Annotated in this window: 45 protein-coding genes and 1 rRNA gene (1 of these 46 running past the window's edge); 29 read left to right on the top strand and 17 right to left on the bottom strand. The window is 54.4% G+C overall.

Annotated elements, in window-relative coordinates:
• Positions 1-402: 402 nt before the first annotated feature.
• The 4 genes from LA756_RS21165 to LA756_RS21150 form a co-directional block, all read right to left on the bottom strand.
• Positions 403-846, bottom strand: a complete 444-nt coding sequence (locus LA756_RS21165) for a DoxX family protein (RefSeq protein WP_224436716.1) — start codon at positions 844-846, stop codon at positions 403-405.
• A gap of 84 nt (positions 847-930) precedes the next feature.
• A complete protein-coding gene (locus tag LA756_RS21160) occupies positions 931-1,629 on the bottom strand; it encodes a pirin family protein (protein ID WP_224436715.1) in 699 nt (232 codons plus the stop codon).
• 12 nt (positions 1,630-1,641) lie between these two features.
• Entirely contained in the window at positions 1,642-2,397 is a 756-nt protein-coding gene (locus LA756_RS21155; protein WP_224436714.1) for a glucose 1-dehydrogenase, read from the bottom strand.
• A 71-nt stretch (positions 2,398-2,468) separates the two neighbouring features.
• Positions 2,469-2,951 carry a MarR family winged helix-turn-helix transcriptional regulator gene (locus LA756_RS21150; RefSeq protein ID WP_224436713.1) on the bottom strand — a complete coding sequence of 161 codons (483 nt, stop codon included), beginning with the start codon at positions 2,949-2,951 and terminating at the stop codon, positions 2,469-2,471.
• 271 nt (positions 2,952-3,222) lie between these two features.
• Between LA756_RS21150 and LA756_RS21145 the strand changes: the two genes are divergently transcribed.
• The 4 genes from LA756_RS21145 to LA756_RS21130 all read left to right on the top strand — a co-directional run bounded on the left by LA756_RS21145 (position 3,223) and on the right by LA756_RS21130 (position 11,283).
• Positions 3,223-5,493: an FAD-dependent oxidoreductase gene (locus tag LA756_RS21145; RefSeq protein ID WP_224436712.1), complete on the top strand. Its 2,271-nt coding sequence runs from the start codon at positions 3,223-3,225 to the stop codon at positions 5,491-5,493.
• Between the two features lie 9 nt (positions 5,494-5,502).
• Positions 5,503-7,233, top strand: a complete 1,731-nt coding sequence (locus LA756_RS21140; RefSeq protein ID WP_224436711.1) for an FMN-binding protein — start codon at positions 5,503-5,505, stop codon at positions 7,231-7,233.
• Positions 7,234-7,329: 96 nt separating this feature from the next.
• Positions 7,330-9,150, top strand: coding sequence for a serine/threonine-protein kinase (locus LA756_RS21135; RefSeq protein ID WP_224436710.1), 1,821 nt, complete (start codon positions 7,330-7,332; stop codon positions 9,148-9,150).
• Positions 9,151-9,186: 36 nt separating this feature from the next.
• Entirely contained in the window at positions 9,187-11,283 is a 2,097-nt protein-coding gene (locus LA756_RS21130) for a right-handed parallel beta-helix repeat-containing protein (RefSeq protein WP_224436709.1), read from the top strand.
• A gap of 84 nt (positions 11,284-11,367) precedes the next feature.
• On the opposite strand, the gene LA756_RS21125 is transcribed toward LA756_RS21130, so the two are convergent.
• The 3 genes from LA756_RS21125 to LA756_RS21115 form a co-directional block, all read right to left on the bottom strand.
• A complete protein-coding gene (locus LA756_RS21125) occupies positions 11,368-11,916 on the bottom strand; it encodes a carboxymuconolactone decarboxylase family protein (protein WP_224436708.1) in 549 nt (182 codons plus the stop codon).
• Positions 11,917-12,036: 120 nt separating this feature from the next.
• Positions 12,037-12,933: a DUF4261 domain-containing protein gene (locus LA756_RS21120; protein ID WP_224436707.1), complete on the bottom strand. Its 897-nt coding sequence runs from the start codon at positions 12,931-12,933 to the stop codon at positions 12,037-12,039.
• An 82-nt stretch (positions 12,934-13,015) separates the two neighbouring features.
• The gene (locus LA756_RS21115) at positions 13,016-13,606 is read right to left on the bottom strand and encodes a DUF1579 family protein (protein WP_224436706.1); all 591 of its coding nucleotides are present in this window, start codon (positions 13,604-13,606) and stop codon (positions 13,016-13,018) included.
• 344 nt (positions 13,607-13,950) lie between these two features.
• Here LA756_RS21115 and LA756_RS21110 point away from each other — a divergent pair, with 344 nt between their 5' ends.
• The 3 genes from LA756_RS21110 to LA756_RS21100 all read left to right on the top strand — a co-directional run bounded on the left by LA756_RS21110 (position 13,951) and on the right by LA756_RS21100 (position 17,735).
• Positions 13,951-14,391, top strand: coding sequence for a hypothetical protein (locus LA756_RS21110; protein ID WP_224436705.1), 441 nt, complete (start codon positions 13,951-13,953; stop codon positions 14,389-14,391).
• 182 nt (positions 14,392-14,573) lie between these two features.
• The gene (locus LA756_RS21105; protein ID WP_224436704.1) at positions 14,574-17,108 is read left to right on the top strand and encodes a DUF3656 domain-containing protein; all 2,535 of its coding nucleotides are present in this window, start codon (positions 14,574-14,576) and stop codon (positions 17,106-17,108) included.
• Positions 17,109-17,195: 87 nt separating this feature from the next.
• Positions 17,196-17,735 (top strand): non-canonical purine NTP pyrophosphatase, encoded by a 540-nt coding sequence (locus LA756_RS21100; RefSeq protein WP_261362053.1) that lies wholly within the window; start codon positions 17,196-17,198, stop codon positions 17,733-17,735.
• Here the strand turns inward: LA756_RS21100 and LA756_RS21095 are convergent.
• Together LA756_RS21095 and LA756_RS21090 are read right to left on the bottom strand one after the other, a co-directional pair.
• On the bottom strand, positions 17,732-18,427 hold the full coding sequence (locus LA756_RS21095; protein WP_224436702.1) for a hypothetical protein: 696 nt from the start codon (positions 18,425-18,427) through the stop codon (positions 17,732-17,734). The two genes, LA756_RS21100 and LA756_RS21095, sit on opposite strands and share 4 nt — an antisense overlap.
• 17 nt (positions 18,428-18,444) lie before the next feature.
• Positions 18,445-19,194 carry a hypothetical protein gene (locus LA756_RS21090; RefSeq protein ID WP_224436701.1) on the bottom strand — a complete coding sequence of 250 codons (750 nt, stop codon included), beginning with the start codon at positions 19,192-19,194 and terminating at the stop codon, positions 18,445-18,447.
• Positions 19,195-19,228: 34 nt separating this feature from the next.
• Here LA756_RS21090 and LA756_RS21085 point away from each other — a divergent pair, with 34 nt between their 5' ends.
• From LA756_RS21085 to LA756_RS21055, 7 genes are all read left to right on the top strand, one after another.
• Positions 19,229-20,605, top strand: a complete 1,377-nt coding sequence (locus tag LA756_RS21085; RefSeq protein WP_224436700.1) for a glycosyltransferase family 4 protein — start codon at positions 19,229-19,231, stop codon at positions 20,603-20,605.
• 120 nt (positions 20,606-20,725) lie between these two features.
• Positions 20,726-22,030, top strand: a complete 1,305-nt coding sequence (locus LA756_RS21080) for a Glu/Leu/Phe/Val dehydrogenase (protein WP_224436699.1) — start codon at positions 20,726-20,728, stop codon at positions 22,028-22,030.
• A gap of 99 nt (positions 22,031-22,129) precedes the next feature.
• Entirely contained in the window at positions 22,130-23,896 is a 1,767-nt protein-coding gene (locus LA756_RS21075; protein WP_224436698.1) for a DUF885 family protein, read from the top strand.
• Between the two features lie 90 nt (positions 23,897-23,986).
• On the top strand, positions 23,987-24,814 hold the full coding sequence (locus LA756_RS21070) for a DUF1295 domain-containing protein (RefSeq protein WP_224436697.1): 828 nt from the start codon (positions 23,987-23,989) through the stop codon (positions 24,812-24,814).
• Positions 24,815-24,822: 8 nt separating this feature from the next.
• Positions 24,823-26,163 (top strand): NAD(P)/FAD-dependent oxidoreductase, encoded by a 1,341-nt coding sequence (locus tag LA756_RS21065; RefSeq protein WP_224436696.1) that lies wholly within the window; start codon positions 24,823-24,825, stop codon positions 26,161-26,163.
• Positions 26,085-26,876: a DUF1365 domain-containing protein gene (locus tag LA756_RS21060; protein ID WP_224436695.1), complete on the top strand. Its 792-nt coding sequence runs from the start codon at positions 26,085-26,087 to the stop codon at positions 26,874-26,876. The genes LA756_RS21065 and LA756_RS21060 overlap by 79 nt, the downstream gene beginning before the upstream one ends.
• Positions 26,804-28,168: a cyclopropane-fatty-acyl-phospholipid synthase family protein gene (locus tag LA756_RS21055; protein WP_224436694.1), complete on the top strand. Its 1,365-nt coding sequence runs from the start codon at positions 26,804-26,806 to the stop codon at positions 28,166-28,168. The genes LA756_RS21060 and LA756_RS21055 overlap by 73 nt, the downstream gene beginning before the upstream one ends.
• Here the strand turns inward: LA756_RS21055 and LA756_RS21050 are convergent.
• Both LA756_RS21050 and LA756_RS21045 read right to left on the bottom strand, forming a co-directional pair.
• The gene (locus LA756_RS21050) at positions 28,165-29,685 is read right to left on the bottom strand and encodes a lipopolysaccharide biosynthesis protein (protein WP_224436693.1); all 1,521 of its coding nucleotides are present in this window, start codon (positions 29,683-29,685) and stop codon (positions 28,165-28,167) included. The genes LA756_RS21055 and LA756_RS21050 overlap by 4 nt on opposite strands.
• A gap of 51 nt (positions 29,686-29,736) precedes the next feature.
• Positions 29,737-30,576 carry a glycosyltransferase family 2 protein gene (locus LA756_RS21045; RefSeq protein WP_224436692.1) on the bottom strand — a complete coding sequence of 280 codons (840 nt, stop codon included), beginning with the start codon at positions 30,574-30,576 and terminating at the stop codon, positions 29,737-29,739.
• Between the two features lie 124 nt (positions 30,577-30,700).
• On the opposite strand from LA756_RS21045, the gene LA756_RS21040 reads away from it, so the two are divergent.
• Positions 30,701-31,516, top strand: a complete 816-nt coding sequence (locus LA756_RS21040) for a carbon-nitrogen hydrolase family protein (protein ID WP_224436691.1) — start codon at positions 30,701-30,703, stop codon at positions 31,514-31,516.
• A gap of 672 nt (positions 31,517-32,188) precedes the next feature.
• Positions 32,189-33,151, top strand: coding sequence for a 2-amino-4-hydroxy-6-hydroxymethyldihydropteridine diphosphokinase (folK, locus tag LA756_RS21035; protein ID WP_224436690.1), 963 nt, complete (start codon positions 32,189-32,191; stop codon positions 33,149-33,151).
• Between the two features lie 3 nt (positions 33,152-33,154).
• On the opposite strand, the gene LA756_RS21030 is transcribed toward folK, so the two are convergent.
• Positions 33,155-33,367, bottom strand: a complete 213-nt coding sequence (locus LA756_RS21030; protein WP_224436689.1) for a DUF2007 domain-containing protein — start codon at positions 33,365-33,367, stop codon at positions 33,155-33,157.
• Positions 33,368-33,513: 146 nt separating this feature from the next.
• Between LA756_RS21030 and LA756_RS21025 the strand changes: the two genes are divergently transcribed.
• The 4 genes from LA756_RS21025 to LA756_RS21010 all read left to right on the top strand — a co-directional run bounded on the left by LA756_RS21025 (position 33,514) and on the right by LA756_RS21010 (position 41,269).
• Entirely contained in the window at positions 33,514-33,948 is a 435-nt protein-coding gene (locus tag LA756_RS21025; protein WP_224436688.1) for a response regulator, read from the top strand.
• Between the two features lie 218 nt (positions 33,949-34,166).
• Positions 34,167-36,425 carry a triacylglycerol lipase gene (locus LA756_RS21020; protein WP_224436687.1) on the top strand — a complete coding sequence of 753 codons (2,259 nt, stop codon included), beginning with the start codon at positions 34,167-34,169 and terminating at the stop codon, positions 36,423-36,425.
• Positions 36,426-36,798: 373 nt separating this feature from the next.
• Positions 36,799-39,402 carry a PVC-type heme-binding CxxCH protein gene (locus tag LA756_RS21015; protein ID WP_224436686.1) on the top strand — a complete coding sequence of 868 codons (2,604 nt, stop codon included), beginning with the start codon at positions 36,799-36,801 and terminating at the stop codon, positions 39,400-39,402.
• Between the two features lie 97 nt (positions 39,403-39,499).
• A complete protein-coding gene (locus tag LA756_RS21010; RefSeq protein ID WP_224436685.1) occupies positions 39,500-41,269 on the top strand; it encodes a c-type cytochrome in 1,770 nt (589 codons plus the stop codon).
• An 89-nt stretch (positions 41,270-41,358) separates the two neighbouring features.
• Here the strand turns inward: LA756_RS21010 and LA756_RS21005 are convergent, their stop codons facing one another.
• Together LA756_RS21005 and LA756_RS21000 are read right to left on the bottom strand one after the other, a co-directional pair.
• Entirely contained in the window at positions 41,359-43,017 is a 1,659-nt protein-coding gene (locus tag LA756_RS21005; protein WP_224436684.1) for a serine/threonine-protein kinase, read from the bottom strand.
• Between the two features lie 49 nt (positions 43,018-43,066).
• Positions 43,067-43,636, bottom strand: coding sequence for a sigma-70 family RNA polymerase sigma factor (locus LA756_RS21000; RefSeq protein WP_224436683.1), 570 nt, complete (start codon positions 43,634-43,636; stop codon positions 43,067-43,069).
• Between the two features lie 152 nt (positions 43,637-43,788).
• Here LA756_RS21000 and LA756_RS20995 point away from each other — a divergent pair, with 152 nt between their 5' ends.
• The 5 genes from LA756_RS20995 (at position 43,789) to LA756_RS20975 (ending at position 50,608) form a co-directional block, all read left to right on the top strand.
• The gene (locus tag LA756_RS20995; RefSeq protein ID WP_224436682.1) at positions 43,789-45,354 is read left to right on the top strand and encodes a hypothetical protein; all 1,566 of its coding nucleotides are present in this window, start codon (positions 43,789-43,791) and stop codon (positions 45,352-45,354) included.
• Positions 45,351-46,232, top strand: a complete 882-nt coding sequence (locus LA756_RS20990) for an HAD family hydrolase (RefSeq protein WP_224436681.1) — start codon at positions 45,351-45,353, stop codon at positions 46,230-46,232. Before LA756_RS20995 ends, LA756_RS20990 begins: the two co-directional genes overlap by 4 nt.
• A 6-nt stretch (positions 46,233-46,238) precedes the next feature.
• Positions 46,239-47,519, top strand: coding sequence for a glycosyltransferase family 4 protein (locus LA756_RS20985; RefSeq protein WP_224436680.1), 1,281 nt, complete (start codon positions 46,239-46,241; stop codon positions 47,517-47,519).
• A gap of 51 nt (positions 47,520-47,570) precedes the next feature.
• Positions 47,571-49,301 (top strand): alpha-amylase family glycosyl hydrolase, encoded by a 1,731-nt coding sequence (locus LA756_RS20980; RefSeq protein ID WP_224436679.1) that lies wholly within the window; start codon positions 47,571-47,573, stop codon positions 49,299-49,301.
• An 86-nt stretch (positions 49,302-49,387) separates the two neighbouring features.
• Positions 49,388-50,608, top strand: a complete 1,221-nt coding sequence (locus LA756_RS20975) for a glycosyl transferase (RefSeq protein ID WP_224436678.1) — start codon at positions 49,388-49,390, stop codon at positions 50,606-50,608.
• Positions 50,609-50,721: 113 nt separating this feature from the next.
• Here LA756_RS20975 and LA756_RS20970 read toward each other — a convergent pair whose 3' ends face one another.
• The gene (locus LA756_RS20970; protein ID WP_224436677.1) at positions 50,722-51,123 is read right to left on the bottom strand and encodes a hypothetical protein; all 402 of its coding nucleotides are present in this window, start codon (positions 51,121-51,123) and stop codon (positions 50,722-50,724) included.
• Between the two features lie 67 nt (positions 51,124-51,190).
• Entirely contained in the window at positions 51,191-52,150 is a 960-nt protein-coding gene (locus LA756_RS20965) for a DUF1559 domain-containing protein (protein WP_224436676.1), read from the bottom strand.
• A 205-nt stretch (positions 52,151-52,355) separates the two neighbouring features.
• On the opposite strand from LA756_RS20965, the gene LA756_RS20960 reads away from it, so the two are divergent.
• Together LA756_RS20960 and LA756_RS20955 are read left to right on the top strand one after the other, a co-directional pair.
• Positions 52,356-52,919 carry a sigma-70 family RNA polymerase sigma factor gene (locus LA756_RS20960; protein ID WP_224436675.1) on the top strand — a complete coding sequence of 188 codons (564 nt, stop codon included), beginning with the start codon at positions 52,356-52,358 and terminating at the stop codon, positions 52,917-52,919.
• A gap of 1 nt (position 52,920) precedes the next feature.
• A complete protein-coding gene (locus LA756_RS20955) occupies positions 52,921-54,138 on the top strand; it encodes a hypothetical protein (RefSeq protein WP_224436674.1) in 1,218 nt (405 codons plus the stop codon).
• Between the two features lie 352 nt (positions 54,139-54,490).
• Here the strand turns inward: LA756_RS20955 and LA756_RS20950 are convergent.
• Positions 54,491-55,998: ribosomal RNA gene (locus tag LA756_RS20950) — 16S ribosomal RNA — on the bottom strand.
• Positions 55,999-56,508: 510 nt separating this feature from the next.
• On the opposite strand from LA756_RS20950, the gene aroH reads away from it, so the two are divergent.
• Positions 56,509-56,934, top strand: a complete 426-nt coding sequence (aroH, locus tag LA756_RS20945) for a chorismate mutase (protein WP_224436673.1) — start codon at positions 56,509-56,511, stop codon at positions 56,932-56,934.
• A 362-nt stretch (positions 56,935-57,296) separates the two neighbouring features.
• Positions 57,297-57,671, top strand: partial view of a cysteine peptidase family C39 domain-containing protein gene (locus tag LA756_RS20940; RefSeq protein WP_224436672.1) — the 5' portion only. The gene runs 537 nt beyond the window's last position; only the first 375 of its 912 coding nucleotides appear in the window; its start codon is at positions 57,297-57,299; the stop codon falls past the right edge of the window.

The following is a 57,671-nucleotide window of genomic DNA, read 5'->3' as shown; positions in this document are numbered from 1 at the left end:
AAGCTCCCAAGCTAGAGGGAAGGGGAGGGGCAGGAAAGGTTCGCTCCAGCATACTTCAATTCGTGCGACCATTCCACGACGAAGCATTGAAAGGAACCGCGAGGGGCAATGTGATTTGAAGCCCCCTTATTTTTGGCCAACACGCTCGACGTCTCGTAAAGAACGAATTGTAACGAAGTATTGCACAACCGTACAACAAGTTTTCGCAAGGTATTGTCCGAATCAAACGATCGGAGGTCGTAATTCGCCCAAGTCTGCGCATTGATTTCCGGAAAAACTAGGGTCGACTTTCTTCCCTGACTCACGAGGCGCAAAAAAGAAGACGCGAAGCATCGGTGCTGCTTCGCGTCTTGGCAACTATCTTTCGCCGGCTGGACAGAACCGTGCGATAATGGAGCAACGTTAAGAGACGCTCTCAGCCGTTTCAGGCTGCGATTTCCCGAGGCATTTGTCCAAACTCCAAGGACCGGAACCAACCGCTATCAGGAAGAGCATTGTCCCCATCATCGAGAGATTTTTCATGAATTGAATCATCTGCGTTTGTTGTTCCTGACCTTCAAACGTCCAGAAATCGTGGAAGAAGTACGTCGCCAAAACGAGGAAAACAAACAGCAACACCGCACCAATACGAGCATAAAAACCGACCAAAATCGAAAGCCCTCCGGCGATCAAAAAGAGGATCGCGCCTGCCAGCATGATCTGCGGTGCGGGGACACCTTCCGAGGCCATGTACTGCACGACACCGGAGAACTGTGGAATCTTATTCCCCAGCGCACTCATCAGAAAAATGGTGACGATCATCAAACGACCGGCAACGGTCAACACGCCTTGGGCGACAGGATTCATGGAAAGCTCCTCGATTGGTTTTTAAGGATTCATAAAAAAAGGACGGCTCTGACCTGGGAATCAGAACCGCCCTGAACGTTCGGCTCAGGCGAGATCGAACAACATGATCTCGGCATCGCCATCGGCTTCGATTTTCAAGAGACGCTCGTCACTGACAGCCGCGCCGTCGCTTGTGTCGAGCGACTGACCGTTGAGCGTCACTTTCCCCCGCAGCACTTGTAGCCACGCGTGACGTGACTCGGCGACGGGGTGCTCGACGCTTTGTCCGGCGTCGAGCTTACTGAGGAAGATCTTGGCATCCTGATGGATAGCCAAGGAACCTTCTTCGGCATCCGGTGAAGCGACAACCCGGAGCGTGTTTTGCAACTGCTCGTCGGGAAATCGCTTCTGTTCGTAACTGGGCGTGTGCCCTTTTCGGTCGGGGAAAAGCCAGATTTGATACAAGTGAACCGGCTCGTCCGACGAAGGATTGAACTCGCTGTGCGTGATTCCGGTACCAGCCGTCATCCGCTGGAATTCGCCAGGCCGTAGCACTTCGCCGTTGCCCATCGAGTCCTTATGCTCCAGGGCACCTTCCAGCACGTAGGTGACAATTTCCATGTCGTTGTGCGGATGAGTCCCGAAGCCTTGCCCGGGGGCGACTCGGTCTTCGTTCATCACGCGCAAGCTGCGGAACTGAACGTGATCGCGATCGACGTACCCGGCAAACGAAAACGTATGGAAGGCTTTGAGCCAACCGTGATCCGCGTAGCCTCGATCGGCTGCCTTACGAACGTTGATCATGACTGAATTCCTTTACTTGGCGAGGTAACCACCATCGACCGGTAAACTGATCCCGGTCGTGAACGATGCGGCATCCGAGGCGAGGTAAGCGACAGCGCCAGCGATTTCTTCTGCCGTGGCAAGTCGGTTCATCGGATGCTGAGCGGCAAGTGCCTCTCGGTTTTCGGAACCTTCCTTGCCGGCAAAGCGATCGATCATGTCGGTCGCCGTTGCCGCAGGTGCCACCGCGTTAATCCGGATTCCCTTCTGGGCATATTCCAAAGCGGCCGTTTTCGTAGCCCCTTCGACCGCATGCTTTGAGGCGATATAAACACTCGCCCCCGGCATGCCGATGTGACCAACGATGCTGGAGGTATTGATGATCACCCCACCTCCTTGCTTGAGCATCTGCGGGATCTCGTGCTTCATGCTGAGGAATACGCCCAGGACGTTGATGTCGAACACTTTGCGGTACTGATCGACGGTGACGTCTTCGACCGGTCCCGTTGCTTCGACGCCAGCGTTGTTGAACGCGATGTCGACGCGGCCGTACGTTTCGACCGTTTTTGCAATAAGCCCGGCGACGTCCTCTTCCCGAGTGACATCGGTCCGAATGAACAACGCGGAACCACCGTCCGACTTAATCCGATCAACAATCGCGCTGCCGGCTTCCTCCCGCCGACCAGCGACGACGACTTTGGCCCCTTGCTTGGCAAAGAGGTATGCGGTGGCTTCTCCGATACCGGAGGTTCCGCCGGTGATGACAACAACTTTGTCCTGGAAACTCATGGGTCGACTCCGAAATTAGAACACCTGGTGAATTATTTACACGTAAACTATTGAACTAAAAAAACAGATGCTTACTTTTCGTCGTCGGTTACACCGCCGCGTGATTTTTCTAACAAATCGATCAACTGCTGAAGCTCCTGCTGATTTAGATGTCCCATCAACTGCTTATGGGCATCCATCAGGGGTTGGTCGATTTGGGCCAGGATCTCGAGAGCCTTGTCCGTGATCGCGACATACACCACTCGGCGGTCTTTGTCGCAGCGGACTCGGCTCACTAGTTCCTGTTTTTCTAATCGATCGATAAGTCCAGTGATCGCAGGGACGACCTGAATCAGACGTCCCGCGATCTCCAACGAAGGCAACGGTTTGCCTTCCCCACGCAGGATTCGCAGCACGTTGTACTGAGAACCTGTCAGGCCGTACTCACGGAGCAATCGCCCGAGTCGATTATGAAACAAGTCGCTCGTCCGCAAGATATTGAGGATCGCTTCCTGTTCTTTGGAATCGAACGGGTTCCGCTTCTTGAGTTCGTCTTTCAGTCCTGGCGGGGTCATAATAATAATCTCCAACTCCCTTATAGTTTACATGTCAACTATAAGGGAGGCAAGACGAATTTATTGATTTCTTCACAGTAAACCACGATGCGGGGCATGAATCCACCTTAAATCACACCACCCAAAGGGGTTTTATCCCTGCGGAGATGCGTCATTTTTCTGTCGATTTGCGTTACCAAGGGGGGAATGTGGTAGACTATAAGTCGATTTGCGGAGCTTATCTTCCGTCCCCTCCATCCTGCCCACTTCCATTTCTGGCACTGATTCCCCTATGAAAACCACTGCCTATGCCGCGCTGGCGGCAATTGTTTGTCTCTGGACATCCACCCTTTTCGCCGCGGATGTATTGGTCGAAGCCGAAAGCTTTACGGACCACGGCGGCTGGAAACTCGATACCCAGTTCATCAGCGAGATGGGTTCTCCCTATCTGTTGGCCCACGGCCTCGGCAAGCCCGTCGCGGAAGCGAAGACCGAAGTCACGTTTCCTTCGACAGGCCGGTACCGAGTGTTCGTCCGAACCAAAGATTGGGTTGCCCGTTGGGATGCCCCTGGTGCTCCAGGTAAGTTTCAATTGGCGATCGACGGAAAGCCCCTAGAAGAAACCTTTGGTACCGAAAGCGCTGAATGGTTCTGGCATGACGGCGGTATCGTCGACATCGAAAACGAAAAAGTCACGCTGAGCTTGAAAGACCTGACAGGTTTCGACGGTCGCTGCGATGCGATCTACTTTACGACCGACACCACGGCAACGCCTCCTACCAGCGGCAATCAACTGGCCAAGTGGCGCAAGCAGCAACTCGGCATCACCGAAGATATCAAGACCGAAGGTCCTTACGATCTGGTCGTCATCGGCGGTGGTTACTCCGGCATGGGTGCCGCGATCAGCGCTGCTCGGATGGGCTGTAAAGTCGCTTTAATCCAAGACCGTCCTGTGCTGGGTGGCAACGGTAGTAGCGAAGTCCGTGTCTGGGCGATGGGCTTGATTCGTCGTGGTAAGTACCCTCGCATTGGTGAGATTATCGACGAATTCGCCGACAAAGCGAAGAAGTCGCCTGGCACCTATGAAGAATTTGGCGACGACAAGAAAGAAGCCCTCGTTCGCTCTGAACCGAATATCGATCTTTTCCTGAATCATCATGCCAACGATCTGGAAATGAAAGATGGCGAGATCGCTTCGGTTACTGCGTTCGATACTCGCACCAGTCAGGTTCGCAAGTTTGAAGGAACATTATTCTGCGATGCCACCGGACATGGCAGCATCGGAGCTCTTGCAGGAGCCCTGTACGATCAAACCGACAAGGGCCGCATGGGTATGAGCAACATGTGGCGTTGGGACGAAGCAGACGAAGAAACCACCTTTCCTGAAACGCCATGGGCGTTGGACCTGACGATGAAAGACTTCCCTTACCCACGCGACCATCACGGTCAGTGGTTCTGGGAAAGCGGTTTCGACAAAGACCCAATCCATGGCGCGGAAGCAATTCGCGACTGGAACTTGCGAGCCGTGTACGGCGCGTTCAATGCCATGAAGAACCGCGAAGGGGCCTCGAAGCATAAGAATGCCGAACTGACTTGGTTGGCCTACATCGGCGGTCCGCGTGAGTCGCGCCGCTTGATTGGTGACGTCCTGCTGACGCAAGACGATATTGTCGCGAAGCGGGAATTTCCTGATGGATGTGTGCCGAGTACGTGGTCGATCGACCTTCACTATCCCAAGAAGGAATTCGCCGACAAGTTCCCCGACAATCCTTTCATTTCGATTGCCGTTCACGACCGTCGCGTTGACCGTTCGTATGGTTACCCTGTCCCTTACCGTTGCTTCTACTCGAAGAACATTCCGAACCTTTTCATGGCTGGCCGCTGCATCAGCGTTACGCATGAAGCCTTGGGAACCGTTCGCGTGATGAAGACATGCGGCATGATGGGCGAAGTGGTCGGTAAAGCATCGTCGATTTGCAAAATCCATGATTGCTCACCACGCGAAGTGTACGAAGAGCATTGGGACGAAATGGACGAATTGCTCCAGCTTCCCGGTCAGGCACGTCGAGAAACGGTCGATGCCGCCATCGAAATGCCTAAGAATCTTCTGCCAACTTCTCCCTACGGTCCGCCAACGGGACTCGATCCTTCCAAGATGGCTGGAATCGTGATCGATGACCGTCACGCCGAAAAGTCTGGCCAATGGTCGGAAGGGACCGGTCTCAAGGGATACGTTAACCATGGTTATCTTTACACCGGTCAAAAGGGAGCTTCGATTCGCTTCCCAATCAAAGTGGAAAAGGGTGGCAAATACGAAGTCCGCTACGCTTATCTCCCACACGAAAATCGAAGCGAAAAGGTAAACGTCACGTTGGTCACCGGTGCCTCGCAGGAATCGACGATCGTCAACATGCAAGAAGCTCCACCGATCGAAGGTGGCTTCCAGTCCCTGGGCGTTTTCTCGATCCAGCCTGGCGAAGAGTCTTATGTCGAAGTGATCAGCAACGGTGGCGGCAACGTTCACGCCGATGCGATTCAACTGATTCCCGTCGCTGGAAAATAGTTCACCTCGATGACGACGGATCCGTCCCCAACGACGCAAACACCGAAGAAACGCAGGTCTGCTGGCCTGCGTTTCTTACTGCATGGCTATCGCTTTGCTCTCATTGCGGCGATCGTCGTTTTGATCCGATTGAATGTCCAACATGAAGACAGCCAACCGCTCGGCCCTGTTGAAATCCCGCTAGAACGCGTTCAGGCCATTCTCCCCGAAGCCGTGTCATTGGTGCCTGCAACCGATCGCGAGGGAGCCTACATTCTCGATGCCGCTGGCGCGCGAATCGGCTGGTCTGTTACGACGCTGCCCACTGCCAAAGATATTATCGGATTCTCTGGACCGACCAATTCGCTGGTAGTCGTCGATGCGGACAATCAGATTCGTGGCATCGATATTCTCTCGAGCAAGGACACTCCCGAGCACCTGGATGCGGTTCGCAAAGCGGCCTGGTTTCCTGAGCAGTTCGTCGGCAAGTCGCCAGAAGATCTCGGCGGTCAGAAAAAGCTCGACGCAGTTTCAGGAGCAACCCTGACAAGCCTGGCGATTGTGGAATCGGTTACGAAAGTACTTGGCAGCGATCCGCCCAACTACCGTTTCCCTGACGAAATCACGCTGGAAGAAGTCGCCGAAATTGTTCCCGAAGCCAAGCAATTGGTACCACGAGAAACACCGCGTGGCTGGTTAGACATTGTCGATGAGCAAGGCCAAACCATCGGCACAGCCTGGAGGACAAGCCCCAAAGCAGATCAACATGTCGGCTACCAAGGCCCCACGGATGTGTTGGTCGTGATGGACAGCGACGACAAGCTGAAAGCGGTCGCACTTCGCAAGAGTTACGATAACCAACCATACGTCCGATATGTACGCGAGGACTGGTCGTTCCCTGAATATCTAAGTGGTCAGAACTTGGCCGAGCTTTCGACTTTTGACTTGGAAGCCTCTGAGATTGAAGGCGTTTCTGGGGCGACAATGACCAGCCAGTCGGCGACTCAAGCGGTGGGAATCGCGGCGGCCGCATACCAGCGAGAACTTCAAGCTGAAGAGCCCACGGCGGTAGCGTCTAGTCCGATCGCTTTCTCGTGGCGAGATGGAGCAACGCTCGCCGTTGTATTGATGGCCCTGGCTATTGCTTTCACCGATCTGCGAGGCAAAAAGTGGGTGCAGTTCAGCTTCGGCATTGTGGTGATTGCGTACCTTGGATTTTTCGCTGGTGACATTCTTTCCATGGCGTTGTTTGTCGGCTGGGCCAGTCACCCGGTTCCTTGGGAGAAATGCATCGGGCTGGTCGCTGTGGCCGTCGCCGCATTCGCGGTGCCGTTGTTTAGCAAAAAGCAAGTTTACTGTAATCATCTTTGCCCGCATGGCGCGGCCCAGATGATGATCTTGCGATTCTCGAAGTGGAACTGGAAGATCCCCCAAAAGTTACGCCTGGTGTTGTCGGCTATACCTGCGGTGTTGCTCGGGGTGTGCATCCTAATCGCATTCTCAGTCATCGATGGAAACCTGGCCGCGTTGGAACCGTTTGATGCCTACGTGCCGACAATTGCCGGTTGGGCGTCACTTTCGATTGCGCTCGGTGGACTGATATTCTCCGCGTTCGTTCCGATGGGATTCTGTCGATATGCCTGCCCTACGGGTGCAGTGATTTCTCATGTTCGCTGGAATGCTTCCAGCGACAAGTGGAGCATTCGAGACAGTGTTGCCACCCTTTTGCTGGGTTTGGCAGTGATTTGCTTCTGGTTGTAAGCGGACGTCGAAGTCGGTCGAAGTTGCTTCTATAATAAAACGCACAGTTGATCTCTTCACCTTCGTGCGGACTCGAAAGACGTAAGCGGCTGATCTATGGACGAAAAGAAAATGGGCCCCTATCGACTGGAAACCACCATCGGCAGCGGTGGGATGGGGACGGTGTATCGGGGTGTCGACGAACGCACCGGCGATAAAGCGGCGATCAAAGTCCTGCCTAGCAACATGTCGCACAACGAAGGGCTTCGCGAACGCTTCCAACGCGAGATCGAAACGCTGCTCCAGCTTAAACACCCCAACATCGTTCAGCTGTTTGGCTTTGGCGAAGAAGAAGGGGAACTGTTTTATGCCATGGAATTGGTCGAAGGCCGCAGCCTGGCAGAAGTAATCATCAAAACGCCGATCAAGAGTTGGCGGCAAGTGGTGCGGTATAGCCTCGCCATTGCGTCTGGTCTGCGCCAGGCCCACGACATGGGGATTGTCCACCGAGACATTAAACCAGCTAACGTCCTTATTACTAAACGCGACAAAGTAAAGATCCTCGACTTTGGGATCGCTCGAATCTTTGGTGCGACCGGCGTAACGATGGCCGGAGGTATTGTCGGCACGGCCGATTACATGGCTCCAGAGCAAGCCTTCGGAGAAGGTGTCACCCCTAAGGCCGATCTCTACAGCCTCGGTGCGTTGATGTATGCCATGCTTGCTCGTCAGCCGCCATTCCGTGGCAACACGGTGACCGAAATCCTTGACAAGCTTCGCTATTCCGATCCTATTCCGATCGATCGGCTCGTCGAGGCCATCCCGAATGATCTATCGCAGCTGATTACTCAGTTGCTCGAAAAGAATCCTGAAAATCGCGTCCCGACCGCACGAGCACTTTGCCGTCGACTGGAAGCACTGCTGGAACTTCCGGAAGAGACCGACTTCGATCTGAACCTGGCCGATCATTCAACCCGCGTTCCGTCACCGCCAGAAGACGAATATCAACTCAAAGGAAGCGACGCCGAAGACGCACCGACGCTTGACCCTCAAGCGAGAGTTCTCGCCGAAGCTCCGACGATGCAGCTAACCAACGACGGCAGCTCGGCCGCTGGTCCTTCCCAAGCAGCTTCCGAGGCGACGGGATCTCCCAAGACGATCATCACACAGCGGAAAGAAAAGAGCGAACCGCAAACACGGTTTACAACCGTTGCCGAACAACGCAAGCGAAAATCGGAAGAGGAGTCGCGAAAAGAAAAAGGAACCGCGTGGATCAACTACCTGCAAATTGGCGGGCTGCTGATTGCCTTAGGAATCGTCGTCGCGGTAATGTTTGTCGCGCCTCAGAAACCGGACGCCGATCAAGTTTATTCAACGATCGAACGCAGCGCGGAATCTGGCAACCTGGCCGAAGTTAACGATCAAATGGATGACTTCCTGGAACGTTTCCCGGAAGACTCTCGTTCCGACTATGTTGCTCAGCTGAAAGAAGAATTGAATCTCCGTCGACAGGAGAACCGTTACCGACTCGCAGCGGCACTAGGGCAAGGCAATCAAGGTTTGCATCCCGTCGAACAGCTTTACTTAGACGCGATGAAAACCAACGAGTTCGATCCATCCGCGGCTCGCGAAAAGTTGCAAGGGCTTATTTTGACGTACGGCCCAGCAGATACCCAACAAGGAGACGTCGCTCGCTGCCTGGTTCTGGCGGAACGCCGACTGAAGCAGCTAAACGCAACGCTTACCGGCCAACTCAAACAACAAACGGTCTCGATCCGTGAACGGCTTGAATATGCCCAACGTATTGCGCCCGACAATCCAGACAAAGCGAGACGCATTTATCGTGGTGTCATTCAACTTTTGAAAGATGAATCGTGGGGAGCCAACCTGTCAGGGGAGGCTCAAATGTATTTGGAAGGCTTGGAAGGGAAACCATAGGTCAGGCATTTGGAGTCGTCAGCCGCTTGGTTTATCATGAAGGCTACCCTCCCAAACCCTGCCGCGATCCATCCTTCCCCCGACCTACCTATGCCGATGCTCCGTTTGAAAGCGATCGTTTCGTTTCTATTGATCGCTTCACCTCTTGTCGGTGCCGATTGGTACATCGCCCCAAATGGAAGCGATCGTGCCGATGGCTCGAAAGATGCCCCGTTCGCAACGCTAATCCAGGCCCGTGATGCGATTCGCGCCACCCAAAACGAAGAGGCCCATACCGTTTGGGTTGCCGATGGTGACTACAAGCTTGACGCTCCTTTCATCCTCGAGCCAGCCGATAGCGGAACTCCAGAGTTCCCGATCGTCTATCGAGCGATGCCGAACGCCTCGCCGGTATTCTCCGGTGGAACAGTCGTTCCCGGCTGGCAACAAAACGGGAATGTCTGGCAAGCGACACTCCCCCCAGAACTTCAAAAACCTCTCCCCGAGCAGCTAATCGTCGGCACAAGTCCAACCACTTTGGCTCGCGAACCAGATGAAGGGCTGTTTACGCTTCAAAGCGTTTCCGAAGACGCCCCGAAAAAAGGACCTGCTGTTCAGACGGTTCACCTTAAGCCGGAAGATTACGAGGCCACGCTCGCCAAGATACCTGATTCAGAAATCGAGCGAGTCCAGTTTCTTGCTTATCACAAGTGGGACAATACGCGTCGCTTCGTCACTTCTCGGGTACCAGACGAACATGCGTTCATTAGCTCTGGTCGCAAAATGAAAGGGCACAATCCGCTCAACGAAAAGACGCAAGTCCGCCTGGAGAACTTTGCCGCGGCACTCGATACGCCGGGAGAATGGTTTGCGGCGACGGACGGTACGATCTCGTACATGCCGCGTGAAGGAGAAGATCTATCCCAGCTGAAGATGGTAGTACCGCGGCTGGAAAAGCTGGTAATTGTCCGCGGCAAGCCGGAAGCTGGCCAATTTGTCGAGCACGTCGAGTTACGTGGACTTCGTTTTCTCCATGGTCGCTGGACGACACCTCGGCAGGGATTCGAGCCGAGTCAGGCCGCTTCCCCCATTGAAGCAGCCATGCAGCTAGATGGTGCCCGAAACGTTTCGATCATCAACTGCGAATTAGGGCACGTGGGAACTTACGGCATCTGGTTTCGCCAAGGATGTGCCCATTGCCGGCTCGAACGTACCTGGATTCATGACACGGGAGCCGGGGGAGTACGCATCGGTGAGACGGCCATGCGTCAGGATGCCCATCAGCAAACGCATCATATCGTTGTCGACAACAATATATTGAATCGAGGCGGGCGTATTTTTCCATGTGCCGTTGGCCTTTGGATTGGACACAGCCCCGACAATAAAGTGACGCACAACGAGATCGCCGATTACTTTTACACCGGAATCTCGGTCGGCTGGCGTTGGGGCTACGACACAAGTTTTGCGAAACGGAATTCGATCGCCAAGAATCACGTTCATCATCTTGGCTATGGTGTCTTAAGTGATATGGGAGGCATTTACACGCTCGGCCCATCCGAAGGCACGACTGTCCGCGGCAATGTTTTCCACGACATCTATGCCTATAGCTACGGAGGCTGGGGACTGTACACGGACGAAGGAAGTAGCGGAATTTTGTTCGAGAACAATCTCGTCTATCGCACCAAGACGGGTGGATTTCATCAGCACTACGGAAAAGACAATATCGTTCGGAATAACATCCTGGCTTTTGCCGAGCTTTATCAGTTGCAAGCCACGCGTGTCGAACCACACCGATCGTTCGTTCTAGAAAACAATATCGTCTATTACGACCAAGGCGAACTGCTCCATGGTCGCTGGAGCAAAGTCAAACACGAGAGCCGCAATAACTGCTACTTCGATGCGTCGGGACGTGCAATCACGTTTGAGGGAAAGACTTTACAGCAATGGCAAGAAGAAGGACACGAAACGGGCTCCTTAGTCGCCGATCCTCAATTTGCCGACGCCGCAGCATTTGACTTCTCAGTCGCAGAAGATTCGCCGGCAATCAAACTTGGCTTCAAGCCATTCAAGACCGACGATGTGGGTGTGTATGGTGATGCCGCATGGATTGAGAAAGCCAAACAATTTACCTATCCCCCAGTACGTCCTGAGTAGTCACGGCACACGAACGAAGCGCAGAAAAAAGGGTGGCTCGCGTGTCAGTACGCTCGCCACCCTGATTCGATCGAATTCAAGACATCAGGCAGTTTCAGCGAACAGTTCCACCTTAGGGAAATCAACTTCAGTCTCGGCGACGTGGTTGAAGATGTTGGTGAAATAGTTCATCGCCACAAGTCCGACGACCTCGGTGATTTCTTCATGACTCAGTCCAGCCTGAGTCGCAGCGTCGAACTGCTCTTTGCTGACGAAACCAGTCGTTTCGGCAATTGCCAAGGCCAAATTGATCACTGCTTGAACCTTGGGATCGGCAGCTTCCCCTTGGCGGATCTTGACGGTTTCTTCTTCGGTATATCCCACTGCTTTGCCAACCGCCGTATGGGCCGAAACACAGTATTGGCAATGGTTCTTTTCACCGATCGCCATGGCGACCGCTTCGCGAGCTTTGGCCGACAGCTTGGACCGTCCCATGGCGCCGGAGAAGCTTAGATAAGCTTCCAGTACGGCTGGCGAGTTCGCCATTGCACCGATGATGTTGATCTCTTTGCCAAGCTTCTTCTTCGCGGCTTCCAGAAGTTCGCGTTGCTTGCCTTCAGCGTTTTCCAGTGGGATCGTTTGTAATCGAGGCATGATGGTTCTCCTTGTATCCGAAAAGCAGTTGTTGTGTTGAACTGCTCTCTTCGATTCCACATGGAGGCATACCGTTACACCTGGAAATTCAATTCTTTCAGAATTCGGCGCCGGCGTGATTTACTTCACATAAACGCCTGCCGTGACGGCATAGCGGAGGCCGGCACAGTAAGGAATGCCAGGATCGATGTCGATCACCTTGCGAGGCGGGCCGAGCAGTGCCTCTTCATACCGACACTTCCAAACCTGGCTGGCATTAATCCCGGGAAACGCCTGACCATCTTGGAGCTTCGGTCCACCTTCAAAGACGTCTAACGCTTTCTCGTAGATAATCTGTTGAAGCTCGCGCCAATCGAGCCCTCGGAAGTGACACTGAAAATCTGGCAGCCCGAGGATCCCTAGGCCAAGGCTATCGATAATCATATCGCGAGACTCGTCGTCACGACGTTCGCCATAACCGATGACTCGCGATACGCGGACGTTCAACGCGCCCGGTGCTTTCCATGGTTTCGCAGCAACGTCGTGAAGACCCTCCAAGTACATCTTCGGATCGAGAAACTGCTCGGTTGCTTCCCAATAGATCGCGTCACAGGGAACCGCCTCACATACGCTGGCGACGAGTGATTGCATCATTTGCAAACGATCAAGCGGCCGCATGTTCGTAGCCGTTTGATCGATGATCACCAACTGATGTTCACAGTCGCCAACGACCCCGTCGGCGTCATCCCAAAGCCACGACTGCTCGAGAGCCGGAAGATAAGGCGTCAGATCGCCGGGGTACTCGATTTCTTCGTGCCGAATACTCCACGTTGCACCGACCGACTTGCCACCGATGTTGGCGACATGTTTCGGATGACGAAAATCGAGGCGTTCCGAGTCACGCTTGCCGTCGCGAGGCGCAAACCCTTCCGCACGGGGCTGCATCTTGTCGAGGATCGCAGCCTTCGGCACGTCCGGCTTCGTTTTGTAGAAAAGTCGAACACGATAGTCGCGCGAATCAGCACTGTCTTCGAGCACGAAACTCTCTCCGCTCCAGGAATGAAAAATGCACCCGGTTTCCCAGGTGCATTTTAGTATAGTCAACCCATTAGGAAATGCGTTACTGTTTGATGTACTCGATTTTGCCCATCGGCACTACGCTTCCGTCCGCAACTTGTCCGAGCGTGAATACAAAGCCTTTGTCGGTCGGCTTGGTCACCATCTTGAAGTTCATCTCGCCAACCGGTGAACTGCAGACCCCGGTTTCGGTCATGACACCGGTCTTTTCGTCCAACGTCCCTTCGGTGCGGAGAATATGGGTCGACATGTTATCGAGCCAGATTCCGACAAACTTCTGCTTCGCATTGTCGTAGCCCAAGATTCCGAAACCCTCCATCGTCTCGCCGTTGTAAGTGCTTTTGAACTCTTGCGTCACGAACCGACCGCCCAAGATCGACTTGAACTCCGCCGTTCCGTCATCGACCGATTCCTGTTCTTTGCCGGGAACAATCCATGTCGAGACCGTCTTGTACTTTCCGACCATCTCTTGCAAATGCATGTGCGGCTCGCCTGGGGCACCAAGCTTTGCCATCATTTCCTCTAACATCGCGGGGTCAAAAGTGTCGGGCTTTGCGGCAGGTTCTTCCGCCCAAACGAAGTTCCCCAAGACCAACACCAAAAATAAGCCTGTCAACTTGCTAGCGATTTTCATGAAACGTCTCCTGAACATGCCCCCCAAGTGAATGTCACACCGACTATAACGGCTTCAATTTTACCCCGGCAAGCTCCCCCTAATCACGCTCTTTTCCCAAACTTCATAACGCAGAACATTTTTCTGCGGCGACGCCGCAAAGTCATGGTGGATTCGCTAGTTTCACCGTAGGAAATCCGAGACTTCTTTTTTGGCTTAATCGCGAAAGGATTTCATTGACGATTCATGTTTTCCGGCATAAAACCACAATTGAACGGACGCAACCGGACTTGCAGGATTAGCAAATCATTTTGATTCGAAGGGGCGCCAGCTTATCTGTTCCTCTCACCGCTAAGGAGGATGCCATGCCCGACCTGCAACGATTGACCGACGCCGCCGTAACGAAACTTCTGACGGAACATGCTCTGCTGCACGATTTGCTGGAAGAAGCAGACCGCATCACCGCAGAAGGCGACACGCCAGAAGCGCTTGTGCTTGGTCTGCACGAACTTCGCGAAATGATGCACGATCAATTCGCGGAAGAAGAATGTGGCGGCTATCTGCAAGAGACCGTCAGTATCGCGCCCCGCTATTCTTCCGAATGCGAACAACTTCGGCACGAACATCGACTGATGCTGAGCGATGTCGATGCGATGCTCGACGACTTGCACCACAGTCCCTATGAAACGCTCGGAACATTCCACGTTCGGTTCCGTGAGTTCACGACACGTTTTCTAAATCACGAGCATCATAAAAACGCGATCGTGCAGAAAGCGCTGGAAGACGACATCGGTGTCGGTGACTAACATGCCGCTCAGATACAGAGTCGGATGAACTGCCAAGCCACTTGGGGAAAGAGTTCTCTCTGTGGCTTTTTTTGCGGTTGAGGATTCCCGATTTCTTCCCTATCCGATACAGCCCAAGCCCAGTAAAATCAACGGATTCGACTTGGTTTTACGGCATCTACTGGGCAAAAGAACAATTTCTGATGAGTGATCGGCATGCATTTACCACAACGCGTCCGGAACTTCTCGCTCCGGCGGGCGACTGGGATTGTGCCCGCGCGGCCATCGCGAACGGCGCCGATGCCATCTATTTCGGCTTGGAAACAGGCTTCAACGCCCGAGCCAGAGCCAAAAACTTCTCGCTGGATGACCTGCCGCAGTTGATGGAGATGCTGCACTGGCACGGGGTCCGCGGCTACACGACTGTCAACACTCTGACATTTTCCGACGAATTGGCCACCATCGAACCGATCATTCGTCGTATCGCCGAAGCAGGTACCGATGCCGTTCTTGTGCAAGACGTCGGCTTGGTGAATCTCATTCGACGCACCGCCCCTGAGTTGCCGATCCATGCGTCGACCCAAATGACTTTGACCAGCGCCGAGTGCATTGCCGAAATCGAAGAAACCGGTATCGAACGTGTCGTGCTTGCTCGGGAACTGTCGGTCGCCGAGATCGCCAAGATTCATGCGAAAACCCAAATGCCACTCGAAGCGTTCGTGCATGGAGCGCTTTGCGTCGCTTACAGCGGGCAATGCCTGACCAGCGAATCGCTTGGCGGACGTAGCGCCAATCGCGGACAGTGTGCCCAGGCATGTCGCCTTCCGTACGAACTGGTTTGCGATGGCGAAGACATCGATCTTGGAAATCAGAAGTACCTCCTTAGCCCTCAGGACCTGGCCGCGTTCGCGCTCGTGCCAGAACTTCTAGAAGCCGGTGTCGTTTCGTTTAAGATCGAAGGGCGCCTTAAAACACCAGAATATGTAGCCAACATTACACGGCACTATCGTCAGGCGATTGATGCCGCGTTGGCCGGAAAGCCGGTTACGTTTACCCCGCGGCAAGTCGAAGAGATGGAGCTCTCTTTCTCTCGTGGCTTTTCGCCAGGTTGGCTGCAAGGTTGCGACCATAAGATGCTTGTCCCGGCCACCAGCAGTGCCAAACGAGGTGTCTTGGTCGGCGAAGTGATCTCGATCGACGATCGTCGCAAACGCGTGAAGCTGGACCTGTACGGCCGACTGAAAGCGGGCGATGGCATTGTCTTTGAAGGAGATCGTGCCGCCGGGAAAGAGCAGGGGGGCCGCGTCTTCACCGTGAGCCAAAAAGGCCGTCGTATAACCGGTGAGGCAACGAGTGGTGTCGTCGAAGTCGATTTCCCTCGTGGATCGGTCGACTTCCAATACATCACACCAGGCCTGAAAGTTTGGAAAAGTGACGATCCGGCCCTGACTCGTGAACTTCGCAAAACCTACAGCGGCGACCTCAATGGACGCGATCTGCCACTAATCATCAACGCCCAAGCACGCGTCGGTCAACCGCTACGAATCTTCGTCAGCAGCGAATCACTTGGCAAGCTCGAACTGCAAACCGAACAGCCGCTGGAAGAAGCACGCAAGCACCCACTCACCGAAGCTTCGCTGCAAGAGCAACTTTCAAGGCTTGGTGGAAGCGGCTACTCATTGGCAGAGTTTTCGGCCAAAATCGCCGGCACGCCCATGGTGCCGCTAAGCCTGTTGGGTAAGCTTCGCAAAGAAATGATTGCTCAGTTGGATGACTTGCGTCGCCAGATGGCCACGCGAGGTCGGGTGATCGATGAAGAGCCAGTCCTTACGACGCTAAAGTCCGAAGTCGAACCGGCCAAGATCGAACCGAGCGAGCCAGAGCTGATTGTGCTCGCGCGATCGATGCACCAACTCGAAGCCGTTCTGAACGAAGGTATTCCAATGGTCTATGTCGACTTTCAAGACATCCGCGAATACAAAGACGCCGTTCCATTGGCCCACGAAGCAGGTGCCAAAATTTTCCTGGTCACTCCACGCATTCAAAAGCCAGGCGAGATGGGCATCTTCAAGGCGCTCTCGAAACATGGTGCCGACGGATACGTAGTGAGGAACTTGTCAGGCCTAAAATACTTCCAAGATCTAGGTGCGTCTTGCGTCGCCGACTTCTCCTTCAATGCCGCGAACGAGCTCACCGTCGACTGGCTGCGAAAACGGGGTGCGGTACGGATTACGCCATCGTACGATCTCAACCGCGATCAGCTGCTTGTCATGGCAGAAAACTGCGCGGCCCATTTGCTGGAGTTGGTCATCCACCAGCACATGCCGATGTTCCATATGGAACACTGCGTATTTTGCAGCGTCCTTTCTCCCGGAACCAATAAAACCAACTGCGGACGTCCTTGCGACGAGCATGACGTAAAGCTTCGCGATCGTGTAGGGGCCGAACACCCGCTGAAGGCCGATGTCGGCTGCCGAAATACACTATTCAACAAGACGCCCCAAAGTGGTGCTGAAATCGTTCAACCAATGCTCGAGCTAGGCGTTCGTACGTTCAGAGTCGAACTGCTCAACGACGATCCGCCACAAGAGATTGCGAAAATCATTCGTCTCTACCGCGATCTCCTGCACGGCAACATCGGGGGTGAAGAAGTCTGGACGCAGCTTAGTGCGTTGAATCGTGTCGGTGTAACTCGCGGTACGCTAGAGCATGACCGCGATCCGTTGGCCATCATTTAAAACCGTCTGATGCCGCACTCTCTTTCCCAGTGCGACGAACTAATCGTCGCGACGTCAAATCGTCATAAGCTCGAGGAACTTACCCAATTGCTAAAGCCATTGGGTGTTCCAATCCATGCATTACCGCAGAACCGGGACTGGGAGACGGTGCAAGAGGACGGTGAAACGCTTCAGGAGAACGCTCGGAAGAAGGCGAAGGGGTACGCCAAGCAGCTTCACGCGTGGGTTTTATCCGACGACACCGGTTTGGAAGTCGACGCGTTGAATGGTGCCCCTGGTGTTCGATCAGCACGCTATGCCGGAGACGATGCCAGCATGGCGATGAACCTGGCACTACTCGTTGAACATATGGTCGAAGTTCCTGATGACAAACGATCTGCTAGATTCGTTTGTCACTTGTGCCTAGCCGATCCCGAGGGGAACATCGCGTTAGAATCGACCGGAGAATGCCAAGGCAGCATCGGACGTCAACCAATCGGCGAGTTCGGTTTCGGGTACGACTCGATGTTCGTTCTCGACGATTGCAACCAAACGCTGGCAGAACTCAATCAAACTGAAACCGCGGAAGTTGGGCACCGGGGCGATGCGGCACGAGCTTTTATCGAAGCCTGGCAATTGCAGCGTTAGCCTTGTCGAGTAACCAACTGGCGTAAAGCTCGCAGAACATAGCGACGTCGCTTTTCGGTCAGCATCGATCCGATGTTGATATCGCCAGAGTCGCGATACAACGTAATCTGAGGTGACCGACTCTTACGGCCATTTGTCAGCGTCTCGTCGATTCCGGTGATCTCGCTCCATCGAAATCGCTTTGTTAAACCGATGGGGCCTACGCCGAAAAAGATCGTGCCGGCATCGTGGTCCATTTCATCCGACGCGATGACCATCCGCCCGATGCAGCTCATTAGAGCCATCGATCCGAACAGAATCGTTCCGAGCAAGAAGGGGATACCGAAGAGTGATCGCAGTAAGTCGAACTCTCCCTCGGCGATCTGACTGCCATATATTCCGCCGAGACTGAACCCTGACCAAACGCACATGAAAGGCACGAGAAACAGCGCCCCCCAGCTTCGCGTAGTCGTAGCGATCCGCCAACCCATTCCGTAGTTTTCGTAAGAAACACCCCCAGGCGGATCGTTGATGTTGAAGCTTGCGGAATCGGAATCTGTCCACCCACGCTGTTCCATCGCTGGTGGTGATATGCCGAGCAATTTCGAAATCTGAAAAGCTTCGTCGCAGCGGTAGCAAATGGCGATATCTTTCTCGACGTTCATTTGCCGAGTTGACAGATCAATATCGCAGTTGGGGCAAGTAAGCTTCACGGTGTCTATCTTGTTGGTTAACCGACCGGCAGGGCCAATTCGTCGTTTTCAGGATCAGGCGTCGCTTCAGGCGGCTGTGACGAAAGGACTACGACATATTCGGGGAACTTCTCAGTAAATTCATCAATCGCGACGATCGCTTCTCGACACGATTCGGATCGAGCCAGCAGCACTGCCGCGGCAAACGTTAACGCCACCATGCCGACAGTCGCCAGCCACACGTACCAGACCAGGAAGAAAAACGCGAACAACACGCCCACGGCCCCCAGCATGGCTGCTTTGCTGAGTAGTTGCTGCCAGTGGAGGACGCGATACTGCCGGGTCCCCATCCGTTGCATGAGCCAGGTACGACTGAACGCCGGAGGGATATTCGTTCGATAGACGTTTCCTTGGTAAACCCCATTGGGAATTTTCAAATTCCCGCACATCTGGGGGAACTCTTCCAGCAGCGCGTCGTCCTCGCGGTACATGTACTCGAGCCCGCCAAAGTAGGTATCTCCTTTGACATAGACGTCGGGATAGTGCTCTTCTTCTTCCAGAAAGCCTTTCAAATCAGCCGGCGGCTCTTCGTCGACAAACACGCTGACCGAGAAATCTCCGTCGCCATCGCAAAGAAACCAAATGATTTTCCCCTCTTCACGCATTGTCTCAGCGAACGAAAGAGGATCGTTCTCGAGCATCGTGTCTGCTTCTTCGGGAAGGTTTTCCGGCCAGAACATGACCATGTTCCCGCCATCGGTTCCGCCGTTGCCGTTGTACTGCGCCATCAGGTGCTATCGTTGCTGTCAAAACGTCTCGGAAATGGGCTTTTCCTTACTGTATCACAACGAAGCAGGCTCGGGAGTATCAGAAGGCTTACCACCCATAGGGCAGGCGAACTTCCCCCAGGTTCGTCTTGTCTCGATTCCGCAATTTAGCTATCAACTCGATCCGACCATTTCGGCTTCGGCCCCGGTCGACAAGACGAGACACCCAGGAACCATGCGGCGTGCCATGAAAATCGTGCAACTAATCTCCGGATTCGGCGTCAACGGGGCGATCATCCAGTGCCTGCGACTGGCCGAAGGCCTTGCGCGTCGCGGGCACGATGTAACCCTTGTAGGTCGCGACGATTCCTGGATTCAAGAGCAAGTCGAAGGCACCGGTATCCACTTTCTGCCTTCTGATCTTCGCCGCTGGCCGATGCACGACCTCAAAGAAATGGCTCGCTGGATCGAACACGAAAAGATCGACGTCGTTCATACGCACAACACCAGTGGACAGCTCTTCGGCATGATGCTGAAGATGTTTACCCGAGTTCCAGTCGTTGCTACTGCCCATCACACCAAAGTCCATGCCTACTGGATGTTCAAAGACTTCGTGATCGCCAATTCAGACCACACGCGAAGCATCGAAGTCAATTGGAATCGCGTACGCCCCCAAAACGTAGAAACGGTTCGGGCGCTGATCGATCACGCTCCGATTCCTGCCAACGCCGATCAGCTTCGCAATCGATGGCGAGAGGAAAACGGCTTTCGCGAAGACGATAAAGTGATCGGAATCGTCGGAGATGTCTGCCCACGTAAGAACCATCTCCTTCTTCTCAAAGCGATGCCCGAGATCCTGCGGCAAGTCCCCAACGCCAAAGTCGCCGTCGTTGGAAATCGCTGCCCGATCTACATTAAGCAAGTCCGCTCAACGGTCATTCGCATGGGTCTGCGAAACGAATTTCGCTTTATCAACTTCCAAGACGATATTCCCAGCGTAATGCGTGCGATTGATCTCTTGGTCGCCTGCCCTACCCAAGAAGCATTTGGTCTCACTCCTCCCGAAGCAATGGCCGCGTTTAAGCCGGTCGTTGCGACACGTGTCGGAGGTTTGGTCGAAAGCGTCGTCGATGGAGAAACAGGCTACCTCGTACCGAGTCAAAACGCCTCCGCACTGTCGGCCGCCATTGCGAAGGTCTTACGCAACGACGACCTGGCCGAGCAATTCGGCATGGCCGGTCGAGCTCGTTTCCTCGAAATGTTCGACAACCAGCGAAACGTCATTCGGCACGAAGAGATCTACACTGAAGTCGCCCGACGTGTTCTTCGCCGTGAAGTCGCCAAGCCCAGTCTGCCACCGACAGCAAAGCCCATTCGCTCGACGCCGACACTACCAACTGCCGGTGTCCCGCCAATGGTTTACCACCGCTAATACGCTTCTCGGCTTGCTTCGCCGCGACTACGAGCCGACAATAATAGTAACCCCATGCCACTTGCCTGTTGGCATCTGTGCGGATTCTCGTCCATTATGTCATCGCGAGGACTCTACCCGATGAACGCCCCAACGAATGTCGACCTCTTTTCCGGTGCCATTTCTCGCCTCGATAAAGCATTTCAATTTGCGGACATCGACGCCGAAGCACTTGAACGCTTAAAGCACCCCAAGCAAATTCTCCAAGTCTCGGTTCCTGTCCGCATGGACGATGGCTCGCTTCGCGTGTTTACTGGCTATCGTGTTCGTCATGACGATACTCGCGGCCCAACCAAAGGTGGCCTTCGTTATTCGCCTGGCGTGGACATCTCAGAAGTGAAAGCCCTCGCGTTCTGGATGACGTTCAAGTGCGCCGTGATGAACATCCCGTACGGCGGAGCCAAGGGTGGCATCTGTGTAAACGCGAAAGAACTTTCGCGTATGGAGCTCGAACGTCTTTCGCGAGGATTTATCGAGCAGATCGCCGACTTCATCGGGCCAGAAACCGATATCCCAGCCCCCGACATGTACACCAATGCGATGATCATGGGCTGGATGATGGATGAGTATTCCAAGATCCACCGTCGCCGCACGCCTGGAGTGATTACCGGCAAACCGATTCCACTCGGCGGCAGCCAAGGCCGTGACGATGCCACCGGCCGCGGCGCGTATTACTGCATCAAAGAACTCGAAAAGAAACGTGACTGGGTTCCCAAAGAAACCAAAGTCGCCATCCAGGGTTTCGGTAACGCAGGGCAGAGCATCGCCAAGCTGTTGCATGCCGACGGATACCAAGTTGTCGCCGTGAGTGATTCACGTGGCGGGATTTACAAGCCAGAAGGTTTCGACATTCCTAGCCTGGTTCAGATCAAAAACGAGTCGCGTCGACTGCAAGCCGTTTATTGCAGTGGATCGGTCTGCGAAGCCGTGGAAGCCAAATCGATCACGAATGAAGAACTGCTTGAACTGGATGTCGACATCCTCATTCCAGCAGCCTTAGAAAACGTCATCACCGCTTCCAACGCCAATAAGATCAAAGCTCCTGTCTTGATTGAAGTCGCCAACGGTCCAACAACCGGCGAGGCGGATGAGATCTTGAACGAAAAGGGCAAGTTGGTCGTCCCAGACATCTTGGCCAATGCTGGCGGAGTGACGGTCAGCTACTTCGAATGGGTTCAAAACCAACAAGGCTTTTACTGGAGCCTGGAAGAAGTTCAACAAAGACTTCACGCGATGATGTCACAAGAGTTCGGGCACGTTTACGACTGGATGGTCGAGAAGAAAATCGACATGCGTACGGCGGCCTATGCGGTTGCTCTTTCCCGTATTGGGGACGCAATTTCCTCGTTGGGTACGGTGCAGTACTTTTCGGACAACGATTCGTAATTTTGTACATTTACTAGGTTGGCGGGAAATCCAACGTCGTTCAGAATAGAGGCATCCCCTGGTTTGCCTTCATTTCTGAATCGCCTACAAGGATTTCCCATGCCGATGATTCGCTTGATCGTACTTGCCGCGCTGACGCTCGCGCTGCCAACTTCGCTTTCCGCGGAGGAAAATACCGCTTCGGCGCAGCTGCACCAGCTTTTCGAGGAAGATTGGCAGTGGCGTCTGAATAACTATCCCACGATGGGAACGTCCATTGGCGATCCACGCGGTAACGATAAGTGGACCGATCTCTCGCGCGAGGCAATCACTGAGCGCGATAAGCACCCGCACGAATTGCTGGAAAAGCTCAAGCAGATCGATGCAGGCCAACTGAATGGACAAGATCTTCTTTCGTACGAGCTGTTTGACTACAACGTTCGCCGAGCCATCGATGGGCAAAAGTATCCGACCGAGCTTTTGGCGATCGACCAACTCGGCGGTCCTCAGTTCGACTTGGCGTTCACTGCCGAGCAAATGCCGTTTCAAACGGTCGAGGATTATGAAAACTACATTGCCCGCTTGAATGCCTACCCTGCTTACTTGCAGCAAAACATTGCGTTGTTGAAAGAAGGCATCGAGAAACGCTGGGTTCAGCCAGCCGGCCCGCTTCGTAGTATTCCCAAACAAATCAGCGGCCAAGTGCTTGCGGACGCGACCGACAGTCCTCTCTACAAGCCATTTGTCGACTTCCCCGAAAGCATCTCGCAAGAGGAACAGCTACGCCTGAAAAAGCTAGGCAAAACGGCGATCGCGAACCAAGTCTTTCCAGCGATGCTGAACCTTAAGAAGTTCATCGAAGACGAGTATCTGCCGCAAGGTGACGAGATCATTGGTGCAGCCGCTTTGCCCAACGGCCGTGATTATTACGCCTACAAGTGCCGCTATTCGACAACGACCGATCTGACTCCCCAAGAGATTCATGAGATCGGCATGAGCGAGGTGAAGCGAATTCGTGGCGAAATGGAAAAAGTCATTCGCGAATCTGGTTTTGAAGGGAGCTTCGAAGAGTTCATTCAGTTTCTGAAAACCGATTCTCAGTTTTATTACACCGAAGCAGACGATCTGTTGCGTGGATACCGCGATATTGCAAAGCGTGTCGATGCCGAACTTCCCAAGCTGTTTGTCGAGTTGCCCCGCTTGCCGTACGGGGTGAAAGCGTTTCCCGACTACGAAGCACCTAATCAGACTTCGGCTCGCTATTACCCAGGATCGGCCGAAGCTGCCCGAGCAGGGTTCTTCATGGCAAACACTTATGCACTCGACAGTCGGCCGAAATACGAAATGGAGGCCCTTACGCTTCACGAGGCCTGCCCGGGACATCACCTGCAGATTGCCCGAGCCCAAGAGCTTACCGACTTGCCAATGTTCCGCCGCCAGGGACATTACACGGCCTTCGTGGAAGGCTGGGCCCTGTACGCGGAGTCTCTGGGGGAAGAGATGGGTTTCTATCAAACGCCGTACGACAAGTTTGGTCAGCTGACCTTCGAGATGTGGCGAGCTTGCCGCCTGGTCGTCGACACCGGCATTCACAACAAAGGTTGGAGTCGCTCGCAAGCCATTAAGTTCTTCAAAGAGAACAGCGGCAAAAGCGATCTGGAAGTGGCGGTCGAAGTCGATCGCTACATCGTTTGGCCAGGGCAAGCGCTCGCCTACAAAATTGGTGAGTTGCAGATCAAAAAACTGCGTGCTAAAGCAGAACAAGAATTGGGCGATCAGTTCGACCTTCGAGCGTTCCACAACGCGGTGCTCGACAACGGAGCGATTCCGCTTCCGGTCCTGGAACGTTTGATCGACCGCTGGATTGCCGAGCAAAAGAAGAGCTAAAAATCTTTCCGCCAAGCTGTTAAGGCCCGGAAATTGCTGCGGTACATGTCGCTAGGTTAAAAAACACCAACGACGTTCCGCAGCTTTTTCATGGACTTTTCCAACCTACTTCTGGTCAACGCCGCCGTCATTGCAGGGTGCATGTTCTCCCTTTGGCTGCTCAGTCTCTGGCTGAAAGATGCGAGTATTGTTGACCTGTTCTGGGGGTTCGGCTTTGTTGTCGTTGCCTGGGTCTCTTTGCTTTGTGTTCCATCACCGAAACCTCTTGCTTGGGTAACGACCATTCTGGTCACCATCTGGGGTTGTCGGCTGGCTGGTTATCTTTCTTGGCGAAACATCGGCAAGGGGGAAGACTCTCGCTACGCCGAAATGCGAGAAAAGCCAGGCAGAAACTTTGCGTTGTTCAGCCTGGTCGTGATCTTTGGTCTTCAGGGCGCGATCATGTGGGTCGTTTCTCTACCACTTCAAATAATGCCGACGCTCGACGGCCACTTTACTTCGCTCACGCCAGTTGGCTGGTTACTATGGTTGATCGGAATCAGCTTCGAGGCGATTGGTGATTATCAACTTGCCAGCTTCAAGAGCGATCCCAACAACAAAGGTAAAGTGCTCGACAAGGGGCTATGGCACTATACACGACACCCCAACTACTTTGGCGACTTCCTGGTTTGGTGGGGTTATTACGTGCTGGTGCTTTCCGCCGATCCTTCTGCCTGGTGGACAATCATCGGACCGGCTCTGATGACATTTTGCTTGCTTTGGTTCTCGGGGGTGGCTCACCTTGAAAAGAGAATTCAAACGCGGCGACCAGAATATGCGGACTATATACGCCGCACCAGTAGCTTCTTCCCATGGCCGCCGGCACCTAAGAAGTCGACCGAATCCTACTCGTCCCATTCCCACTCTCCTTCGGTTTAGGATCTGGAATGAATCGTCAGCGTATCGCGATCATCGGCGGAGGAATCAGCGGTAACCTTACCGCGCGGCTACTACACAGCGATCACGACGTCACTCTGTTCGAGTCCGCAGACTACCCCGGCGGACACAGCAATACTGTTACCTGTGAAGTGGACGGCAAGCCTTACGACGTCGACACTGGGTTCATGGTGTTCAACGAACGAACCTATCCAAACTTCTGCCGTATGCTGGAAATGCTGGACGTCCCGTCACAGGGCAGTGACATGAGCTTCAGCGTTCGCTGCGAAAAGAGTGGCTTGGAGTACCAAGGAAGTAGCCTGCGCGGCCTATTCCCCGCTTGGCGAAACGTTACGTCGCTTGGCTACTGGAAAATGCTTCGCGATATCCTCCGCTTCAATCGTCTTGGTACCGAGGCAGTCTCGAATGGAAGCCTCCGCGAAGGCGAAACAGTCGGCGAGTTCCTGGCGCGCTGCCGCGTCGGGAACATGTTTCGAGAAAAGTATCTCTTGCCGATGGCAGCCGCGATCTGGTCCGCCGATCCTGAACAAATCCTCGAATTCCCCGCCCAGTTCTTTCTTGGCTTTTGTGACAATCATGGTTTGATGGCGATCACCAACCGGCCTAAATGGAAGACGATCGTCGGTGGTTCGAAGTCGTACGTCCGAAAGCTGATTCAACCCCTGCGTGATCGGGTTCGTTTGAACTCGGCCGTAAAAAGTGTTTTACGGGACTCGGATCATGTTGCTGTGATTACCGAAGCGGACGAGGTTGAGCAGTTCGACCAGGTCATCTTCGCGACCCACGCCGATCAAACGTTGCGTATCCTGGCCAGTCCAACGCCGCAAGAGCAAGAGCTTCTGGGGCATTTCCCCTATCAGCCCAACGACGCTGTCCTGCATACCGATACCAGGCTAATGCCAACGCACCGTCATGCCTGGGCAAGCTGGAACTACTTCCTGCCAGATCAACATCAGACAACGGCCAGCGTGACGTACGACCTCTCACGTCTCCAAAACGTTCCGTCGCCGACACCTATTCTGTTGAGCTTGAACATTTCGGACCGAATCGACCCCCGAAAAGTCCTTCAGACGTTTAACTACGATCACCCGGCGTTTAACCGCCATTCCTACACTGCTCAAAAGCGTCTTCCCGAGATCCAAGGGCAGCATCGTACTTATTTCTGCGGTGCGTGGTGTGGCTATGGATTCCATGAAGATGGCGTGAAAAGTGCCTTGGCCGTGGCTGAATACTTTGGAAAGAACCTAGACGCATGCACAGCTGTTTGTACGAAGGAACGGTCTCCCACGCACGCTTCGGCCCCGTCGACCACCAGTTTAACTACCGCCTGACGATGGCTCAGTTCGACCTGGCGGAACTAGACGATGTCGTCGGACGCGGCAATGTGCTGTCGGATCACCGCTGGGCGTCGGTATCTTTTCCTCGCAATGCTCACCTTCAGGATCAGCAAGGTTCGCTTACGGAACGTGTTCAATCGTTAATCCTGGAACGCACGGGAAGCAGTTGCCGTGGCCCCATCCGATTGGTCACGCAACTGAGATACTTCGGCCACTACTTTAGCCCTCTCAATCTGTTCCTTGTTTTTCCCGACGAAACGTCCCACGTACCGCAGTACATTCTCGCTGAGGTTAACAACATTCCGTGGGGCGAGCAGCAAGTCTATCTTCTGCAGCCGCAGTGGGACGATGCCCAGCAGGCATGGACATGCCAACATGCCAAGCAGATGCATGTTTCACCGTTTATGCCCATGGATCATACGTACCGCTGGACGTTTCGTTCGTTCGACGAGCCGCTTGATGTCCGCCTGGAAAACTGGCAAGGAGATCGCCGTGTCTTTCATGCCGGTATGCAACTTGAAAAAAGACCGTTAGCTCGAAGCGTACTTCGACGGTTTATGTGGCGAATGCCCGCGATGAGCTTGAAAGTTGTCGCTGCAATTTACTTAGAAGCCTGGAAACTCTGGTGGAAACGATGTCCCATCTATCCTCATCCGCGAAAACTCGAAACAAGCCGACTGCCTGCTCGCGCGAGCGAAGCGTTGTAAACGAGTTGGCGATCGAGCATCCCGGGCTACGACTGCGCGAAGCGCTTCCCCAGGTTTCTTCGGGTCTCCATTGCTGGGTCGCTCGGCAATGTCGAAGCTTGCTTCATCGCACACTTGCGAAGATCGAAGCGGGGCACGTATTGATTATCGATCCACTGGGACAGCATCAATTCGGCCCCAGCCACGATGTCGAACTCCGGGCAGTCGTTCGCATCGACGATCTTCGCGTCTATCGACACATGATGCTGGGAGGAACGCTCGCCGCTGCGGAAGCTTACCTGGAAGGAAAGTGGGTATGTAGCGACCTGACGGCGCTGCTTCGTATCATGGGCCGGAACCTGGAGTCGTTAAAAGGGATCGAGCGGCGTGCTTCGTTCTGGCTCGCACCATGGCGAAATTGGGTGCAGTGGCAGACTCGCAACTCAAAGCATGGTAGCCGTAAAAACATCGCTGCCCATTACGATCTGAGCAACGAGTTCTTCCGACTGATGCTCGATCCGACAATGATGTACTCTTCCGGTATCTACAACCATCAGCATGCAACGCTGGAAGAAGCTTCCTTGGCAAAGCTTGATCGCATTTGCCGAAAACTCGATCTTAAACCAGGCAGCCGCGTGCTGGAAATCGGCACCGGTTGGGGTGGATTTGCCGAGTATGCTGCGAAGCACTACGGCTGCCACGTCACCACCACAACCATTTCACAGCAGCAGTTCCAATATGCATGTCAGCGAATTGAAGACGCAGGCCTGCAAGATCGCGTCACCCTATTGAAACGGGACTACCGCGACCTGACCGGCCAATTCGATCACGTCGTCAGTATTGAAATGATTGAAGCTGTCGGTCGCGATTACCTGGATACTTACTTCGAGAAGTGCAGTTCGCTACTAAAACCGGACGGGACGATGGCCCTGCAAGTCATTACCATTCCGGACGAACGTGTCGAAAGCTACTCACGCGGAGTCGACTTCATTCAGCGATACATCTTCCCCGGTGGCTTTTTGCCGTCCTATCATTTGATGGCAAAATCGCTTGCCCGTCGAACCGACATGCGTATTGTGCACTCCGAAGATTTTGGTCCACACTACGCGCGTACGTTGGCAGATTGGCGAGAGAATTTCCAGGAGAACTTGCCTCGTATTCGTGCGCTGGGCATGGACGAGTACTTCCTGCGAATGTGGGAATACTATCTGGCCTACTGCGAAGCGGGCTTCCACGAACGCCAGATCGGCGTCAGCCAATTGGTAATGGCCCGCCCCAAGCATCGTGGTGAATCCATTTTAGGCAGTCTTTAATCAACGACTGTGTGGATCTCTTCTTCTGCTTTCAGTCCGCGAAGTTGCCGCCAGAGCCAACGCACCTCGTTTCTTGCCAACACAACGTAAACGACAACCCCAGCGGCAATCTCTTCGACCAGCGTCAACGATACCGGATGATGCTCTTGGAGCAGTCCTACCAGGTACACAGCTGCTCCCATCACCACTGAAGAAGCCAACGAGGGGAACAGATATCGAAACGTTCGTGCTACGTCGACGCCCGAGTAATGAAAGCTAAACGCCAAATACGGCAGGCAGAAAAGCACCGTGAAAAGCATCACGGAAGAAGCGAGATTGATCGTAAACAATTGCGGGTCGCTGTAGGTGGTGAAGTAGTACGCAGACCCACACGCAACCGATAGAACAACGAAGTTGGCAAATGCCCCCAACGCCAGCAGATCGGCACGTCCGGCAGCGCTCATCAGACTGCCGGTAATATTGATCCAGCTTTGCGCGAGAATCATGAGCCCAAGCGTTGCCAAGATACCGCCCGATTCGTACCAGTCGCTGCCACCGAGAACCGGCATCAATTCGTCACCAACCATCATCATGCCGATGGAGCAGGGGGCCAACATGATTCCCACCATACGATAGAACGATCCAGCCAGGGCACTGAACGACTCTCGATTCCCCTTCGCCTGCGATAACGCCGGCAGCATTGCTGAAGTCACTGGAGAAGTCAGCAAATAGACCGGGCGAATCATCTGATTGTAGGCCTGGGTGTAATAGCCGATCCATTCATGACCGATGGCAGACGAACCAAAAACAACGCCCAGGATAATCTTGTCGAGGTTCTGCCCTACCGAAAAGAAAATCCCGCTGAGCGTATAGTATCCGCTGAACTCTAACAGGTTCCGAACGTCTGACATCGGAGCACATTTGCCTGGCCGCCATGGTTCAATCGCCCAGAACCCGATGTTCAGCACGATCAGCTCTGCATATTGCTGCACCACCAAAGCCCAGACACCCCAGCCGTTCCATGCCAAGACAATCGCGATCACGCCACTGACAATCAGCGACAACACGCGGACGATTGTCAGCCGGCCAAAGTGCAATTTCTTTTCCGCCAGCGATTTATGTTGTGAGTAACTGTTGTAGAGCAGTGCCGTCCCCGAAAGCGCAAGCCCGACCGGTAGCAAACGTTCCGCTTGAAACCAGTAAGAAAGCAACGGAGACATCGCCGCAAGCACCAGCGTGATAATCACTCCGGTAATGACTTGATACCAAAAGAGGGTCGTCGCTTGTTCGTCCGTCAAACCTTTCTTTTGGACGGTCGCGATGTCCATGCCCAGCGAACCGAACGCACGCACCATCAACGTGATCGGCATGAACATTCCGAGCAGACCGAATTCAATCGGCGAGACAAGCCGATAAAGCTCGGCGAGCACCACAAGCGAGATGATCTGCCCCGCGATCTGCCCAATCATCGTCAGCCGCGTCGCGCGTTGCGTCTTGCGGATCAAGTCCGCGTCGACAGTCGCGGACGCTTGATTCACCGACGGGGCATCATTCATGGGCAGGGAAAGAGGGGAATGTGGTGGTTAGGTTTAATAGCGGATCGCACACCACAAGGCTCGGATGCCATCTTTCCATCCGATCTTTTTCCCCTCTTCAAACGTGCGGGGGAAGTAACGAATCGGAACTTCGCGGATACGCAGCCCTTTTCGACGAGCCAGCTTCGCGGTGATCTCTGGCTCGACGCCAAATCGCTTCTCTCGCAGCGTCGGGGCGATCTCTTGAATAACCTCGCGGCGGAACACCTTATAACAGGTTTCCATATCGGTGAGCAGTAGATTGGTGAACAAGTTCGACCACAGCGTGACCAGCTTGTTCGCCATATAGTGACGCACGCGCGGGACGTTACGTTGGCCGGTGATGAAACGGCTGCCGTAAACGGCGTCGACTCCTTCACAGATAATCGGCTGAAGCAAAGCACGATAGTCTTTCGGCGTGTACTCTAAGTCGGCGTCTTGGATGATCACCGCATCGCCGGTCGCTTCTTTGAATCCGGTTGCCAGCGCGGCCCCTTTGCCCTGATTCTTTTCATGCAGAATGATCTTCAAATCGGGCTGATCACGCAGCGATTCCAGCAGATCGCGCGTTCCGTCGGTGCTGCCGTCGTCGACCAAAATGATTTCACACTTGAAACCACACTGGCGAACTGCTGCAATAACTTGCTGCAGAGAATTCACTTCGTTGAAAATCGGGACCACGACCGACAACAAGAAGTCACGTGGGATCTCGTAGATCGCCAGTCGATAGCAAGCCGCCTCCCCAAGGAGCTGGTGGAGAAATTCCACCCGGCGGGGCTCACCCATGGAGGCCTCCAGCATGGTGTGCTGCAAACGCGACAATTCATCCTGCTCGTTTTCGGAATGAATACTCATTGGGCTCAGGCAATTCCGAGAAATAATGGTGGCACGAACCCGAAGAGGGCCACGTCAGCCACCCAAGTCCGTGTACAAGTATAGTGCACATCGCGAAAAAAACGAACCTTGGAGACCCCCTCAGATGATCCCGCCATACGTCGTCGCCGCCCTACAAATGGATTCTGGGGCGGAAAAATCGGCCAATTTGGAACAAGCGGAATCGATGATCGTTGATGCCGCCGAACAGGGGGCGAAGCTGATCGTCCTTCCCGAGCTGTTTCCCTTTCTCGGAAAAGTCTCGCAGCTACGCGAAAATGCCGAATCGACGGATGGCCCCATCCTGAAACGAATGCGCGAGCTGGCCATCCAACACGAGATCGTGCTATGCGCCGGAAGTCTTGCGATCGCCGATAGCGACGATCCTGAAAAAGTGATCAACCGAAGTGTTTTGTTTGGTCCTCTTGGTCAAACGTTAGCCACCTACGACAAGATTCATTGCTTCGATATCAACTTGCCAGATGTGCAAGTCATCGAATCCAATTACGTGCGCGCCGGCAGTCAACTTTCGGTCGCCTCGACACCGCTCGGGCATGTCGGCCAAGCGATTTGCTACGATTTGCGATTTCCCGAAATTTTTCGTCGGCTGACGGAAGACGGGATGCAAGTCTGCGTTTTACCAGCGGCATTTACGGACAAGACCGGTCAAGCCCACTGGGAAGTTCTTGCGCGTGCACGCGCTATTGAAAATCAAATTTATGTCATTGCGGCCAATCAATGTGGTCTTTATGCAGATTCGATCCAGTGCTACGGGAACTCGATGATCATCGACCCATGGGGGAAAGTTCTTTCGCGAGCCGGCAGCCGCGAACCAGGCATCGTTTATGCCGAGATCGACTTAGCAGCTCAGCGTAAGATTCGTACGGAATTACCCGCACTTTCGCATCGCCGCATGGCCTAAACGCTGTTTCTATTACCGATCATTTTACTGACTAAACACGAACGTGTTTTGCAATACACCTGCATTAATACTGCACTAACTTTTCAGCACTAAAATTGACGCAATAAAATCTGCGCAAGATAGGCAGGACTTCTTCAAAGAAAAATCGTCGACAAAATCAAGCGCGAATCGCGATGTGAAAAAAAGATTTACATGGTTGCTTGACAACTCGGCGCCGCTTCGCAAAATTAGTCCCTATGTTGATTGGAACCAAGAGACGCTAATCGCGTCTTAAACACCTCTCTTCTCCTCCAAAGCCTGTGTTATTCGTTGCAGATTGGTCGTTCTGACCTGACGGTTCCCGGCTCGCATACAAGACATCCCATGGGATCGTTGCGCGCTCGGCACTGACTGTAACTTCAACAGGCGAAGCGGCATTGGCGGATGCCTGGTGATGAGAAACCAGAGGTCATATGAGATCAGCGAGAGATTTGCTTTCCGGCAAAGGGAATTGTCACAATAGGTTGGCGTACTCTCTGCTAAAAAAGTTTGAAGGGCGACGACTGAATGGAGCGACGCGCGACAGACTCTCGAGTCTGTTTACGGAGATCCCTTCATGCTTTTTTTAGTCTCCCAATCAACACTCCATCCTTCCGGTTCACCCGAAGTTCCCGCGTGCGAAAAGACTGACTTGTGCCCAATATCCTGATTGCCCTGGGCGCTAACCTGGGAGATCGCGGCGAAACACTTCAGCAGGCAATCGAACAACTCGCGGCGATGCCCGAGCTGACCCTTCTGGCTCAAAGTGAATTGCTTGTCACCAAGCCTGTCGGTGGACCAAGCGGACAGCCCGATTTTCTCAATTCGGCTGCGAAATTTTCCACCGAACTCACTCCCGAAGAAGTTCATCAGCGGCTGATCGACGTCGAGCAGAACCATGGACGCGTTCGTGTTCAACGCTGGGGTGCTCGCAAGCTGGATCTCGATTTGCTTCTGTACGACGAGCAGCTCATCAATACGGCGCAACTTACCGTGCCGCATCCCCGTATGAGCTTTCGCCGATTCGTAATGCAGCCGGCCGCTGAAGTCGCCGCCGAGATGCGCCATCCTGATCTGAACACCACGATCGGCGAGATCTGGCAGCATCTTTCGCAAAGCCCACCGGTCGTTGAAATCGCTGCTCTTCCTGGTCCGGCGGTCAAACAGCTTTGCGATTCGGTACAGAGCGAACTAGGGGAATCCTTTGTATCGTGTGCTAATTTCTCTTGGGCCTCGTCCTCGTCGAAAGAGGCACTCCTGCAATCGGCGCGAAAAGCTGCTGATACCTCGGCAATCGATCGCAGCCTTCCCCCCGGCAACGGCGTCACCATTTTGCCCTGGTGGTATGGTCTCGCAAGTATCCTTCAGCAAGCCACCGTACCTAAGATCGATCCCGCATTTGCGCCACGCTTGACGATTTACTGGAACCGTCCCGACAACACCTTTGGCGACACCGAAAAGAACTGGTGGTCGCAAGAAGAAAAAAACGGCCTGCAAGCTCAACTTGCTCAGGCCGTTCAAGAGAATGTTCGTACACCTCGGCTCTGGCTGGATGGCAACGACTTGCCGTCGGCAGTCACCGAAGCAGCCGCCGCTATTCAGGCCATGCAGGGCTAACGCTTAGTCAGCGTGATGTTCGCTGAGAAACGCTTCCGCTTCTGCTTTCTTTTCGCTAGGCACTAAAATTCGGATCGCCAGGACTCCAGTAAGTCCACCTTGATGGTCGTTATCAAGGGCACACGGAATTCCTTCCGCTTTCAGCGCGTTTTGAATGATAGTTGCTTCCTCGTGACTCTGGCACGTGCGTACGGCCACAAAATCGACATCTTCCATAAGACCGTTACTCCGACATCTGAAGGCTTGCTCAATGGGGTGCGGGCTCCCACAAACGGAACGCACATAACATGTAATTGTAACCTAGGTTTCTTCCGGAAACGCATTCCATTTCAATGATTCTCGGGGGCAACAGGATCTTTACCATGGCGAACCGCAAGCTCAAAACGGTGATTCTCGACGACGATGGTGGCATCGTCCGTTTGGTCAAGACAATACTCCGAGGTGCCTTTGGCAACGAATTGGAACTTTACGACTTCACCGATGTCCACGAAGCACAGAAGTGGATCTCGACCAATTGCTGCGATCTGTTGATCAGCGATATCGAGATGCCTGAAATCAACGGACTGGACATGTTGGTTTTCGCGAAACAGCGTAACGCGTGGACTCAAGTCGTTTTTCTGACAGGGCAGTCCAGCTGGATGCATGTCACCCAGGCGGTTGAAAACGGTGCATCCGACTTCCTGCTGAAACCGATCAATCGCCAGGAACTTTGCAACATTGTTCAGCAGCACATCGAACGTGCCGCTCGTTGGCAATCCGCCTTGTTCCCCAAGCAAACAGCCCCAGCCGGAGCCTAGTTCGCTCCGCCGGAACAGGCATAAAACAAACATTCGCTATCACCCGAAATGTTTCGGGTGATATTTCTTGCTTGCGCAACGACATTTAGCTGCGCAGACCTTTTCGGTGAGGTAGTCTTTCGCGGCGAAATCTGGATTGGATTTCCCTTCGTGCGCATGTTGTAACGGATAGCGTGCCGCGACAAACTCCCCACCCAATGTTGCAGGAAGCGAATCTCGTGGTCCGCTGGAAGCCGACATTTACCACACTTTGCGCTGCGATACTGCTGCTTCAGTTCGCTTCTGGCTGCGCACTCTGCAAAAAAGGACGCTGGCGCGATCCGCAGATGGTAGCTCCGTGCCCGGAAGCTAACCCGAAATCGCAATATCCCTTTGGTATTTGGTGGAATCCGTGCGAAGTCACGTCGATCGACGCCGTCGAACTCGACCATCTTGAATTCGAAGTCGAGGAACTTTCCGCCGGCAACCATCACAGCGTCGTTCAGCTGTGTGCATTCGATCTTGAACTAGAAGCCCCGGCCAACGCGACTTCTAATTCCACGTCAAAAGACATCGTTGATACCGCTACCGAAGAAGTCGTGACAACTCGCGGCGAATCGATCACCGGACGTCCCATCGGTCGGAATTCGAGCATGCCGAATTTACTCGATCACGGCGGCGAACGAATCGAAACGCCGGTCACGCGTCGCGCGCCGATGGAAGTGTTTTCCGAGCCTGAGAACATCGGCCCCGAATTCTTCCAAAGCGAACTCGGTGAAGGAGAAATACTTTACATGCCGGGAATGCCTGGCATGCCGGTCGTCGAAGAGAGCGTTCAGCAGTCAGAACCAATTGACGTTCAATTGCGAAAAGCCGAATCGTACTATGCCATGGCCGTCGATGCGGACAAGCAACTCGACGAGTCGGCCATGAATATGTATCTCGACGCCGCAATCGCAGCCTATCAATACATGCAATCGGTGCCGCCTCAGCCTGAGACTTCCAAAGGGACTCAGCGAGCCTGGCAGGTTTATCATTCATCGCTGGCCCGACTGATCTTCATCGCCGACAAAGCAGGCTTCATTGATAAAGAGTGCGGCATCAAACTGCCGGTCAATGGCGGCTATAAGATTGTCGAATTTGAATACGTCAACTTCCAACGCACCTCTGAAGACTTCGATCGCTGGCACATCGTCGGCGACTACAAATCGAAGTACTTGCTGACCGAACATCGTTCGCCGGGCCTTGGTGTGCCGATGGTCTGTATTCGTGAACGCAAGAAGGCGGACAAGTGGTTCCCACCGGAAGTTCCTTTCGCGGTTACCGGTATATTGCGACCCGAGAGCGAACTGTCGTTATACGATGCCACGACGGAGGCCTTTACTCCGGAAGGAACGCATGTTGAACAAGTCGTTGCCAAGCTGGAACTGTACGACCCACGTTCTTCAGGCGATGTCGAATTCAATTGCCGCCAGGTACCGCTGGCCAAAGACACCACGGCTCCCTATGCATACCTGTTGAGCGAAACGCGCGGCGAATCGAAGCTCAAAGCGATGCATCCCTATAAAAACATGGAAGATCGCGGGCTATTCATTCTCGAACCGCACCGCAAAGGAAAGATCCCTGTCGTCTTCGTACATGGGCTTCTCTCGGCACCCTACACATGGGCGGGGATTGCCAACGAAATCGACAGCAATCCTGACTTGGCGGCCCGGTACGAAGTTTGGGCATTTCACTATCCGACCGGCGCACCGTTCCTGGAGACCGCGGCCGTTCTGCGTGATCAGCTCGATCAGATCGTTCGAGAGATGGACCCTAGCGGTTTTGATCGTGATCTTCGCAACATGGTCCTCGTCGGGCACAGCATGGGTGGTCTCGTCGCGAAACTTCAAGCGACCGACAGCGGCAACACCCTTTGGGAGCATGCCGCCTTCCAGCCGCTTAGCTCGCTCGACGCGCCTGACAAGATGAAGGATTACCTTCGCGACCAGTTTTACTTTACGCACTCGCCCAACGTCGGCAGGCTCGTCTTCATCGGGACGCCCCATCAAGGAACAACGCACCTATCGGCTAAAACAGGGCATGTCTCGTCGACGCTGGTTCACCAAGATCCTTGCCTCCACGATGCCCACAAGCAGTTGATTCAAGACAACCCGGCCGCGTTCCGCAAAGAGTTCCGCCACCGCGTGCCGATCAGTCTCGATTTGATCTCTCCGAAAAGCCTCCTGCTGACGGGCATCTATCGCTTGCCGATTGCTCCGCACATTCCTGCCCATACCATTCTGGGCAACGGATGGTGGTCGATTCACGATGGCCAAAACGATACGATCGTGCCAGTTTCAAGTGCGCGGCTACCCGGCGTACAAACAGAAATTATGGTCAATTCGCTACACACGCACCTCAATCGAGACGCCGGCACGGTGTGTGAAGTGCTGCGAATCCTACGCGTTCACGGTACCCGTCCAGCGTTCGCAGGCCAAAACAGCTTGAACCGTTAAACAGCGTTCAAAAATCGGTTTCGACGGCATCTCCGCAAAGAGCCGTAAGAAAATTAAAAGTTTGCGTCGCCCCTAGATAGAAACAACGCCGTGTTAACGTCGGATTTTCCCACGCTCTTGTCCGATTGCTCCCAATATGTCGGAATTTGACAAGCTTCGCTCCCATGGAAAAGCTTCCAACCGACTTCAAGCCGCGTTTATAATCAGAAGGCTTGATGCACCGCTGTGACGCTTAACAGCGTCGCTAAGGGTACCTCAAGCAACCTACCTGGTTTGTTGGCAAAGCGACATGGGCCCTCTGCTCGTAGTTGCGACTGCCCCCGCCCTGCTCGAAACACTCATGTCTCGGTTACTTTTGAATCACAGGAACATCATGATTCGACCATCGTGTGCTGCGGCCCTGCTATTGGGCCTGTGCGTCTCGCTGATCTCTTCCGATGCCCGCGCGGAAGCCAAGCTGGAACTGAAGAAGGGAGACAAAATTGTCTACATCGGCAATACGCTTGCCGAGCGGATGCAATACTTCCCGCACTTTGAAACCCGACTTCAGGCTCGCTTCCCTGAACTCAACCTGGTCGTTCGCGATCTCGGTTGGTCGGCCGACGAAATCACCCTGCGTCCGCGCAGCAAAGACTTCAACGACCACGGCCACAAATTGGAAGATCACAAGCCAGACGTGATCATGGCGTTCTTCGGCTTCAACGAATCGTTCGCCGGTGAAGCCGGTTTGGAGAAGTTCGAGAAAGACCTCGAAAAGTTCATCGCCGACACCAAAGCCACCAAGTACGACGGCAAGAGCCCAACCCTGGTACTCGTTTCGCCGATCCCTCACGAAGACCTTCGTTCCCGCTTCCTACCGACCGGCGAGAAGAACAACGAGAACATCGCTCTTTACGCCGAAGCCATGCACCGCTTGGCTGACAAGCACGATGTCGTCTATGCCGACGTTTTCGCACCCATGCTGGAACCTATGGCAGGCGAGAGCGATCTGACCATCAACGGCGTTCACATGAACGACGCCGGTTACGAGGTCTTCGGCAAAGTCCTGGACGAAGCCCTCTTCGGTGCCGCCCCTCAGTACAAGACCGAACTGGCTACCCTGTATCCTGAAGTGAAAGAGAAGGACTTGCAGTTCTTCTACGATCACCGTGCGGTCAATGGTTTCTATATCTATGGTGGCCGTAAGAATCCATTCGGCGTGGTTAACTTCCCTGCCGAATTCGCCAAGCTGCGCAAGATGATCGACAACCGCGATCAGCGTATCTGGAAAGTTGCCAACGGCGAAACGGTTCCTGCCGAAGTCGACGACAGCAACACCGGCGATTTCACCGACATCGAAACCAACGTCAATCGCCCCGTCGATATCTTCTCGCCCGAGGCGGAAGCCAAAACCTTTTCGCTTCCAGAAGGCTACGAAATCAATCTGTTCGCATCGGAAGTTGAATTCCCAGAACTGGAAAACCCTGTGCAGTTGGCCTTCGACGCCAAAGGCCGTCTTTGGGTGACCACCATGGAAAGCTATCCGATGTACTTGCCTGGCACGCCACCAGACGACAAAGTCCTCATCTTTGAAGACACCGACGGCGACGGTAAAGCCGACAAGCAAACCGTCTTCGCCGATGGCCTGCACATTCCGACCGGGATCGAACTGGGCGACGGCGGAGCCTATGTTGCTCAGCAGCCGAACTTAATGTTCCTGGAAGATAAAGATGGCGACGACAAAGCGGACGAACGAACAATGGTTCTGCATGGGTTCGATTCGGCCGACTCGCATCACTCGATCAGCGCCTTCACGTGGGGACCTGGCGGGGCATTGTACTTCCAGGAAGGCACCTTCCACCATTCGCAAGTCGAAACCCCTTACGGCCCGGAACGTCTCGCCAATGCAGGCATCTTCCGTTACGAACCGCTGACCGAAAAGCTCGACATCTTCGTTTCGTACGGCTTCGCCAACCCTTGGGGGCATACGTTCGATGACTGGGGCCAAAACTACGTTGCCGACGCATCCGGCGGGGCCAACTACTTTGGTACCGCATTCAGTGGCGACGTCGTTTACCCGCAGAAGCATGGCCGTATGGAGCAGTTCCTGAAAAAGCAGTGGCGTCCAACCGCTGGCTGCGAACTGGTCTCCAGCCGTAACTTCCCTGAATCGGCACAAGGCAATTACCTGCTGAACAACTGCATCGGCTTCCAAGGTATCCTGCAGTACAAAGTCAAAGACCAAGGCAGCGGTGTGCACGCCGATCCTGTCGATCCGTTGCTGGTCTCGAAAGACACCAGCTTCCGTCCCGTCGACATCCAGTTCGGCCCTGACGGTGCCCTTTACATCGTCGACTGGTACAACCCACTGGTCGGTCACATGCAGCACTCGCTGCGTGATCCGAAGCGTGACAAGCACCACGGTCGTATCTGGCGCATTCGTTACACCGGCAACGACTTGGTCAAAGCTCCGAAGATCGACGGTGCTTCGATTGAAGAACTGCTCGACCTCTTGAAGGAACCAGAGTACCGTACGCGTTATCGCGTTCGTCGCGAACTACGCAAGTATGACGGCGAGAAAGTCAACGCCGCCATCGAAACCTGGTTGGCAGGCCTCGACAAGAACGACTCCATGAACAACCACCACATGTTGGAAGCGTTGTGGGTCAAGCAAAACCTGGACCTGGTCGATGTCGAACTCCTCAAGCGAATGCTGACCGATGGCGACTTCCGTGCTCGGGCAGCTGCCACGCGTGTGCTGTGCTATTGGCGTGACCGTGTGCCCGGTTCGCTCGATCTGCTGGAAGCCCAAGTGAACGACGAAAATCCTCGCGTTCGCCTGGAAGCGATCCGAGCACTTAGCTTCTTCGAAGGCGAAGATGTCGAACGTGCCCAGGAGATCGCACTCCAGTCGCTGCTGTACGATCAAGACTACTACTTGGAGTACACCCTGAAAGAAACCTTGGCAACGCTCGAAAAGCGTGCCAAGCAGGGCTAATGCTCTACCGTTGATCGATGACAAGGAAGAGTCATCCTCGTAAGGGGGTGACTCTTTTTTTCGATAGACCTCCCGCCTTCCTACGGAACATTTGAAGATGTTGAATCGATTCTTTCTCCTGGGTTGCTTCCTCGTGGCCAGCGTTTTGCTTGCGGCTCCCCAGACTGCTTCGGCTCAAGGGGCGACCGATGCGATGGTTCGCCTGCTGCAAAGTGGCAAGCTGCCGGAATCGCGTGTCGGTACCGTCGTCGGCATGATTGCCGAGCGCGGAAACGCCGAAAACCTCGGCATCCTTTTTCAGGAAGCCACCAAGCCCGATGGCTTCAGTCCGGCGCTTCAAAAGGAAGCCCTCAGTGCATTGAAGAAAGCAAGCGAAAGCCGCAACCTGGTTCCTGCCGGGGATCTTTCCGCGGTGAGCGATCTGATTGCCAGCGATCAAGCTGCCACCAAGACACTCGGCATTCAGCTTGCCGGTCTTTGGAAAGTGGAAGCCACCGCCGATACGCTTGCCGCAATCGCGTTGAACAATGATCAACCATTGAAACTCCGCCGCCTGGCGATCGATTCCTTAATCGAAACCGGCAGTGACAAAACGGCCGCCACCGTTGCCAAGCTGACCGATGAAAGCCAGCCTCTTTCGATTCGCTATCTTGGTGTTTCCGCACTGGCGAACATCGATATCCAGAAAGCAGCCGAAGCGGCCGCCAAAGTGCTTACGTCGGCGGATACTTCCACCGATCCTGCCGACATGATCGATGCGTTTCTGGCCGACACCAAAGGCCCGGACGCTCTTGCCAATGCGTTGGCCGGGAAAGAACTCGACGGCGACGTCGCGAAGATGTGCCTCCGCCAGATGTACTCGGTCGGACGATCCGATCAGTCGTTGGTCGACATCCTGAGTACGGCCGCGGGGATCGACAACAACCCAGATCCGCTCACCGACGATCAGCTTCAAGCACTCGTCGCCAAAGTCCTCGACCAAGGCGATCCGGCCCGAGGCGAAGAAGTTTTTCGTCGCAAAGAACTGAGCTGCCTGAAGTGTCACGCGATCAGTGGTGCCGGCGGTCAAATCGGACCTGACCTCAGCCCCGTGGGTGCCACCAGCCCAGTCGACTACGTGATCAACTCGATTCTCTTTCCTGAGATGGCGGTCAAAGAGGCGTACATCATGAAGTCGATTGTCGACTTCGACGGCAAGATGCATCAAGGGATTGTCGCCGACGAAAACGACGACCGTACGATCTTAAAAGACGCCAACGGTAACGAGATCATCATTCCGGCCGACGACATCGATCTGGAAAAGGAAGGGGGGTCGCTCATGCCCAAGGGCCTCGCCAACTTCCTGACCGAAGAAGAATTCCTTGATCTTGTTGCCTATGTCGCCGAGCTCGGCAAGCCTGGTCCTTACGGCATTCGTAGCGAACCGACCATCCAGCGATGGCGTGCTTTGCTGGAAGTCCCCGAGTCGCTGCAAGGAGAAGCGAATCCTTCCACCGGCGAATTTGAATCGCAGATTCTCGGACTTGAACCAGACGCCTGGCTGCCCGTTTATGGCAAAGTGAACGGCGAATTGCCGCTCGCCGATCTAAGCGAGATCGATAGCCCTGTCTTGTTCCTGCAAGCCGAGATTGAAGTGGTTGACGGTGGCGAGATCGGGATCTCGATGAATGAGACGAAAGGAGTCACGGCCTGGATCGTCGACGATGAATTCCCTGCCGCGGAAGAAATCAAAACGGATATCTTGCCCGGCCGACATAAGGTGACTTTCCGCCTGGACAAACGCCAATTCCCCGGCCAGTCGTTCCGCGCCGTTGTCACCAAACCGGCCGACTCCACGGCACAGTACACCGTCGTCGGCGGAAGCTAACGGGGTTCAAGCCGAGAGGCTTTCACCATGTCATTCGCCCCACCACCACGCTTCGGTGGCTGGGGCTTGAACTCTGCGCAAGAAGGCCTCTACCCTTCGTCCATCGTCAACCGAATTCTCCGCACGACGAAGTACTGGATCATTCCCAGAATCACGATCGACAGCATCATGGCGGTCGCATCAAAGAAGTTCACGTAGCCGACCGGGCGAATCGTAGCTCCTACGAGCACATGCATCAAATAGCCTGCCGCAGCGAGGCTCATCGTGTAGCCAACGAGCCCCTTTTCATACAGCGTCGCACTTGCCGCGACCAACAATAAATAGATCAACGATAACGGACTCGCGGCGCCATGCACCGTAAACAGCAGGCCCGTCAGCAGCACGAAGTTCCATGTCATCCAGCCATAAATGGCCACCTTTCGGCGGCTGGGCTTTTCGTACATTCTTTGGAAGAACCATGCCGCTCCCGAAAACGCGATTGCGAACCCGACCGACGCCACACGAAACCATGGCCGTGCCGAGACCTCTTCTTTCAACACGTACGAACTGATCGCGTGGTAGATGAAAAACAAGATCACGCAAGCCAATGTGCTCGCCAAGCCAGGCTTTCTGCGGGCCCAATAAACAATCCGCTCGCCGATACCTAGCGGTTTCGCGCGGATCGGTTCGTGCCTGAGGAACGATTCCAAGTCGGACGCGACCTCCTTCATGCTGCGGTATCGGGCCGCAGGCGTCTTATGCAAGCACTTCAAGCAGATCGTTTCCAAGGCACGAGGAACGTTCCAATTCAACTTCCGCGGCGGCACAGGATTGACCGTGCAAATTTGATCGATCGCTTCCAGCATGTTGTTGGCAGAGAAAGGGGGCTTGCCGGTCAAAAGGGCATACAGAATGGCTCCCAAACCATAAATATCGGTCGCGTGATCGACGAGGTGATTTTTGCCGGAAGCCTGCTCCGGAGCCATGTAGCCCGGCGAACCGAGGATCTGCCCAGAGTAGGTCATGTCGGAGTTGCCATCCATCCGCTTCGCCAGACCAAAGTCGGTCACGCGAGGGCGGCCGTCCGCGTCGATCAAGATATTCGACGGCTTCAAGTCGCGATGCACGATGCCGACGGAGTGTGCGTGCGCCATCGCTTGGGCAATCTGCAGAACCAACTCGGCGATCTCGTCCGGGCTCAATCCTCCCTCCCGAATCACATCGGCCAGGCTACGCCCTTCGACATATCCCATCGAGAAGAAGTGTCGTCCATCGTGATGCCCCACTTCATAGATCGGTACGATCCCTGCATGCGAAAGATTCGCGGCCGCTTCTGCTTCAGCGCGAAAACGCTGAATCTCTTGAGCCGACGCAAACTGTCCAGAAAGGATCATCTTTACGGCGACAATACGTTCCGGCGAAAGTTGCTTCGCTTTGAACACCACTCCCATGCCGCCGCGGCCTAGTTCGTCCATCAGCTGATAGCCCGGCACTGCTTCGATCGTGTCAGGCGGTCGCTTGGTTTTGGCGGTCTTTTCTGGGTCGAGATCAACCGTCGCAGGGGTCAAGTCGTCGACCGCCATATGCTGATGCACCGGCGAATTGTCCAAAGCCGAATTCTCATCGTTGGCCAGCATCCGCAGCAGTTCGTCCCGCAGATCGGCACGATCCGCAAAGTGACTATCCAGCCAACGCTCGCGGTTCTCGGAAGGAAGTTGCACCGCTTGCTCGAAAGCATCGCAAAGTCGCCGGTAATCTTCAGGGGTCATACGTCGCGCTAACGAGGTTTCAAAGTTGGTAGGGACCGCGTATCGCAGTTCAGGAACTCGAATTATCTTCCAGCCGCGACGTCAGCCAGGCTTTGGCCATTCGCCAGTCCCCTTTCACCGTGGAAACGGAAACGTCGAGCGCCGCGGCCGTTTCTTCCACCGTCATGCCTGCGAAGTAACGCATCTCGATAATCTTGGCATGTCGCGGATTCAGCTCGGCCAGTTCTGTTAACAGTTCGTCAAGCTCGACTAAGTCGACATTGTTTTGTGGATCGCCAGCGACGAGCCCTTCTTCGAGCGTGATCCGCTGGGCCCCTTTGCCCCGCTTGGCGGCGTTTTTCGTTCGAGCATGATCGACGAGAATCCGCCGCATGATGTTCGATGCCACCGCGCAGAAGTGGGCTTTTCCTTTCCACTGCACCCGGTTCTGATCGACCAGTTTCAGAAAGGCTTCGTGCACCAACGCCGTCGCTTGCAACGTATGGTCGGCACGTTCGTTTCGCATATGCTGATTCGCGATACCTTTGAGTTCCTGGTAAAGCACCGGCAATAGCTTTTCCGCGGCGGCCTGATTCCCCTCGGAAAGAGAAGCCAGCAAGCTTTCGACGTCATCGCTCATGAAGATAAGGTTCCTCAAAGGGGCTACACAGGGGGCCCGACTTGATTCTATGGGCATCCAAGTCTAGCTTAACAGTCCACAGGGCAGTGGAGAATGCGCCGAGACGTTTTGTTTGCGATACTCGACGACACCTTTCGATACGAGGAAACGGAATGAACCTGGCAATCGTGCATCATCACCTCAATCGCGGCGGCGTGACTCAGGTGATCTTGAATCACCTCCGAGCATTGCACGAAGCTGGGGCCCGGGAACTGTTCGACCGAGTCCTCGTTCTTTATGGCGGCCGAGCCACCGGTTGGCCGGAAGCTTCCGAGCCTGCCTTGGAAGGAGTCGAACTGGTCGAAATCCCGAGTATCGACTACGACACCGTCGTCGCCGTCGGCGAAGAAGCTCCTTACCGAGCCACCTCCGAAACGCTCGAGAAGCTTGGTCTTGCTCCCGAGGAAACGCTGCTGCACGTCCACAATCACACGCTCGGCAAAAACGTCGCGTGGCCCAACGCCCTCGCTCGCTTGGCAAGCGAAGGCTTTCGGATGCTGCTTCAGCTGCACGACTTCGCGGAAGACTTCCGCCCCGATAACTATCGTCGGCAAGTCGAATTCTACGCCGAAAAAGGGACCGGGATGGCCGAAGTCTACTTTCAGGCCCCACACGTCCATTATGCTGTCCTCAACTCGCGCGACCGCGGCATTCTCGAAAAAGCAGGCTTCGCGGAGGAAAAGCTGACCTGGCTTCCTAACCCGGTCCAGCCATTTCCGGTGCTGCCCCATCGTGCCGATGCTCGCCAAAAACTGCGGGATAAGCTCGGCGTCAAGTCGAGCGATCAATACATCCTCTATCCGGTGCGTGGTATCCGCCGGAAGAACGTAGGCGAACTGGTCCTGTGGTCCGCCATCGCACCGACCGGGTCGACCTTCGGCATCACGCTTGCCCCCCTCAATCCGGTCGAACTGAAACCGTATCAGGCCTGGCAATCGCTCGTCGAAGAGCTTCATCTGCCGTGCAAGTTCGACGTTGGTGGCGACGAAGGGCTTTCGTTTTTAGAAAACCTGGCCGCGGCCGATGCCATCATCAACACCAGCGTTGCCGAAGGGTTCGGGCTCGTGTTCCTGGAAGCCTGGCTGGCCGACAATTTGCTGATCGGTCGCGATTTGCCCGAGATCTCCGCCGACTTTAAAGAAGCGGGTCTCCGGCTCGATAGCCTCACCCCATCGCTGCATGTACCCAAGCGAAGCCCGATCGATGGCCGCGAGGTTTTCACCGAAAGCAAGTATCGCAAGAAGATGTCGAAGCTCTTCACCCAGGTACTGCAAGATTTCGGCCAAGACGATCCGGAAGACTTAGACAAGCAGCTCGACGAACGGCTCAGCGACGAGTGGATCGACTTCGCGCTGCTGACCGTCGAAGCCCAACGCGAAGTGGTCCGCGCGGTAGCCAAAGACAAAGCTCTCGGCGAAGCGATCGTGCAAGAGAACGCGCACGTGATGCGTCCTTTGACCGAAGAGAACGCCAACTTCGATTCGACGATCCAAATCAACTCGCAGATCGTACTGACTAAATTCGGTTTAAAGGGAACCGGCGAACGCCTCCGTGAACGGTATCAACAGCTGATGAGACAAAAGCCAGGCCCAGTTTCGTCGTTCAATGGAGCCAATCGAATCTTGCGGCAATTCGTCGAACTCTCTCGCTTTCATCCAGTGCGATTGGAAAACGCATGAACACTTTCTCTGAAATCCTCAAGCGAAACAGTCAACCGCTTCAGCCTATTCCCACCGACATGGCCGCTGACTTGAAAGAGCTGCCAGGCATTCAAGCGGTACTCTTCGATGTGTACGGCACCCTATTAGTCAGCGGAAGCGGCGACGTCGGTACCGCTATGGAAATGACCAAAGGTTCGGCGCTGCAAGCCACGTTCGACGCCTGCGAAGTGCAGTGCAAAGTGCCTGCCGAAGACATGGTCGCTCAACTGTATTCGTTGATCAAAGCTGATCACAAAATTGCCACTAAAAGAGGCACTTCTTATCCCGAGATTGTGATCGAAGAAATTTGGCAAAAACTTTTCGACGCCCAGATGCAGCGAGGGCAGATCGAATTGCCGTGCGACTTCGATATGAAACTGTTTGCCTGGGAGTTCGAGTCGCGCGTGAATCCAACGTGGCCGATGCCCGATTTTCAAGAGGTTCTGCAGACCCTCCGTCAGCAAGGGTTAACGCTGGGAATCATCAGCAATGCCCAGTACTTTACGCCGAAAATCGTAGAAAGCCATCTCGGCGGGTCGCTTGAGGAAAATGGATTTCGCCCGGAGAACTGTTTTTTCTCGTACGAGCATCGTGTCGCCAAACCAGGAACTGATCTTTATTTAGCCGCCGCGCGAAGTTTAGCCGACCAGGGAACGGAAGCGTGTCATATTTTGTATGTTGGCAACGACATGCTGAACGATATCCAGCCAGCCTCCCAAGTTGGCATGAAAACTGCACTCTTCGCCGGAGACCAGCGCAGTCTACGACTGCGGAAGGATGACGCTCGAATGTTGCCAATACACCCTGATGTTACCCTCACAAGACTTTCCGACATTTTGGCTTGCCTTCCGAGATAATCCAACATGAACGCATCTGAAAACGCAGGGCACAACATTGGCTTCGTGGGTACACGGTTCGCTGGTACCGATGGGGTTTCCCTCGAGGCGGCTAAGTGGGCCAAAGTGCTTTGGGACTACAAGCATGTCAGCTATTGGTATGGCGGAAAAATGGACACCGATCCAGACATCACCAGTCTGGTTCCGCATGCCTATTTCGGCCATCCTGACATCCAGTGGATCAATCGCCGTATCTTCGGCACGACCACGCGTGATCCAGAAGTCACGCGGCGTATCTTCGCTCTGGCCGAATACCTTAAGCACACCCTGTACGAATTCACTCGTCGGTTCAATATCGAGGTGATGATCGTGCAGAACGCGTTGTGCATTCCGATGAACGTTCCGCTTGGCGTCGCCATTACGATGTTCATTGCCGAGACCGGCTTCCCGACGATCGCGCATCATCACGATTTCTACTGGGAACGCGATCGTTTTTCGGTCAACGGCATTAACGATATCCTCAGCATGGCGTTTCCGCCGACGCTGCCATCCATTCAGCACGTAACCATCAACCTGCCTGGCCAGGCCGATCTGTCGCACCGCAAAGGGCAGTCTTCGATTCTCGTTCCGAACGTTCTCGACTTCGAAGACCCTCCGGTCAACGACGACTACCCGCACACCTTTAAAGAAGACATCGGCTTATCGCCGGAAGATATTGTCATCTTGCAGCCAACGCGAGTGGTCCCGCGAAAAGGGATTGAACATGCCATCTCGCTGGTCAATTCGCTGAACAACCCCAAGTACAAGCTGGTCATCACGCATGAGTCTGGCGACGAAGGGGACGAATACATGCACGCATTGCAAGAGATGGCCGAACGCCAAAATGTCGATCTCCGCTTCGTCGCCGAACGCGTTGGTGAAGAGCGAGGCTACGACCGTGAAGGGCGCAAGATTTACACACTTGGCGATTGTTACGCGGCCGCCGACTTCATCAGCTATCCCAGCTTGTACGAAGGATTCGGCAACGCGTTGATCGAGGCCTTCTATTTCAAGAAGCCGGTGCTCGTCAATCGTTACTCGATCTTCGTGACCGACATCGAACCGAAAGGGTTCAAAGTGGTCACGATGGATGGCTACCTGACCAAAGACGTCGTCACCCAGGTTCGCAACCTGATGGAAGACGAAGCGTATCGACAGGAAGTCGTGGAACACAACTTTGAACTAGGCAAACGCTTTTTCAGCTACTCTGTTTTGAAACGTAAACTTCGGGCCCTGGTGACCAACTTCACCGGTATGGACGACTTATAATAATCAGCCGCGCTGTGAGCCCGAGGCGCGGCTGTCGGATAGGGAGGTTCTATGATCGGCACGTCAGAACAACAACACGCCCTCAAGCAGCACCTGACTCGGATGTATGGAGAGTCACTCGCTGAAGATGTTCTGCCGCGTCTCGTTGAGTTGCTCGAATCTTACTCGACGAAGATCCCCGAACCCAAACGAACCGGCTGGGACGAAACCGATGTGGTCCTGATCACCTACGCGGATCAGGTCTACGGCAACGAAAAAACTCCGCTGGCCATCCTGCGAGAATTCCTCGTTCATCATGGCTATGACCAGCTGATCAACACGGTACATTTGCTTCCGTTCTTCCCGTACACATCGGACGACGGTTTCTCGGTGGTCGACTACAAACAGGTCGATCCGAATTCTGGGACCTGGGACGACTTGCACGCGTTGGCCTACCATTTCGATCTCGCCTTCGACATGGTCGCCAATCACTGTTCGCAAAAGAGCGAGTGGTTCCAGAAGTACTTGAAAGGGGAAAAGCCGTACGACGAGTACTTCATCGACGTCGACCCCGCGACCGATCTCTCGGCGGTCGTTCGGCCTCGCGCGTTGCCGCTGCTTTCGCCGTACGAAACGATCGATGGCGAAAAGCATGTTTGGACCACCTTCAGCGCCGATCAAGTCGACTTGAACTATGGCAGCCCGGAAGTCCTGCTGGCGATGACCGACGTGCTGTTGTTCTACGTCCAGAACGGTTCACGGATTATTCGTCTCGATGCGATCGCGTTTCTGTGGAAGACGCTCGGCACCAACTGCCTGCATCTCGACGAGACCCACGAGGCGGTCAAGCTGTGGCGAACGATCACCGAAATTGTCGCCCCGCATGTTCTGATCCTGACAGAAACCAACGTGCCGCATGCCGAGAACATCAGCTACTTCGGGCTCGCCGACGAAGCCCACATGGTTTATCAGTTCAGCCTGCCGCCGCTGCTGTACGATGCCTATCTGAACGAAGACGCGACGACTCTTTCCAGCTGGATGGAAACGCTGTACGACATCCCAGACGGGACGACCTACTTCAACTTCACCGCTTCGCACGACGGTATCGGCGTGCGACCGCTGGAAGGTCTCGTGCCGACCGAACGCATCGACAAACTGGTTCACGCAACACGCGAGCGAGGCGGTATGGTCGGCATGCGGACGATGCCTGACGGATCGCAAAAGCCGTACGAGCTGAACATTACTTATGTCGATGCCATGGGCAAGCCGGAAGCGTTCGGCCCGGAACAGCACGCCCATCGCTTCCTTGCATCCCAGGCCATCATGTTGGCGATGAAGGGGATCCCAGGGATCTACTTCCACAGCCTCGTCGGCACACAAAACCATTTCGGCGGAGTCGAAGAAAGCGGCATCCCGCGCCGCATCAACCGCCGCAAGTTCGAGCGATTAGAACTCGAAAACCAAATCACCGAACACGAAACGTTGCAGCATCGCATCTTCACCGGCTATCAAAACCTGTTGGCCAAACGGATCGAGCAGCCAGCGTTTCACCCGGATGGTCCTAGCGAAGTCTTCCCGACCGGCAACAAAGCACTTTTCGGATTCGTGCGCACATCGCCTGCCCGAGATCAAACGATTCTCGTTCTCGCGAACCTATCCGATAAGCTGCAAAGCCTGCCGCTGAGCGATCCGAAATGGCACGCCCTTTCGTACGATTTGATCAGCGACAAGTACGTTGTCGAAGGGCAAGGACTCACGCTCGATCCTTACCAGATCGTCTGGCTGACCGAACCTGGCGACTAGCCTGCTTAATCGCGGCACCCAGTGACGCATCGCACGAAAAACTAAAAACCTCTCCCACACTTATTCGCCCCGGCAAGGAGAACCACTTGTCCGACTTTATTCAACATGGCCCCATTTCGACGCTGCACGACTTCGGCACGCTCGACTCGCAGCAGTTGGAACGCACTTTGGAAGATGCGACCAGCGAGTACCCGATGGGCTTGATCCTTCCCGTCACCGCCAGCGACATGCGTGCCCCGGCGTTTGCTACCATCATGGATCAGCTGGAAGGGACCAAGTTCCTCAAGACGGTTGTCGTCGTCTTGAATCGTGCCCCAGATGTCGAAGATTACCGCGAATGTCGCCAGCTCACTTCCAAGCTCGGCAACATGTGCCGCGTGTTATGGAACGACGGCCCGCGCGGCAAAGCGGCATTTCAACAGCTTACCGATGCCGGTTTCAACGTTTCGGTGCCCGGCAAGGGCAGGGCCGTCTGGACCGCGTTCGGTTATCTGTTGGCCGATCCCGAAATCAAAGCGATGGCGCTGCACGACTGCGACATCGTCAACTATCACCGCGACATGCTGATGCGGCTTTGCTTGCCAATGGCTCACCGCGGGTTCGACTTCGACTTCTGCAAAGCGTACTACGCCCGCGTGACCGACCGCATGCATGGACGCGTTGTGCGACTGCTGATGACGCCCCTTTTGCGTTCGCTGATTCGCGTGCTGGGGAACGACGACTTCCTGGTCTTCCTGAATAGCTTCCGCTATCCCCTTTCCGGCGAGTTCGCGGTGACGTCAACTCTTGTCCGTGCCAATCGAATCCCCAGCGACTGGGGCTTGGAAGTTGGGACGCTCGCCGAAGTGTTTCGCAATACGGCTCCCAAGCGAATTTGCCAGATCGACTTGGGGCATCCATACGAACATAAGCATCAGCCCATTTCGCTGGAAGATGCGAATCGAGGGCTCATGAAGATGACCTCCGATATTTTGCACAGCATCTACCGCACGCTGTCCAGCCGCGGGATCGTCTTCAGCATGGGGATGTTCAACACGCTGGAATCGGCCTATCTTCGCGATGCCCAAGATGCCATCCGGCAATATCACGCCGATGCGGTGATCAACGGTTTAGAATTCGACCGCCACAGTGAAGAACATTCGGTCGAAGGCTTTGCCCGGCTGATCACGCAGTGCGGGCAAGAGTTCTTCGAGAATCCTGTCATGGCTCACGAGATGCCAACATGGACGCGTGTTCGCAGCGCGATTCCTGACTTCCCGAACACGCTTCGCCGATCGGTCGAAGGAGATTCGGCGGAGTATACCTAGGCCGATTTTCCGCCTAAACCCACGAACAAAGGGCAAGCACCGCGAAGGTGTCTTGCCCTTTTTTTATTCCACAATCAAAGTCATCCGCGAGGGAAGACCGCTATCTATCAGGACTACTTACCAACGGCAAGCTCGAGCTGATTCATTCCCTCTTCGACTTTCAGCTTCCAAGGGCTCGATGCTTCGTTCCAGTATTTGCCTGGAATGGAAGCTTGCGACTTTTTCGGTGCCTTCGACCGGTCAGGCACATCTTCCGCCATCGCAGGCGAAAGGAACACGACATACTCTCCAGGGGGCAAGCGATCGTCCGTCGCGAAGCTCCCAGTTTCGTCCAAATAAGCGGCCGCGGCAGCTCCGGTAATCATGTCCAAGAGAATGACTCGGACGTCGCCCTGATAGGCTTCCCCGTTGACTGTCAGTTGGCCTTCCACCAACCCTCCTGGCGCCGACTGCGAACAGCCAACCGCCACTGTGCATGCCAGAACGCAAGCCGCGATCCAAGCGAAAGTTTTCACGTTACTCTTCTCCGTCAAAGGATCTGTTTCCGGTTTCAATCTCTAAACTAATTCGCCGTGCGTGGTACTAAAACTCGCCCAGCACTTCGCCATCGTTTCGTACCGACAATCGCTTGAACGTGTCGAGGTTCATCGTTTCAGGGAAGAAACGTGTGCTCGCATCGCCCAGCAGCCCGTTCACCCCACCTGGATGAAACGAATTGACCACGGTGTTGTGGTGATACTGAGCATTAGCTCCCGTCGAAGCAATGTTGTGATTAATGCCATAGCGAACGGTAGTCGTCCCAGAAAAGTAAACCCTGTTGCAACTCGGGTTTTTGACCGTGTGGTTCAAGTTGGCACCGACCCAGCCGCCTCGATAGTTGGCGGTGATGTCTCGCTTTTCAACATGGCCAGACTGCTCGGCCACCAAAAGCACGTTCGACGTACCGTCGGTCGCATCGCGCAGTCGCGTTGCTTCGTTGGTCGGCAGCATCCCGTTGTCAGCGAACCAACCGTAGCCACAGTCGACATAACCGACGCCAGGCTGTGTCGTGGAAGGGGCAGCTCCGGAAATCCCGACGTAATGAATGCACTGAGCCTTTTCGGTGTTTTGGCCTACGGGATCGGAAAGAGGATCCAATGGACTCGAAGGGCAATTCAAACCTGGCACTACAAGCTCGCGAAGAATCGGATTGGCGCCCAGCGAGTTGCCTCGAAAATCGTCGTTCAAGCTCAACGAATCGTACAGGGCCGACTGTTCGATGAACGGCAAGAGATTGACGCGCCAGTTATAGGTGTTGAACGATTCCGAAGCGCTTCGGCCAAAGTTACCCGGCGGAAACGAAAGGAACGTATCGTGATAGTTATGCAGGGCCAAACCCAGCTGTTTCATTTGGTTGGTGCACTGCATGCGACGAGCCGCTTCACGGGCCTGCTGTACCGCTGGCAACAAAAGTGCGATTAAAACGCCAATAATGGCGATCACAACCAACAGTTCAACGAGTGTGAACCCGCGTCGGCGAGTCCGGGGAGAATCAACGAACATGGACGAATTTCTCTCTATGGTGTGCTAAAATAAGAACGCAGCGAGCAGGAACCTATCAGGCGTATCCTGCGGCCACGTGAATATCGCGAGAAGCCCCATTTCGTTAGCGCGGTGATCTGGGAATTAACACAATCTGAACCATTTTCACCCAGACTGGGTGGTCTCCTCAGCCATTGAGCAGCCTGAACGGTGTGACACCTAACCAATGACCGACATCGAGCCACAGCAAAATGCGAGCACTCAGCTGACCGAGCGGGATGCACGAGAACTGCTGACGCGAAGTTGGATGAAAGCCCAACCCTCGGTCTTCGCGTTTGTCATCGCTTCGACGCCACAATTTTCCGACGCGGAAGATTTGCTGCAGGAAGTTGCCGCCGAAGTCGCTATCCGCTTTGACGAATACGATCCCTCGCGTCCCTTTCTGCCGTGGGCGTTGTGGGTCGCAAAAATAAAGATTGCCGATTTTTATCGTTACAAGAAACGAGAGCGGCTGGTCTTCGCCGGAGAAGCGATCGATGCCCTCGCGGCGGCATGCACTCGGGTCCAAAGTTTAATGACCGAAGAGCAGGGAGCGCTGGAACACTGCTTGAAAGAAACGACCGGTCGGACACGCGAGCTGCTTTTGCTTCGCTATGCGGAAGATTTAAAACCGCGTCAGATCGCCGAGCGATTAAGCATGACGGCCGCTTCCGTTCGCGTGGTCCTTTCAAGAGCAAGATCGGCACTCGGTAAATGTGTCGATCAACGCCTGGGAAGGAACACTTCCTGACATGGAACCTCGTGAAGCATTGGAGTTGGTCGACGCCCATCTCGATGGCGAGGAGCTATCCGAGGAAGAAGCGGCTGCGCTGAGCGATTGGATCAAAGAAGACCCCCAACAAGCGGACGACGCATTTCGCCGCATCTTTCTTCATACCTATCTGCGTCGTCGGATGCAGACGCTTGCCATTGAACCACCTGGTGGCCCGGACTTGCTTGAAACGCCTGGGGAACATCCCCCCATGCTGCCTGGCAAGGGCGATGCAAACCGTAACCAAAGCGGGAAACCTCGGCGAAGTTGGCGACCGCTTGGATTTGCGGCGGCAGGGATCGGCATCGTCGGCGTGGTCCTGGGTGGCATGCTGTTTTGGCAATCGCCTGCCCCTCCAGTGGAATCTTCGCCGTTTGTCTACGAACCATTCGACTACCCTGGATTCAACTACGAAGGCTTTGGATTTCCGGAAGTTCCTGTGGAAGGAATTCCGAATGGCATTTGGCCAACCGTAGGGGGCCTGACGGGCCTGGATGGCGGAAAAGGTTTTGCCGCTCCATGGCAGGAAAACGGACCACTGGTCGCGGTGATCGAGTCGGATCCGATGGCCCATCCGCTGGGGCGAGTCGATTTACGACAATTTGGCCGACTAAGATTCGTCGATACCCATGATGTTTCCCTGGATACCCAGGGCAATCAAATGCGGACGTGCGCCGGACACGCGTCGGATTCGTTCCGCAAACTCGATATCGATGCCGCTCCAGAAAATCTTCGCGACGGCGACCAATTGGGAGCGGATGGAGGAACCGTATGGCTGAGTTTTCTGGCTCAATCGTATGACGGCGCGGGCGATCACCGCTATGCGGTCCTGCAGCTAGGCTCCGACGACGCAGGTCTTCATTTTGGAAAACTCGACGCGATGCCAACCGGAAACTGGGGCATCGCCGGTTTGCTCAACGGCCGCGAAGTGAATGCCAGATCCGGCCAGAAGTCTTCCGGCGAAAGTGTGTTTGTCGTCATGCGAATCGACTTTCGGCCCGGAATGGAATTGGCCACCGTCTGGCTCGACCCCGATTTAGACCACACGCCAACCGCTTCGACTTCGATGTGCCAGGTGCAAGTTCCCGATTTCCGATTCGACCGACTCACCATCAAGGCCCGTTACTCGACTGACTTTGATGAGCTTCGGTTGGGGGAAACTTTCTTCGATGTGGCCCCGAGGGCTAAGCCGCAGTAGGCCATTTTCAGAAGTCTCACGTTATGTGAGCATGGCATTTCATCATCTTGCGCGTCGATCTCCCAAGTATGCAGGTAGTATGCGCGGAGCGTGCGCGAAGTTTGCGTGGCTCGGCAGAGGGGCTTTGAGATACGTTCTGCCGCGAGCGACAGGGCAGGGGACCGGAACAGGTCTCAAGCGATTGGGAGCGGCTGATTGGAAGTTGAGCGCATAAAAAAAAGCCTCTTAGAACTGCAACAGCTCTAAGAGGCTTCTAATATAAATAAGGTAGTGACTTGCTTGAGTGATTGGTGGATGTCCCACTTTAGGTCGTTGCGGTCGTGAAACCGACTTGACCAAAAGTTTTCCTTAGAAAGGAGGTGATCCAGCCGCAGGTTCCCCTACGGCTACCTTGTTACGACTTAGTCCCAATCGCGGAGTTCACGTTCGGCGCCTGCCTCCCGAAGGTTAGCTTAGCGACTTCGCGTGCACCCCACTTTCGTGGCTTGACGGGCGGTGTGTACAAGGCTCAGGAACATATTCACCGCGGTATGCTGACCCGCGATTACTAGCGATTCCGGCTTCATGCAGGCGAGTTGCAGCCTGCAATCCGAACTGAGCAACACTTTTTGGGATTTGCTAGATCTCACGATTTTGCTTCCCTTTGTATGTTGCATTGTAGGACGTGTGCAGCCCTAGTCATAAAGGCCATGAGGACTTGACGTCATCCCCACCTTCCTCCGGTTTAACACCGGCGGTCTCTCTAGAGTCCCCGACATTACTCGCTGGCAACTAGAGATAAGGGTTTCGCTCGTTAAGGGACTTAACCCGACATCTCACGACACGAGCTGACGACAGCCATGCAGCACCTGTGCAAAAGCTCTCCGAAGAGCACTCTCCCCTTTCAGGGAGATTCTTAAGCATGTCAAGACTAGGATAAGGTTCTTCGCGTAGCCTCGAATTAAGCCACATCCTCCACCGCTTGTGTGAGCCCCCGTCAATTCTTTTGAGTTTCAGCCTTGCGACCATACTCCCCAGGCGGAGTACTTAACACTTTCGCTACGACCGAGAAACTGTGGGAGGTCCCTCGATCCAGTACTCATCGTTTACAGCTAGGACTACCGGGGTATCTAATCCCGTTCGCTCCCCTAGCTTTCGTGCCTCAGCGTCAGAAGAGACCCAGTGAGCCGCCTTCGCCACCGGTGTTCCTGATGATATCAACGCATTTCACCGCTCCACCATCAGTTCCGCTCACCCCTATCTCCCTCAAGCCATGCAGTTTCAAACGCAGTTCCACGGTTGAGCCGTGGGATTTCACATCTGACTTGCATGGCCGCCTACGCACCCTTTAAGCCCAGTAATTCCGAATAACGTTCGGTCGGTTCGTCTTACCGCGGCTGCTGGCACGAACTTAGCCCGACCTTCCTCTGAGGTTTGGTCAAAATTTCCTTCCCTCTGACAGCGGTTTACAACCCGAAGGCCTTCATCCCGCACGCGGCATCGCTCGGTCAGACTTGCGTCCATTGCCGAAGATTCTCGACTGCAGCCACCCGTAGGTGTCTGGGCAGTGTCTCAGTCCCAGTGAGACGGGCCACGCTCTCACGCCCGCTAACCATCGTCGCCTTGGTAAGCCATTACCTTACCAACTAGCTAATAGTGAGCAGACCCATCTCCAGGCGCCGGAGCTTTGATCCGTAGATGTTATTGGGCATTACCGCCAGTTTCCCGACGCTATTCCCAGCCTGGAGGTAGGTATCTACCTGTTACTCTCCCTTTCGCCGCTGTCCCCTCGAAAGCAAGCTTTCTTGGTTCTCGCTCGACTTGCATGCCTAATCCATGCCGCCAACGTTCATTCTGAGCCAGGATCAAACCCTTCAATTAAATATTTGCTTAACTAGTCCACCGAGGTGAACCAGCGTATGAGCAAGTTAGCAATCGAAAATGTTTGAACTAGCTACTAGTTTTAAAAAAAATTGAACTAGCTTGAGTTCAAAAGTTGATCGTTCTCTTCAGCTGCAAGCAGCCTCCAAAAACACATCCAACCTTCGCTCTCAAACAGAGGTCACTACCAAATTGTCAAAGATCAAAAGCTTTCGCTTCTCCCTGTCGGCGTCATTCCCTTCAGGTGAGACGGTATATCCTATAGCTTCCTGGCTTCCCGTCAAAGGGGCCCGCGTGGTTTTTGTTCAGAAAAGATGAAAACGCGTCGCAAACCCAATACACAAAACACCTTAGAACTTGTCAGTTTTCCGCAGTCTTCTGGGTATTCGGCTCTTCGTGGTGCATTCAACCCTGTAAATGCGGTCCTCGATCTAGTATTTTACGGAGGGCGAAATCAGGTTCTCGCCATCAGAAGTTCGTTGCCGTTTCCTATATGAAGGCTAAGTTGCCATGTTGTGCCGAGGTGTCCGCGGAGCCACGACCGTTACTGATAACAATCGAGACGAGATTCTCGAAGCAACACGGCAACTACTTGCTTTGATGATTCGCCAGAACCAGATCGACCCCAAGGACGTCGCAAGTGCCATCTTTACCATTACGAGTGATCTGAATGCCGAGTTCCCAGCTCTGGCGGCCCGGCAAATTGGCTGGATGGACGTACCATTAATCTGCACGCACGAGATAAGCGTGCCAGGCTCGCTTCCACGATGTGTCCGCATTTTGCTGCACTGGAACACGGAAAAGTCGCAAGAAGATATACATCACGTCTATGTACGCGATGCCGTTCGACTTCGCCCAGATTTGTGCCAAGTGCCAGAGATTGATTGGCAGGAACTTGAGCAATGGATCGAGCAGCAAATGGCCGGCATGAAGTAAGTTCGATCCGGAACCACTGTCGCGACAACACCTTAGGCCTGGCGTGCTATTCTCGTTCGGCTAGCACGCCCCCTCTCTGGCACTCTGCTTGCTACTGACAAATCGGTTGTCGCTTTACGACTTGTCAGCTCAAGCAGCCCTACGATCGGGCTGCTTTTTCTGGCATTCTGACGACCCAAACTGGGCCTAACCCCGTATTGTCACGGTAAACCGACGGATATGTCTATATCCTTAACGCTAAGTTAACGATACTATTGTCATTACCTCATCATTAAAGCAAACACCTCGATGGCGGCCCCACCATCGAACATCCCGAACTAACTCCAGAGCGGCAAGATTCGCTGCTAGAAAAGGAGGCTCGTATGCAGGATGTGATCGCGGGCTACTTAATTGTTGGTTTTATTAGCTTAGGTGGCTTCTTCGCCACGCGAGCGTGGACGAAGGACTGGACCGTCCAAGGTTTGAATCGCTTCGCTCTGATGACCATCCTGATCGTCGGGCTATACACGGCGTTCGTTTGGGAGAGTCTCTTTCTTACCGAACTGCTGCCGTTCTCGAACCTGATCATCCTAAGCAACATCTACCCACTTGCTGCATTATGTTTGGCGGCCGTGGCATCGAATCGACTCCGCGAACAAGGCTGGCGACGGGCAATTCCTATGTCGGCATTATTTGGAGCTGGAGTCTGGGCCCTGGTTTATCCCCTGATAGGCGATGCCCCCAAATGTCAGATGAAC

Source organism: Bremerella sp. TYQ1 (assembly GCF_020150455.1).
GTDB classification, from domain to species: domain Bacteria; phylum Planctomycetota; class Planctomycetia; order Pirellulales; family Pirellulaceae; genus Bremerella; species Bremerella volcania_A.
The sequence above is the reverse complement of the archived record's forward strand: the minus strand, read 5'-3'. Positions and strand labels throughout refer to the sequence as shown.

Coding starts and splice junctions, on each gene's coding strand:
- LA756_RS21165 (WP_224436716.1), bottom strand. CDS start 846: ATGAATCCTGTCGCCCAAGGCGTGTTGACCGTTGCCGGTCGTTTGATG.
- LA756_RS21160 (WP_224436715.1), bottom strand. CDS start 1,629: ATGATCAACGTTCGTAAGGCAGCCGATCGAGGCTACGCGGATCACGGT.
- LA756_RS21155 (WP_224436714.1), bottom strand. CDS start 2,397: ATGAGTTTCCAGGACAAAGTTGTTGTCATCACCGGCGGAACCTCCGGT.
- LA756_RS21150 (WP_224436713.1), bottom strand. CDS start 2,951: ATGACCCCGCCAGGACTGAAAGACGAACTCAAGAAGCGGAACCCGTTC.
- LA756_RS21145 (WP_224436712.1), top strand. CDS start 3,223: ATGAAAACCACTGCCTATGCCGCGCTGGCGGCAATTGTTTGTCTCTGG.
- LA756_RS21140 (WP_224436711.1), top strand. CDS start 5,503: ATGACGACGGATCCGTCCCCAACGACGCAAACACCGAAGAAACGCAGG.
- LA756_RS21135 (WP_224436710.1), top strand. CDS start 7,330: ATGGACGAAAAGAAAATGGGCCCCTATCGACTGGAAACCACCATCGGC.
- LA756_RS21130 (WP_224436709.1), top strand. CDS start 9,187: ATGAAGGCTACCCTCCCAAACCCTGCCGCGATCCATCCTTCCCCCGAC.
- LA756_RS21125 (WP_224436708.1), bottom strand. CDS start 11,916: ATGCCTCGATTACAAACGATCCCACTGGAAAACGCTGAAGGCAAGCAA.
- LA756_RS21115 (WP_224436706.1), bottom strand. CDS start 13,606: ATGAAAATCGCTAGCAAGTTGACAGGCTTATTTTTGGTGTTGGTCTTG.
- LA756_RS21110 (WP_224436705.1), top strand. CDS start 13,951: ATGCCCGACCTGCAACGATTGACCGACGCCGCCGTAACGAAACTTCTG.
- LA756_RS21105 (WP_224436704.1), top strand. CDS start 14,574: ATGAGTGATCGGCATGCATTTACCACAACGCGTCCGGAACTTCTCGCT.
- LA756_RS21090 (WP_224436701.1), bottom strand. CDS start 19,194: ATGGCGCAGTACAACGGCAACGGCGGAACCGATGGCGGGAACATGGTC.
- LA756_RS21085 (WP_224436700.1), top strand. CDS start 19,229: ATGGGCTTTTCCTTACTGTATCACAACGAAGCAGGCTCGGGAGTATCA.
- LA756_RS21080 (WP_224436699.1), top strand. CDS start 20,726: ATGAACGCCCCAACGAATGTCGACCTCTTTTCCGGTGCCATTTCTCGC.
- LA756_RS21075 (WP_224436698.1), top strand. CDS start 22,130: ATGCCGATGATTCGCTTGATCGTACTTGCCGCGCTGACGCTCGCGCTG.
- LA756_RS21070 (WP_224436697.1), top strand. CDS start 23,987: ATGGACTTTTCCAACCTACTTCTGGTCAACGCCGCCGTCATTGCAGGG.
- LA756_RS21065 (WP_224436696.1), top strand. CDS start 24,823: ATGAATCGTCAGCGTATCGCGATCATCGGCGGAGGAATCAGCGGTAAC.
- LA756_RS21060 (WP_224436695.1), top strand. CDS start 26,085: ATGCACAGCTGTTTGTACGAAGGAACGGTCTCCCACGCACGCTTCGGC.
- LA756_RS21055 (WP_224436694.1), top strand. CDS start 26,804: ATGTCCCATCTATCCTCATCCGCGAAAACTCGAAACAAGCCGACTGCC.
- LA756_RS21045 (WP_224436692.1), bottom strand. CDS start 30,576: ATGAGTATTCATTCCGAAAACGAGCAGGATGAATTGTCGCGTTTGCAG.
- LA756_RS21040 (WP_224436691.1), top strand. CDS start 30,701: ATGATCCCGCCATACGTCGTCGCCGCCCTACAAATGGATTCTGGGGCG.
- LA756_RS21030 (WP_224436689.1), bottom strand. CDS start 33,367: ATGGAAGATGTCGATTTTGTGGCCGTACGCACGTGCCAGAGTCACGAG.
- LA756_RS21025 (WP_224436688.1), top strand. CDS start 33,514: ATGGCGAACCGCAAGCTCAAAACGGTGATTCTCGACGACGATGGTGGC.
- LA756_RS21015 (WP_224436686.1), top strand. CDS start 36,799: ATGATTCGACCATCGTGTGCTGCGGCCCTGCTATTGGGCCTGTGCGTC.
- LA756_RS21010 (WP_224436685.1), top strand. CDS start 39,500: ATGTTGAATCGATTCTTTCTCCTGGGTTGCTTCCTCGTGGCCAGCGTT.
- LA756_RS21005 (WP_224436684.1), bottom strand. CDS start 43,017: ATGACCCCTGAAGATTACCGGCGACTTTGCGATGCTTTCGAGCAAGCG.
- LA756_RS21000 (WP_224436683.1), bottom strand. CDS start 43,636: ATGAGCGATGACGTCGAAAGCTTGCTGGCTTCTCTTTCCGAGGGGAAT.
- LA756_RS20995 (WP_224436682.1), top strand. CDS start 43,789: ATGAACCTGGCAATCGTGCATCATCACCTCAATCGCGGCGGCGTGACT.
- LA756_RS20990 (WP_224436681.1), top strand. CDS start 45,351: ATGAACACTTTCTCTGAAATCCTCAAGCGAAACAGTCAACCGCTTCAG.
- LA756_RS20985 (WP_224436680.1), top strand. CDS start 46,239: ATGAACGCATCTGAAAACGCAGGGCACAACATTGGCTTCGTGGGTACA.
- LA756_RS20980 (WP_224436679.1), top strand. CDS start 47,571: ATGATCGGCACGTCAGAACAACAACACGCCCTCAAGCAGCACCTGACT.
- LA756_RS20965 (WP_224436676.1), bottom strand. CDS start 52,150: ATGTTCGTTGATTCTCCCCGGACTCGCCGACGCGGGTTCACACTCGTT.
- LA756_RS20960 (WP_224436675.1), top strand. CDS start 52,356: ATGACCGACATCGAGCCACAGCAAAATGCGAGCACTCAGCTGACCGAG.
- LA756_RS20955 (WP_224436674.1), top strand. CDS start 52,921: ATGGAACCTCGTGAAGCATTGGAGTTGGTCGACGCCCATCTCGATGGC.
- aroH (WP_224436673.1), top strand. CDS start 56,509: ATGTTGTGCCGAGGTGTCCGCGGAGCCACGACCGTTACTGATAACAAT.